The sequence below is a fragment of the Methanosarcina spelaei genome, from assembly GCF_002287235.1.
Lineage (GTDB): Archaea > Halobacteriota > Methanosarcinia > Methanosarcinales > Methanosarcinaceae > Methanosarcina > Methanosarcina spelaei.
The window spans coordinates 1-43,541 of record NZ_LMVP01000124.1; the positions used below are offsets into that span (position 1 = coordinate 1).

Below are 43,541 nucleotides of genomic sequence, written 5' to 3' on the forward strand. Positions count from 1 at the left end.
TATAAATATACGATTTTCAAATATATAATATCAATTAGATACAAATTGACCATCATTTAATAAGAAAGCGAGGAAATAAATCTATAGATGCGGAGACCGGAAATGAACGGCTTCGAAATTTATAAGAAGATGGATGATGGCGTTCAGGCAATATATAGATCAAGACTTCTAACAGAGATACTTCTATCATTAAACGAGGGCAGTAAAAAGCTTCCCCAGCTGCGTGAAATTACCGGAAGTACGTCTCAGGCACTAATTCCAAAGCTCAGGAAACTCGAAGCAGATCATCTGATAGAAACAAAAGGACACGAGTATTTCCTGACGTCAGCAGGGAAAATTGTGGCTTCAGGAATAGCTGACTCTTTTGTAATATTTTGGACAATTAATAAATTTAAGCATTTCTGGTTGAAACATTACCTCGAAGAAATTCCCATTCCTTTGTTAAAAGAAATCGGATGTCTTTACGAGTCTGAAGTCCTCAAGGATAAAGGTATGAAGATCCTTAATGTCTACAACAATCAGTTAAAAATGCTTAAAGAAGCAGACCATATACACGGTATATCATCCGTGGTAACCGAAGGATATACCGATTCTATCTCTGAAAGAGTAAAAGAAAGAATCCCTGTTGAGCTTATAGTTCCTCTTCATGCTACAGAAGAATTGAAGCGATCACCTTATCTGGAAAAAATAGAAGCACTGAAAAATTATGAAAACTTTAAATTGATGGTCACAGATGAAGATATTAAAGTTGGGCTTATTGTTACGGATAAACACCTTTCTCTGAATCTGTATGAAAAAGAAGGCGCTGAGTACGACATAAGCACAGGCTTGTTCAGCTCTGACTCGAAGGCCATTGAATGGGGAGAGATGCTTTTTTGGTATTGTAAAGGGAAGGCAGACTTCATAAAAATGCAAATATGATTTTGCAGAAATTAAAAATTCCTGGCATCCTGAATATTTGTGATTGGAGCTGTTATAACCCAAAAAACACTGACGGCTTTCGATAACTGACTCCAAGTCTATCTACTGAATAACCAAGAAAGCCGTCTACCAGGGCTGTAGCGTTTGTAAGGACTTAACGGCTCTTAAGGCCGAAATCTCTGCCGACTCGGTAGGCAGCCTGGAAGGATTAAACCATTCTGTTGTCTGCACCTTCTCAGAACAGCATTTCTTAGAGCACTAGCTTAAGACCTTTGGATAGTTTTATATGCTATCAACACATGTTAAATTTTTAATATACGCAAAGCTAACATAATCGTGCCTCTGGGCATGTGGAGTTCAGGTGAGCCTGGAAAGTTGATCTGAACTTCATAACTTAATTTTTTTAGTCCGTTATGAATTTTTCTTGATGAAATCTTCAAGCTTACTGTTTTTGCACTTTTTTGAATCCATACTTATTCACAGATCTTTGATTGTTTGAGACTATGGACAGAAAACTTATAAGGCTACAGTCATTGCAGATGTTTTTCACAATGTAAAGAAACGAACTTCATGACTCTACGGACGACTCTACATTTATTTATATTGACATTCAAACCAGTTCACCTGCCGGAACGGAGGAGGTGGAAGCTCCCCTGCAGTGTATGCAGTTCAGGTTGCACCCTGCAGTCAGTTCCCATGCGATAAGCCTTGGTGCATTTGTCATAGCAATCATAAATTAGCTGTTTTTATTAATAGCATTCACAGTTTAATGAGATTTACAAATTAACGATAATTGGAAAGTTAGAATCATAGCTTGAGGAGTAAATAAAATACAGGTTTTTTACCAGGAGTTTAAAGTTCAGATTAATTTTACCAGGAGTTTAAAGTTCAGATTAATTTTACCAGAGATTTAAAGTTCAGATTAATTACCAGGTATTAATTCTGTTGAAACCTGAAAGATCTGGATTTAAAACTTGAAAGGTCATATTAATAAAGTAATATTAATATTCTGCCATTTCATATGAAAAATTGTAAAAAGAAAATATTCAACGTTAAATATTCAATGTTAAATTCAATCCTACATTCGGCAGCAAGCACATTCAAAAATCTAAATATTCTTAATTGTTATTTTTTGCAGGTTAAGTTAAAAACAGCATCATGCGGATTATATGTCTAGCATTATTTATCTTTCATCTCATTTATTATAAATATATATTAATTATGTTATGGTTAACATTTAGTAATTTTTTATTTAAATTAAATTTTAAAAGATCTGAAAAAAACGACATCAATAGAAAAATTGAATGGATTTTTATGTCGACCTGCCGAAAGCAGGTTCAATGCTAAAGATCAACATTTAGAGTATTTGCTCCACCCAGATCCATTGATAGCCTGTTTCCAAATAAAGTCTGTTATAACGAAGTAATGAACACAAACACAATTCCTGGAAAATCCAAATTCAATAACTTGCAAATTTATCGATAAAAAACAATCAGTTATATTCCAAAAAGATAAATAACATCTCTTATTTCTTTTTTCCGTGAACAGGGCACTTATCTCTTGTTTCTGGGGAGCAGTGGACATATTCTCCGGTTTTGACGAAATGCCTGAAATGTTCTATACAGATTTTTGGCTCTTCTTTTTGAGCTGTAAACTCTACAAATTTTTTAAATGTTTCTGCAGTTTTTGGATTCAGGATATGCTCAATCTTACAGGCATCTTCTTCTGCAATTGTCTCACTAACTCCAAGATGCATGAGAAATTCTTTGAGCATGCCGTATGTCTCTTTAGTCTTATGTGCGATTTCGGTTCCTTTTTCTGTGAGAGTTACCCCTCCGTATTTTTCATAATTTATGTAACCTTCCTTGTCGAGTTTTTTGAACATACCAGTTACAGTCGATGGGCCGAGTTCCAGCTCTTTAGCTACATCTTTAACTTTGGCATATCCTTTTTCTTCAACAATTGAAGCGATAATCTTCAGGTAATCTTCATCTCTTTCCGTTGTCATAAAACTCAAACCCTTTTTGCGTATCGAATATTATTCGATTATTATATTTAATTATGCAGAAAAGACATATAAGGATACTGTATTGAACGGATGCCATCTATATAAACAATAGTTTTAAGTATCCTCTTCAAACTCAAGGGAAAACTTTCTAACTGGATAATCATAATGTAATTTCATCATACAGTTATGAAATTAAACGTGCTTTTTGAACGTGTTTTCTTGAATTAATTAAATTCTTGAGTTTTTCGACTCTGTTCCAAAATCCAGTGATTTTTGCATTTTTGATAGAAAATCTGAATTAGCAAGAAGAATCCAGTTTTTATCAAAATCAATATTCGCTATCTAAAGACTTGAATCATTAAGTTGTATTACACGGATGGTGACCATTTACAAAATCTAGTGATTTTGAATTTTACATCCATCACTAGATTTTGGTACTGAGTCAGTTTTTCAGTGAATATATGAAATTTACTTTTTACCCATACAATTTGAAGAGAATATATTCTTAAATGCTAATTATAGATTAAAAATCAACAAAGATAAATTAGTTTAACAAAGATAAATTAGTTTAACAAAGATAAATTAGCTGAACAAAAGGGTAATTAGTTGAACTAAAGGAAATTAGCCGAACCAAAGGATAATTAGTTGAACTAGAGGGCATTCTTTGAACAAAAGGTAATTAATTGAATTAAAAGGTAATTAGTTGAATTAAAGAGGAATTGAAACTTAAACAATAAAAACGTTTTAGTAAGCTTTTCCTGTAAATGATCTAAAGTTTAAATTATTTTTAAAGCATTATCAGGAAACAGTCAGATAATTGTTTTTCAAAAGGAGTAAGTCCTGTTTTTCAGCAATACGTTTGTAAACACATCTTTATTTTCAGATATGACTTCTTATTCCGTTCTAATCCTCTCCTATTTCTTTTCTGAATTCTATATAGTCTCTCTCAACTTCTTCCAGTTCGTATTCCATCTTATATCACCATTTTTGAGCACAAATTTAGAGTTTATACTTAATGAGGCAGTTTAGAAGATTAAGTAGTGTAGAAGTTCTAATGGAGGAAGATACAGAACGGATTTTTTTCCGGGAGTGTGTGTCCAAGTTATAGGAGGTATCACTGTCCTGTTCTTCCTTTCCATTGGTCCTGAAGAGTTCAAAAGCCTATGTTTGAAACCTGTTGCCCTAATGTTCTAAAGCTATGTAGTAAATTTATTCAGTTTTTGATCCTATGGAGTGATTCATTGAGTGGTCTATTTGCCAGCATTTGTTCAGGAGGAACTTTGGCTATTGAACTCTACAGTCCACATTTATTGATTTTTTTATATTCTTTTTGTTTGTTTATAACACTCTCCTTTTTTTGAGTTCATATAAACCAAACGTTGAAGCCAGGTTTTTCCGAAACATCTCAAACCTGCATTTTGCAAGAATCGAAGCAGGAGGAATGGAACGGAACCATTACCTGCTACATTTCAACGCGCTCTATTTTTCTATCACCTGACAAACCTTCAAGCGTTCATTTAAGCTGTTGAATACTCAATTCCGAGATGTCGGAATACATAGAAACTTTTGTAAAGTTCTAAAGTACTCCAGTGTTATAAATTTGCTGTAAATTAGAAATCAAATTTTAGAGTACTGGTTGTGGTCTGTTCTTCGTATATGGCATTTTCTATATTTTGATTTTACAGAAATTGGCACACTTCTCGGATATTTATCTCACAGCTCATCTTTTAACCGCTTTTTAAGGTCCATACCTACTAACTTCACATTTATGCAATGTTTTACAGACAGTTTTTTAAGAGGCATACAAAAAGATAAGTTAATCTCTCTCCGTTTCATTAACTTTCATTTTCACCTCCATTTCCCAAGAGATAGGCTATAATGTTCAGCATGAACTCGCCAGGTTCTTTAATACTCTGTAATGATGTTCTTTGGTTACAGTCAAAACAGTCTCCAAAAATATCCATTAAAAGTCACTTACGAGCAATATGGATTTTTGGCCTGTTTTCCAGCGTGTTCAGTGCTCTATCTACTTTTTGATATTCTTATTATATTGACATAATTTATTTTGTCTTACTAATCTTTACTACATATGTGAAATAAACTGGATGGTATATATAATTTTCGGGTACCCGAAAATTATGCTTAATTATGAATTATTATTGTTATTATCAACTTCATTCTTTCCAATTAACTTTATTCTTTATTATCAACTTCATTCTTTATAATCAATTATCTTTTATGTATGGTAATTTATTCGTATTTGCAAAATGAATTTTTACATTCCGCCAGGAGTTTAATAAATTCTGTTAACTATCAGGACTTAGGCACTTAAAAAACAAAATCAATCACGGTAAAGATTGCAGATTAAAGCTACATTTTATACAGGAGCGGTCTGAGTTCATCCGGATACAGGAAGAGCTCGATGAACTGAAAAAATTAGAACAAAATATTCCGGAATTGGTTCAGGTTCTCATGCGTAGTCCGGAAGCTATGGAAATTATGAAGAACTTGAAGACGAAACAATGATTTTTCTTTTTAACTTCCTTTTTGTGGATACGAAGGAATTTAAAAAATTATGGAAGATAATTAAAAATACACTTTTTGCTTCATGTTAAGCAAATTTTTATATCGTTAGCTGTTAATTATATTTTAGAAAGCTTTTATCAAAATAGGAGGTCGTTTCTATTACTGAAATTGTAGACTTAAATAAGTATCAATTTGCTAAAATCCTAGGTGAATTATATAGAATTCAAAAAAGAATCGATCCAAAAATGTGCCGATGTTCTGATTCTATAATTTATGGGCTTATTAATGGTATTGAAGAAGCGATTAATGAGGAAGTATTCAGAAGTCCTTTTTCTGAAACTCAAAGAATAATTACCAAAGATGAGCTGAAATTTGTATATGATGTCCTCGATGAATACAAGGGTGAAAATCTCAATTCGTTTAAAGGGTATTATACGATAGAAAGAAAACTTGAGGAATATGGAATTGACAGAGAGAAGGCTATTAAGATTTTTACGTACCTGAAGCTCGATTCTAGGTACTATGAATTGATAGAAAAAATGAATTCTATAGATTCCCCCGTCGAATTAAAAGACTTGGATCCTTTTGAATACGAGATTTAATGAAATCTATTTTTCGAAACTGTATCGATTGCCTTTCCTTTTTAAGCAATTCATTTTCATATTATCAGGGGTTCCTCAGAAACCCCTGCTGTGGAGCTCTTTAATCTTACTACTTTTTTTAACGTTCATTCATCACTTAATGGTGGTTAATGGGGATAGGTGGTATTATGGCAAACAGTTTTGTGACCAAAATCACGGATAAGCAGTTTCGAATCGTAATCCCAATTGATATTCGAGAATTAGAGGGTATAGAAATTGATGAATTACCTCAAAAAACGGTACTTCTGGGCAACTCATTGTAGGTTAACTCCAATAACTGAAGCTGCAAATACAGTAAAAAAACATTGGGGCGGAATACTGAATTATTTTGATTCCAAGATAAAGAATGAGCTGACCCCAAAACTCAAAAATTGCTTCTTCAGATATCAGCTTTAAAATAATCAGCTGAGCTACTGATTTGGAAAGTAGTTCTGAAACTCTTATGAATTCGGAATCACCGGTCTTTTTGGGAGTCCTAACAATAGAGAAAACGATAAAAGTCAGTCTTTACATTAAAACTATTTGAAAAAACTGGAAAACTATTTTCCATAAATTTGAAAGTCTGTTATGCTAACAAGCTTTTTCCAAAAAGGAGTTTGGGAAGCTTTCCCAAACGAAAATCTTCAAAAATGTAACAAAAAATCCTATTGCAGTATCAATAAGTGTCGCGTTTATTTGCTTCTTAACTGCCATGGGATTTTAAGAATCAGATTCTGTTTCATTGCCACCAGCAAATGCACTTTCATACAGTCCTACCTGAGGTACGTGATCTGATACACAGTTAATGGTCATAGTGCTGGTACAGTTTTTCACAGTAGAATTGTAAGCATAACCAGCGATACTTCCGACTTCGTTTCCACCACCGATGATACTACCTGAAGTGACACAACAGGATATCGCATAAGATGCAGGTATAGGTCTTGCATCAGCATACAAATCATGATAAAAGCTGCCACCTATCAACCCACCTACACGTTCAGTGCTGTCCGACACTTTCATAGTAACATTCGTCGAGCATTCGGCTATCTGTGTAGGGGCATCCTCATCATAAGTTCCTGCATAACCCAGAAGTCCACCGATCATGGTATCGTTTTCACCCGAAGCAGTGATAGAAACATCATCAGCATGGCAGTTTATAACGGCAACTCCCTCAAACACGCCGCCTATCAGGCCGCCCAGTGCAAAATATTCATCACCTTCCCCGGTTACCGTGCCTGTTGCAGTGCAATTGATTACTGAGCAAGCATTCAGAGCGCCACCTAAAACGCCCGCCGAATTTCCAGAATCGCCCAAAACCACGATATCAGCTGCAGCATTGCAGTCTTTCAGTTTTGCAGAGTCGTTACCCATATCGCTGCCACCCAAAATACCACCTACGTAGATATTACCCCGTGCCGTATTATTGCCGGTAAGAGTTATGTTTTCCAGGATGCAGTTCCCATATTGAAAGCCAACGACATCGCCGACACAAAAGTTTCCAGTCACATTAGCGCATTTCACCTTAAGGTTGGATATAGAGCAGGGATTATCCTGTTTTCCGACAATGCATCCGAACAAGCCTACTGACATGCCCTCAGGTTGATTAATGGCCATATTGCAGATTGTATGCCCATTACCATCAAAGGTTCCCGTAAAAGCTACTTCCGGATCCGGTGTCTCTTCATCCTCAGGTTTTTCAGATAAAGGCTTGAAAGCACCAATTGGTTCCCAGTTTTCGTAGCCTGAGAGGTCGATGTCCGCCGTCAAAACAAAGTCCTTATCCAGATAGTTGTGTACCTTGTTAAGCTGCTCAGCCGTGGCAACTTGATAAGGATCGGACTCCGTGCCATTGCCGCCCGCAAAAGCTTCATCGATGCCAAACAGGCATTCGAGCATAGCCACCTTATCAGCCGTACTGAATTCATCACCCGCCTGGAGCATGGTCGGCATCCAACTGCTGAGCGTTACGCTGTCCGGTTTGTAAGTACTCAGCACATCCTTCGTTTCAGCATAGTAGAAGTGGACGTGGGCGGGCAAGGTAGTCTCATCCATACCTTCGTCAAAGTGGGGTTTGAGCATTGCAATATAGGTCAGTACACCTGCATCGTCATCAGCCTTGAACACATAGGTTGTCTCTCCTGCCAACATTCCCAAACTGTTGTTGCTCTCCACAAAGGTGTAAGGGTGAGACTCAATGACATTGCCGTCCTGGTCACAGAAATAGATGGTCTTGTAATCATAACCAAATTTAATCTGGTAGATCTGTGTACCGTTATTTGCTGGAGCCGATGCCATATTTGCAAACATGGCTTTTAGAGATGCACCGTCAGTGACATTCACGCCAAACATTCCTGCCATCATTTGTGCCATCTCGGAGGAAGCTGCTGTATTCCACACGTCGTTCAGAGCTTCGTCGTTTACATAATTGACAAGCGATTCAAAGCTACCACTACCGCTATTTGCCCAGGCAGAAAGATCCTTAAATCCTTCCGGCTGGTCAGAACTTTCGTACATTCTCTCGGTGGCACCAATCTTTTCCAGGAGGGGATTACCATCTAACTTTACGGTGCAGTTGATTTCGCTGCCTATGACGCAGTTCTCTGCACGTCCCGCAATCGCACCCGGAGTTATCGCTCCGTTTATTTGACCCGCGGTGCTACAATTGTTGATGGTAAACACTGTTTCCATTCCCATGTAGTAAAGTCCCGTGCCTACCAGTCCGCCGATGTGTGTGGCGTTGGCCGTGTTCGTTACAAACTTGACCGAGCAATTTTCGATGGTTGCCGTATTTTCCGTGTCCCCGGTACCTGCGTATCCGCATAAACCTCCTACTGCATGGGCCGAATTAGGCGCGGTAATAGTCACGTCCGCCGTGCATCCCGTGATGTTCTCCATATATTCAAGGCAGCCGCCGATGCCACCAAGGCCAACGGGCTCGTTGCCTTCTGCTATAATCTCGCCCCGGGCAGAGCAATTCTCAATGCTACCGGTAAAAGCGCCGCCAATGATCAGACCGCCGCATTCGGCCATATCGCACTGGATGATAGGCCCGCTTGAAAAGTTGTTATCGCCCAGTACGTTAATTGTTACATCTTCAACCGTGCAGTTCTTAACGCTTTCAAATCCATGTCCGCCGATAATCCCGCCGATGCAGTTGACGCCGGAAATCGTATTTTCACCTTTAAGCACCAGATTTTTCACCGAGGCGCAGTTAAGACCGATGATTCCTGCCGTTGACATGTAGCCGTTAACCGAGGCATTTTCCACGGTCAGGTTTTTAATCACTGCATCGGAGGAAGCCACGCCAAACAGGCCGACACCGACAAGATCCTGGTGAGTTGCAGTCAGATTGGAGACAGTGTGGCCGTTGCCGTCAAATGTACCGGAAAAGGCAATATCGCTATGGCCTCCGTTGTCGAAAATATTTTCGTCAATAGTTCCGATAGGCGTCCAATTTTTATATCCATCGAGATCGATATCCGCTATCAGGATAAAGTGCTTGTCCAGGTAATATCGTACCTGATCAAGCTGTACTGCTGTTGCGATTTGATAAGGAGAATTCTCTGTTCCGTTTCCTCCTGCAAAAACTCCCATGGCATCATAGGCACGGGCAACGATCAAGTTAGAAATAGCATCATGAGGCAGTAAAGAACGCTGTCCTTCTGCCGGATATAAGTAAGTTAATCCGTCTAAAACCTCAGGAATCTTGGTACCTGTGAACGTACCTTCGGAAAGCATCACAGGCATAACAATAATGGAAGCTCCGGGATTTTCCTTTTGTTGTGCTTCTACAACCGTCCTGATGTTAGGTTCGCCTAGTGCCACAAAACCATAATCAACATTCAGGAACTTGTAATTCTCTTTGAGCTGTTGCCCTAAAGAAGCCAGGTTATTTTTCCAAACGGCCAGGTCTGCCGCTTCAGAGGTCCCGTGAGCGGCCAACACTACAATTTCCTTGTCTGCCTGCCGGCTGACCGTTGCAATACGGTCATCTAGAATTTCCGCTACCAATTGGTGGTCGTCCAGGGCTGGTGTCATTTCAATCTCAGCATTGTGAGAAATTACTTCCAACCCTGCCTCAGTTGCTTCCTTTTCCTTAACGGAACTGGGAAGTCCCAACATGTATTTGATTTCTTCAATATGATCCGAAGCCGAGGCCACAAATATCGGCACTGTGATAATATGTTCTACACCTTGCTTTTCCAAATTGGCAATCGCCGTCCCGATGTCTTCCTCCTCAACATATTCCAGGAAACCCAATTCTATCGGGTACGGGCAATCAATACCTTCTACGGCATCCCGTACAGGTTGGTTCCATTTATCTTCCGGAGAGCCGTGCGCTACTACCAATATTCCTGTTGTTGAGGATAACACTCCTGTTTCTTCCCCATCAGCATAGGATGCGTTTTCTGACGCGCAGTTGATGATCGTAGTGTTGGTGCAGTTTTCCACTGTAGAATTGTAGGCATACGCATTGGCCGGGAACAATAAAAAAATTATTGTCACCGTCAGCAGCATGGAGATAATTCTTTTCAATTGCTGCTGATTACTTAAGGTAATATGTATTTTTTCCATAGTAAACTCCTCTTCGTGTCATTTTCTTGAAACTCATTTGCCAAAATGTTAAATAGTCGATATTTTAGTCGATAGCATACGCTAACCTGTTCAAGTCCTCTTATTACAAATGATACCGAATCAACAGAATGGCATCATAACCGTATTCTGTACTTTACTTCTGTAGCTTTTCTGAAAACTCGTCTTTTATCACATCTCTCTATAATGCTAATGATGTTTCTGACGAGATGCGACACCGTACTAGCAGTTATGTATTTCATTAACGATGATCCGACAGTATACGAAGAAAATGCCGGTCATTAAGTGAATTGCAAACGGACTATTCTGTTATTGAAACGATTCTTAAAAGTGGGAATAACAGCCAGCCAGCCCAGCCAGCTCCCCCTGTCTTTGTGGTAATCAAAGTAGTTCCACTCGTTGACCACTCTAATTTGCTTATTATAGGTTTCCAATTCCTGGCTGTTTTTTATTCCCCATTGAAACTTAACATTCATCGTACCGACCGCGTCATGTTGTTTGCTCATCTTCACGATGTCCGGGCTCATTACTTCAAGAAGCATTTCTGCCATGGGAAATTCGGAAATTAGCTTATTCAGCAGGGTTTTGACCTCTTGTACGGTAAAATACATTAGTATTCCTTCGGCAATTATCAATACCGGTTTGCCTGTTTCCCTGATTTTGCCCAACAAGGCATCATCGAAGACCGATTTGGCAATCATCCTGTAGCGGTCAGTTTCGACAAAAAAATTCTGCCTAATCTGGATTACTTCAGGTAAATCCAAATCGTACCAGTGTATATTGCCATTATCTACCTGCGCAAAGCGTGTATCCAGTCCGCAGCCAATATTAATCACGACAGCATTGGGATACTTTTGGATGAAGTTTCTCGTCGCGTGATCCAAAAGTTCTGTTCTTACCACAATGCCAATTTGTGATTTCCATGCCTTGGAAAACTTCGCAAAATCATAGTCTATTCCATTCATTATCTCCGCTGCTTTAGCGTCTTTAATTATTGGACGGGCTTGTTCTGCTTCAACGGCCCGCGCCCATAATGGGATAAGCAAGGTCTCAGGTACACCCTGTAAGTTAGGTTTTATATCCTGTAAATCCGGGTTATTATCTATACTAATAAAATCACCCATTTCTCAATTATGAGTCTTTATCGTCGATAAGTTCGAATATTCCCCTCATTTTTTAACCAGAATTGGGAATAATGGTTTTCAGTCTTGAACCTTAATTTTCTGACCACCGCTCACATTGAGTTTGAATTAGTCCTTCTGTTTTCTAACAAGCTCCATTTCACAACCTCCATAAAAATTTTCTTTAGCATTGCCTAACAAATATGTATTTTTGTCCTGTTTTAACGCCTAAGAGGCATTACGATTTTTCGGACTTTTACTATACTACCAAATATATTCTGAATTGCGAATTTTTCCCATAAGCTTGAAATGTAATAGTAACTATTTATAATTTTCTGATTACCGAAAATTATGCTAATACATAAAATATTATTTGTAAATAGAATATTATTTGCAAAATCATATATTATTTGTAATTACAAATGCGCCCATTTTTGCTTTTTGCCCGATATCCTAACAAACTCTGAGAATTTTCCTAAAATCAAATTACGTGCGTTTACTCCGCCCTGAAGAGGCTGTCAGGCAATTCATTTCCAGGTCAAAATCATGTAAAAAACAAGGTGTCCAAAGCCTTTAAATCGAGAAAAAAGAATTCCTTTATTACTTACAGTAATTGTCTAACAGTGAAAAGTATAGGGTAAGTTTCGGGACGCCCGACAGGGACATTGGGTTCGGTTACTTCATCGGCAGAAGGTCAAAGCTGTTGTGTTTTTTCCTACCGCAGCTTCATCCGGTTCCCACACACTGAGTAGCACTTCGTCCTAAACGATCTCGGTAAAAAGCTGGTGGTTCACATCCTGCATCACCATTTAACAGTATTTCAGCCGTTGCTTTCTTCACATTCCTGGCGTCTTTCAGTATTTTACGGACGGCTGAAAGGTCGGCGTAGACGCCCTTCTGCCTGCAAGCTCGTCATTGGTCCCATTTGGATGATTTTGCTGCCGACGGCCGCCAGGATTTGATCGATGTAGCGTACCGTGTTCAGCCGGTAGGCCATCGTAATAAAGATCTTGTTCTTCCTCAGCTCGGCTACGGCCATTTGCATTTTCGCGCTCATTCTCCAGATCTATGTTGGCTGTCGCTTTGTCCAGAATGATAGTGGCGCGTCCTTGAGCAAGACGCGGGCCCTTATCTATATCCCCAAAAAGTATCAGATACTTTGGTATTGCGCCTTTAACATTGAGGAAAAAATTCCTTGTTTTTCTTTTAATTCCAAAGGTGTGCCTGTTTCTGCGATAACGCCGTCTTTAATAACAACAATCTTATCAGCTCCTAAAACTGTTCTCATACGGTGCGCAATAATCAAGACGGTTTTATTTTTTATAAGCTCGCTGAGTGCTTTCTGGATTTTACTCTCATTTTCCGCATCAAGAGATGCTGTAGCCTCATCAAGCAGGATAATTGGAGCGTCTTTTAGTATTGCTCTGGCTATTGATATACGCTGTCTTTCGCCTCCCGATAATCTTTCTCCGTTTTCTCCTATCAAGGTGTCGTATCCTTGCGGAAGCTTTTTAACGAACTCATCACATTGGGCAAGCTGCGCTGCTTTCATTACTTCTTCATCAGTTGCGTCTTTCTTTCCAAGACGGATATTATCCATAACGCTTGAATTAAAAAGCGTAACATCTTGAAAAACAATTGAATAATTCTTTAGAAGGGTTTCAGGATCAACCAGGGAGATATCTTCTCCACCCAGAGTGATGGTCCCTTTGTCGATATCCCAGAAACGCGCAGACAGTTTTGCCACCGTGCTTTTCCCGCCGCCGGAAGGGCCTATAAGCGCGGTCACGTCGCCTTGCTTTGCGGTAAAGTTTACATTCTTTAATGTTTGCACACTATCCTGATAGGAAAAGTCGACGTTATTAAATCCGATATCGTAGTTTTTCGGACGAAACTCGGTTTTTCCTTCCTGTCCTGGCATGTCATCCATCTCTTTCATGCGTTTTATCCGCACGTTGAGGAATAGAAGTAGCGCAAAGTTGTTCAGGGCGTCCATAATCGGATTATAAATACGGGCCGTAACGACAAGAAACACAAGATAAGTAAAAATGTCTATGGAACCTGTTGATAAAAGATAAGCTCCAACCAATATTACACTTGGAAGACCGAGCTTTAATATAACGTAAGAAAGGTTGACAAAAGCTCCTATCAAAAGCTCGCTTTTAATCATAAATTTTTCGTAATTGTCTAATTTTGTGTTTAAAGTTCTTGAAAAAGCGTCTTCTCTATTATAGGATTTTATTTCGTAGACCGAGTCAAGCCCTTCTTGAATATTATCCGAGATATCCCTTTTAACATCATAAAGCTCTTTATGCATCCTGTTTTGGAGCTTCCTGGACAGATAAAAGACCAGGACTGCAACCGGAACCACCCAAAACACGGCAAGAGAGAGCATCCAGTTGTAAAAAAACATCATCACGCCTATGATCAGAACAGTCGACATCGCCGCGTAGATTTGAGGAACCGCATGGGAAAATTGCTGCTCTATCTGTGTAGCATCCTCCATTATTGTAGAGCTTAAATCGGCAATATCCTTTTTGCCGAAAAAAGCCAGTGGAAGCTTTCTCAGTGTCTCAGCCAGGCTGATCCGTCTACGGGCGCTTTCTTCGTAAATTTTGGTATAGGTCGAGTCGTACTGAAAATATGCGATAACAAACATTAACAGGAAAAATGTTCCAGACATAATAACGTAGTAGAGAACGCTATTTCCCTGGCTGTTTGAAGAGTTTAAAAGTAAACTCATGTCTTCATCTAAAAATTTAAAGCCGAGGATTACCGGAAGCATAAAGCTAATGTCCATCACTATGGTCCAAATTATCGAGTGAAGAAGGTCTTTCGCACCTTTTTCAGACATAGCATAGTTGTTTTGAAAATATTTAAGCATATAAACCACCTTTGTTTACAGCATTTTTAGTGGCTATTTTCCAAGCGACAGATTTTTGGTATTCGTCCCACATGGTTTTGTAGATCCCGCCTTTATTCAGCAGCTCCGCGTGTGTTCCTTCTTCCGCAATTTTTCCGCTTTCTATAACCAGGATTCTGTCGACATTCCGTACGCTTGTAAGACGATGGGCAATCATGAGAGTTGTTTTTTCACGACTAAGCTCTTTAAGGGCTTTTTGAATTAAATGCTCATTTTCGGGGTCTGCAAAGGCAGTGGCTTCATCTAAAAGTACGATAGGAGCATTCTTGACCATAGCTCTGGCAAGCGCAATTCTCTGCTGTTCTCCTCCTGAAAGATAGGTTCCTTTTGAGCCTATTACCGTATCAAGTCCATCAGGAAGATTTTCGATAATTTCTCTTGACTGTGAAAAATTAATTGCGTTGTTTAATTCTTCTTCTCCTGCATTTTCCTTTCCAAAAACTATATTTTCTCTTAATGAACCTTTAAACAGCTTAGTGCTTTGAAAAACAAAGGAAATATTGTCCATTAGTTCTTTTTTAGGAATATCCTTAACATTTATTCCTCCGACTAATACTGCGCCTTCATCTGCATCCCAAAAGCGAGCGGCTAGCCGGGCAATGGTTGTTTTTCCGCTTCCTGAGGCACCGACAAGTGCGATCGTTTCACCTTCGTTTAATTTAAAGCTGATTTTATCGATAGCGCGCTTGTCGCTTCCTTCATATGAAAACACTACGTCCTTAAACTCCAGACCGTGATTTTTAATGTTTTTTGTGTTTTCACTATAGCTCATATTCGGATAATTTAAAAGATTGTCCAGCCTGTCAATAGCCTGCTCTGCAATCAAAGTATTTTGCTGGAAATACATCGATTTCATCAAAAGCATAGTAAAAATTGGCGATATCAGAATGTAAAAGATAAAGTCTGCAAGCATAAGGGGAAGATTTTCTCCTCTTCCGATTAAAAAAATGGCCATTGGAATTAAAAAGAATGCTGTGGATTGCATAATTACGGTATAAAATGACATCGGTTTTCGCCAAAGAAGCGTATACGCATAAACCATCTCTCTATACTTGATTATGCTGTCATAGAATCGTTTAAAAGAAAATATTGATTGACCGAATGTTTTTACAACCGGAATGCCGCGAATATATTCCACTGATTCGGAGCTCATCTCTTCCAATGAATCATAATACATTTTTTGGAATTTTTTACCTTCAGTGCTCGTCATAAATTTCATTGTTACAAAACCCAATATAATTGGAACAAGAGAAGCAAGCCCCATTCTCCACTCTATGATAAAAATCAAAGCTAAAAGAATAATGGGGGAGACGACACTGCCTGCCATGTCCGGGAGCTGATGTGCTAAAAACGTATGAGTTGTTCCCGCTCCGTCGTTTACAATTTTTCGTATTTTTCCGCTTGAATGCTGATCAAAAAAACCAAGGGGCATAGACAGTATTTTTTCCATACCAACTTTTTGCATTCCGACTTCAACGCGAAAAGCTGCGAGATGTGAGCTCATAAGTGCGAAAAAATAGACTATTATTCCTCCTATTGCACTTGCAAAGGCGAGCCACGCATAAAAACTGACATTTGAAACATCAATCGATTGCGGAGCTGATAATATATCACGTGTTATATACCATACAAGCACGAAAGGCAAGATGTTAAGAACTGCGGAAATTCCTGACAATACTAATGACAAAGGCAAAAGTACTTTCTTCTTGCCCATGTAAGGCGTGAACCTTTTTAAAATAAAAATTTTTTTCTCTTTTGGCATTTGGTTTAACTTCCTGAATACTTGGACCCTGGGCTATGTTCAATACTTTCGTTTATTAGGAAGAGTAAAAGCCTGATCATTTGCAACCTGTTGGCTTAAAGTTTCAAATTATGTTTTCAGTTCTCGTTTTGCAACTATTCAGGTACTATAAAATAAGTTAGTTGACACTGATTTGGTCAGAAGGATCTGTCTAATAAAAGAGCTTCATAGCAAAATTAAAAATAGCGTCAATTCGCCTTAGTTTACAAAATCGACTGAAATTTATTGTAAATGTCAAACATTCTAAATTACGGCTTTTTATGTCGATTTAGGGAGCCTGAATAGTTATCTCGTTTTTTATTTCTGGTCTTGATCTTGCTTGTTTTTTATTCTGTTCGTTTTTTGACCCTGCTAACTTTTTAACTCTCTCATCTTTTTTTTAATTCTTTTCGTTTTTGACCCTGCTAACTTTTAGATTCTTACGTTTTTTGACACAGCGTACTTTTTTATTCTGTTCTTTTTCTTGTCCGCTTGTGCAACTTTAGGGTCAGGAAGACTGTGTTCAGGCTTTGAGATCTCCGGTTTTTATTTTTCAGGAGATTTCAGACCCAACCTTCTGTTCATGACATACTCTTTTTCCCTTTTCTGTCAGTTTGTAAACCGTACACGTCGAAATAGTAGATTTTTCTAAAAACCCGAAACATCCACAACTTTTGCATGAATCGGAACAGACAGGAGAGAGAAGGGAGTTATTGTCCTGAACCTTCTCAACATGACCCATTCTTTCCATTATTTCGAGCAAACCTTTAAGCTGTTGCGTACTCATTTTCAGATGTCTCGATATCTCACTCAAAGATATATTGCCTTTTTTTTCTACTTCTGCCATCTGTTTTAACACGTACATGTATCCCAGTACCATTGATCTATTTCCTCCTCATTGCTTAGTAAGTTTGAATTTATTTTCCCAGCTCATGTATATGCAAGAAATATCAAGCCAAGGTACAGAGCAGGTTTGAGATCTTCAATCGCTGTCCATTTCCTCAAATTCTTCTGCAAATAGCACCCGGACGTCGATAATTAACCAATAAACCAGGTTTCCTCTGCAGTCCCGAAAATTAAGGTTACAAAGGAATCTTTCTTAGTTTTTTAGTTATTTTTGCCTTTTTTGTTGGATGATAGGCTGCTGCAGGGAATGATATAATCGTTGTTGCCACAATCATTTACATTACAACCTGCGCAGCCGATGCATTGGCCTTTCTTCGCTTTTCTGATTGTATACCGTATGGTAAACACTATAAAGATTAGAAGGAGTGTACCTATCAGGATTGTTGCAGCATTGGCAATTATCCAGGCAATCACTCACTCACCCCCGCAGTTGCCGATAAGTTGGAATCGGATTTTTCAATATCATGCTGTTTTGGTGCAGGCCTGAATAACATAAAGAGAAGTACGGCAAGAAGAATAAACGCTACCGCTGTTCCTGCGGTAAAACTGCCACCGCTAAAGAACGTGCCAAGCTGATAAAAAATCAGCGCAATGACATAAGCAAATACGCACTCGTAACCTATTGCGAATACCGTCCATTTCCAGTTGTTCATTTCGGTACGGATAGTATTCATCGCCGCAAAGCAGGGAGCGCAAAGCAAGTTGAAGATAAGGAATGAGTAAGCAGCAATTCCACTCGAGAATAGGGCTGCAATCGGAGACAATCCTCCAACATTCGCAGAATCAACCATCTCAAGGGCCAAATCTTCATTACCAATGGATGTAAGAACACCAAATACTCCTACAACCTGTTCTTTGGCTGCCAGGCCCATAATGGATGCCACAGTAGTTTCCCAGCGACCGAATCCAAGAGGAGCGAAGATTAACGCTAAAGAATTGCCAATGTTATGTAGCACGCTGTTATTCAGGTTGTCTACTAATCCAAAGGTTCCGTTTACGAAGCCAAAACTGGCGCCAAACCATACGAGAATGCTTGCTAACGTATATACTGTGAAAGCTTTTTTAACAAATGAGCTACCGCGTTCAAACATGCTTCTGATGACATTTCCGGCCATTGGGATATGGTAGGCGGGTAATTCTATAACAAACGGGGATGACTCACCCATGAACAGCTTTGTCTTTTTCAAAATAATACCGGATATAACCACTGCGCCTATGCCAAGAAAGTACGCGGAAGGTGCTACCCACCATGTACCGCCGAATACCGCGCTCGAAATAAGTGCAATAAGGGGCAGCTTTGCACCGCATGGCATGAAAGTGGTTGTCATAATCGTCATACGCCGGTCATTTTGTTGCTCAATAGTTCTTGCAGCCATAATGCCAGGAACACCGCAACCCGTACCGATAAGCAATGGAATGAAACTTTTGCCTGACAAACCTACTTTCCTGAAAATACGGTCCATCAAGAAAGCGATACGCGCCATGTAGCCACTGTCTTCCAGAATAGCAAGAAAGAAAAACAGGATGAGCATTTGCGGCAAAAATCCAATAATTGCGCCGAGGCCTCCTACGATGCCGTCCACAATAAGGCCGATCATCCATTCTGCTGTTCCGATTGATGTAAGCCAATTTGCAAGTGGTGCTTGTATCCATTCACCAACAAACATATCATTGGTAAAATCCGTAACATATGACCCGACAGTTGAAACTGATACGTAATAAACCAAAAACATAATTGCAGCAAATATCGGAAGACCAAGCCAGCGACTTGTAACAATGGAATCAATTTTATCGGATAAGGTCGTGCCTGAACGGGACTTCTTTACGTAGGAGCGTACTACATCAGATATATATTCATAGCTTTCTGATGCGATAATGGATGCGCTGTTATCGTCAAGCTCTTCTTCGCAGGCAAGGATGATTTGCTCGATTTTTCCTTTTATAACATCGGATAGCGTGATTCGCTCTAGTACCTTTTCATCCCGTTCAAAAAACTTTATGGAATACCAGCGAAGATTTTCATCTGGCACATTATTTTTGATTAATTCGGCAATATTGGACAGGGCAAGTTCTACTGGCTTCGAAAATTGACGTTTAAAAGTTCCTTTTTTTCCGGCCTTTGCCAATTCAATCGCTTTTTTAGTAAGCGCTTCCAGGCCAGTCCCTTTTTGCGCGGATGTTTCAATAACCGGGCAACTAAGAGTTTCTGAGAGTTTTTTAATGTCAATTATATCTCCACTTTTGTTTACAATATCGATCATGTTAAGAGCGATCACTACTGGAATGCCCACGTCGAGTATCTGTGTAGTCAAGTAGAGATTTCTTTCGATATTTGATCCGTCAACAATATTGATAATTACATCCGGTTTTTCGTTCACCAAATAATCTCGGCTTATAACTTCTTCCAACGTATATGGAGAAAGAGAATAAATACCAGGCAAGTCGATTATCGTTACATCTTTATATTTTTTAAGCCTGCCTTCTTTTTTATCAACCGTAACGCCAGGCCAGTTACCGACGCGCTGCGATGATCCCGTAAGGGCATTGAACATTGTGGTCTTACCGGAGTTCGGATTTCCGGCAAGCGCTATTGTGACTGGCAAACTTTATGCCTCCTTTAAGAATCTAAAGTTAGTTTCTAACCTCGTGAGTTAAAAAATCGGAGATTTCATTCTCATTTCTAGCGTGTTATTTTACTTCTATCATTTCCGCGTCAGTTTTCCGCAAAGATAACTCATAACCTCTTACTTTCACTTCAACCGGGTCTCCGAGCGGAGCTACCTTACGTACAAAAATCTCCACTCCTTTTGTAATGCCCATATCCATTATCCTGCGCTTGAGAGCGCCTTCCCCGCAAATTTTTATTACAGTGACGGTTTGCCCACATGGTACTTCTCTCAACGATGCCATATTCATAAGCCTCTTTTTTAGCAGTTTTTGAAATATTTTTATACCATAATTTTTTTAGCCAATTCTTCACTGATTGCAATTCGACTATCTTTTATGCTTACAATTACATTACCGAATGTTTTTGATAGTACGCATACTTCACTACCAGCGGTGAAGCCAAGATTTTCAAGATGATTTCTTATTTTCTCCTGTCCCCAAAACGCTTTGATACAATTTGCTTCTCCAATCTGTGCCAGTACTAACGGCATCATTACAAATTCCTCCCGTATTGATATGATAGGTAAAGTGAGCCTTGATTCGTAAGAGGCATTTGTGTGGTCAAATTAAAACCCTCAAGCTGTTCAACAACTGTCATTTCAGCGCCCTGCTTCCTGAGAGATAGTTTTTCTTTCAACTTAATCTCGACAAAGTTTCCCAATGGGGCTTTTTTGGTTGCGCTCAGGATTGCTCCTGAAACCATGCCTATATCAAGAGGCTGCTTGCGAGAGTTTCCCTTACCTTTTATCCGGATAATGCGAGCTCTCTGACCTATTTTCAGCATGTTGAGGGTTTTATCGATGATTTCTGTCACCTTTGTACCACCACAATATTTTCGGATATACTAATTTTTTGCTTGGCTATGAAATGTAACAGTAATTATTTATAGTTTTTGTATATCCGAAAATATTATGAATGGCTGAAAAAATGATAATTTAAAAAAAATATTTTCAAGAAAATTGTCGTTAGTAAAAATTGTTGCTAGTAAAAATTGTTTAGTAAAAATTGTCGTTTGTAAAAATTGTCATTAGTAAAAAGCGTCATTAGTAAAAAGTGTCATTAGTAAATAGATACGAAGTTCCTTGTCGATAATCACTTACATGAACACGGATGTCGTAAGTCGGATTTATAGGGTCTATATTAATTCAATGATCTGCAAATATAACTTAAATAACGGGAAGTAGAAAAATTCGATAACTTGCAAGCTTATGGAATAGTATAAATTGTCCTTAAACCGTAATTACACCTATCATTATTGGTGTCTCATTATCCCAGTATATATCTATAATGGCCGTACTCCAACGACTCTGTTCCAAAATCCAGTGATTTTTGCATTTTTGATAGAAAATCTGAATTAGCAAGAAGAATCCAGTTTTTATCAAAATCAATATTCGCTATCTAAAGACTTGAATCATTAAGTTGTATTACACGGATGGTGACCATTTACAAAATCTAGTGATTTTGAATTTTACATCCATCACTAGATTTTGGTACTGAGTCACTCCAACGATGCAAAGATATTGAAGTTTTTTCTTCTGCTACTCCGTTATCTAACACAACTTTGAATGTATATTTTTTCTGATCAAAAGAGTTTTTAAGATTAAACGGTTTTGTTCTTGAGACTGATTCGTCTGGACTGAGCTTATACGATTCCTTAAATACGGATTCATTATGAGAATTGAGTATTTCAACCGATACTTCGTGGGTTCCTAAATCGTGGTTTTCTAACTCAAAAAAATTCTCCTCTGCCGGACCAACAAGAAGAAATGTTAACAAATAATAACCAGCGATTGCAGCTAAGGGTATGAATAATAGAAATAGAAGTAATTTTTTATAATTCCGCATTTGCAATCCTCTCCTTACGAAAGAATAAGAAAAGACCTAATTTCTTATCATATGGAAATATTTAGTTCAATTTAGAGTCCATTAAATATAAGTTCAGCTTTGCGTTACTTTTTCCCTAGCTTTTATCCATTATACAGGCAAATCAAGCTCCCTAATTATCCAAAACCTGGGGCAGATTCATTCTTATTTGATTTATATTCATTTGAGGTACTTCATTACCAGATTCAGAATCTTTACTGTCTGAGCTGTTAATATATCCAGTGCCTTTTTCTCTTACCATATACAGGTTTGTTGAGTTCAGTCCAGGAGGCAAGGAATGTGCCAAGCTGCTTATTCCCAGACTTCAATTTGCATGAATGTAGAATATAATCTTATATACGAACTACTTTGGTTCTATAGATGTTGAATGGAGCTGAAGACCGATTGAGTATATGTAAAGGAATGCAAAAAATTATAATGTAAATAACATGCCAAAACTATTCTGTTATTGCTCGAAATCTGAAGTTGCATATAGATTCTTTCTCATTAATAAATAAATGAAAATTAACATAATGTATCCACCACCTATATTGAGGGAATAAGGAATAGTAATATTAAATAAGAAAGTAATTATTGTTATAAATAGCCACAAAATAAAGCCTATTAATGAGCTTTTTATACCGATGATGTCACTATTTTTTTCAATTCTGCTCATATTCTTACTACACAATAAATAGTGTCCAAATATCAAAAAGAATAAAATAAGACCTGCCCCAAGCCATTGATCTATTTGACCCCAATTCGGAGCCATAGTTATTTCATTGCCATTTACGATTGACCTTTCTGAAAAAAATGACATTTTTACACTATATATAAATATGATCCAAGAATAAAATAATATAAGTCCAAATAAAATTCCGATTACATCCAGGACTTTATTTAGAATCGAGGTTGTCTCTTTCATACAATAAAACCTCTCAATATCAGTTTGAGCTTCACTAAACATTTTTCAAAGATGTACTATATAAATTGTAAAGTTTTTGACCAGATCATTGAACAATTCATGCATAATTGCTGTTAGTATTTTCTATGAGAAAAAAGCACCTTGAGACTTTATAGATGGTTTTTCCTGAAAATCACGATTCAGAATATATCTTAAGGTTCATCTTCCGAAACTTCTTCAATTATAGTTTCTGTAGTCCATTCAGGCAATTCATTCACCTTTTCAATCGACTTCACGGTCTCGTTTGGCGTGTCAATAGTTATCATATAGAACTCTCCCCCGGTCATTTGTGAGTGAATGGATATTATGGACCCGTTCAGAGAATCAGCTTCTCTGTAGAGATTTTCCTGGGAGCTATCCGGTCCAATGGTTTTTAATGTCCCGTTTTGCATCTTAATAGTGGCTTCGTGAATATACGAGCCGTTGACCTGGATATATTCTACGGATTTCCCTGTTTCATTGAAGATTCCACCTGAGCCTGAATAGTTCCCTTTTGTCAGGTTTTGAAAACTACTATCATTTTTATATATTGTTTGCATTACATCTGAAGGAGCCAGTCTGTTTTCTCCACCACAGTTACCAATATCATCATTTGTAACCCAGGACAAATCGCCGGATTCATAAAGGGATAAAAGAAAAATTGCCGAGAATAAACCTATAATTATCAGCGAAAACAATTTACTTCCTTCCAGAATTATCCCTCTTTACATCTTTGCCTTTTAATTTTTGTACCTGCCTTTTCGAGTTTAGAAATCTGGCATATTACCTGTTTTTCTGGACTATGCAAGCGGCACCCTTAAAGGTGAAAAATAGGTGAAAATTAATAAGGTGAAAAAGATTAATATCCATAATAGCATCTTTTACACCTTAAAGGACTTTACCCAATCTGGCCTTTCAGGACAGTTGTTTTCAAAGATGTTTACTCTCCATTCTTCATCTGTCAACCTCTGCCCAGGGGGCTGCCAGAATTCATAATAACTCATCACAGGTCCTGCTCCGAGAACAATTCTTCCATCAGGCTGTTTATAGGCTACTATTATGAGATTCAGTTTTCCGGTCCCTTCTTCTAAAACTCCAGCAGGAGATGTACAGACATCCGCAACCAGAATTGAGTTTTGAGACTTTATATCCACATTCTCAAGCATTGGAGATATGTTTTGATCGAAATTCCTGATGAACTCATACTCTTCTTCTGTCAACTCTTTATTTTCAAGCTCTTTAATCGAGATTTCCAGCAGTTTTTCAAGAGTGTTTTCAAGAGTTGTAAAATCTTTATCCGACTGCTCATCAAGCACTTTCATTTCAGCCAGTCCGGTATGTGCCATTTTTGTAAGGGCAAGCATCCTGGCATAGAATTCGGGAATTGGTTCCACATATCCCTGAACAGGTTTTTCTTCCGGTGGCACCTGGGGAGGGCCTGTAAAGTATTCCTGCTTTGCATAGAGAATAGTATCATGCCTGAGCTCAGTCCAGGAAGCAAGAGCTGTGTTAAGCTGTTTATCTTCCCAGGCCTCAGTCTGCATGAAAGTGGGATAGCCCTCGGGATAGCTTACAAGAAGAGGCTTTAAAGTGTACAGTTGAGCCCAGTAGAGATTTTTATTCCAGTCCTCTTCGTCAAAAGCTCCAAATTCATTTTCCAGAGATAGGTGACGGTTTTTGTATTCCTCGTTTTCGGAAATATTCAGGCTTTTTAAGTGTTTTTTTGCTTGTTGAGAACCAAGAAGGTCCATGATATTCAGAGCAGGAGGATGGAGCTTCTGGAAAATATACGAGTCTGGAGTATACCGTTGACCTATGAACCTGAACCCTTTTGTAGCCTCAAGAGTTTTGTTTTCGGTTTCAGATCCCTCCTGAATTATTCCCCCTGTTCCGCTGTAGATTTTTGGGCTTTCATATTTTTCAAGTTCAGTTTTCAGTGCTGTAAGACTTTCATTGTCGAAGCTTACTCCGTTCCTATCGTTTCCAAAAACAGTATCCAGAACTTTTGCATATTCATAGGGCCCAAGGTCGTCGGAAAAACCAACATAGAAAGCCGTCACGCTGTAGATTCTGTCCCATCTTGCCTGAAGGTCTTTATCCCTGTCAAAATGGTCCGAAATCAAAAGAGCCTGAATGGTCTGAATTTTCGCTTCATTTTCCGAGTTTTGTGCACAAATCACGTCAGACTGAAGGATCATACTTATTCTACCGTGCCACATCATGGCTTTAAAGTAATTCTTCAGGATTTCTGAATTAGTGTAGTGTCCCCGTGGAATGTACTGAGAGTAATCTTCACTATACTTAAAAATTGGAGAAAGAGCAGAACCTTCATGCGCTTCTATCAAGTTCAATTCGGCTTCAACATCATCTTTTACAAATGAAGGAACTTCTACACTGTAATCTTTCGCATTCCCAGAATAGAAGGGTGTATTTTCTTCTGCAATTCCCGAATCTTCTGCTATCTGCTCAGGTTTCGGTTCGAGAAGGCTCAAAGCAACTGCAAAGTATGCAATATTTCTTCTTGCAGCTTCTTTTTCTGCCCCTGATGCTCTATTATAATCCTCTATGGAAGCTTCAAGGAGAGCTTTGTCAAGTTTCCATAGATCGTCATAAAATTCCTCAGTCTCTACTCTTTTTAACGTTTCATCAAACTGGATGTGATAAAGGTGTAGAAGAGAATCAGATGTGATAAAAATAGGAACATCAGCCACTTTTAGGTCTAGGTAAGTTTCATTTACCAGAGTCTTCCCTGCTATAAGCAGGTTTTCAGTAGTTCCATTTTCGATTACAATAAAACCGTTTTTGTATAGTAAATCCCTTTCCTTGCTAGTTAGGGGAATCTTTTGGGTGAACTGATAATAATTTGCAATTTCGGAATCCTGTAGAGGTAAGGAATAAGTGGGAACTGCAGCTTCAAACTGCAGACTTTTCTTATTGTAGTAGTTAGAAAAGGAGCTTTGCCCTTCAAGTGTAAGGGAATTTTTGCTCTTTTCAGATGAGTTCTCTACAGAAACATCTTTTTCGGTGGAATTATATGAGCTAGTTTGATTGTTTATTTCATACTCAAGTTTTGTCTCATTAACCAATTTTGTTTCTTTGACTGGCTCACTGCTACTGCCAATGCAACCTGATTCAAGTATCAGTGATACTATAAGCAAGCAGATAACTATCAATGCCCTCATTTTCAACTAAGATCCCTCGAAACTGCAAAAATAAATACAAATTCAATAACTAATAACTTTAAAATAAATTGAACTCTATAATTTAATTTAAGCATACCCTTTATAAGTTTTTCTAACCAAATCTTCAAACTTATTCTTCTCACATTGTCTTCCAATTATAGCTGTTTCTTGACCTTTAATTGTTAGAGACTTTGGACAGAAAGCTTATATGACGATATAGACCGTAGCTATTTTCCTGAGATACGAAAACTGTAACCTCATACTTTTGTGACTCTTTACATGACAGTTTTACCAATAAAAGTTGAAATCCAGTACCAGATTTTTTGACTCCTTTTTGATTCTTTTTTGACTCGGATTTGGTAAAGAAAAGAAATTTCGATAAAAAGCAGAATATTTAGTTAAAAGAGGTCATTTTTCAAGAACAAAAAGAATTTGCTGTGAAACCTGAAAAGAGTTTGCGGTGGAAAGAGTTAAAAAGGATTTTCGAAGGAGAATGCTTATTGTCAAAGTGAGTTCTAAAGGGAAAGTCACAAAAAAACACTGGTAGAGAGTCACAAATAACACTGGTAGAGAGTCACAAAAAAATATGGGTAAAGGCAAAGCTATCTTATTATTTTGAAACTACTCTGATCATTTCTGACAATTTGGCATTAGTTGGAATAGCATCAGTTGAAACGTCATCAGTTGAAACGTCATCAGTTGCAACGGACATTTTGTAGATTTGGATTCAGTTTCGTTGCATCCTTTTATTTCAGCAAAGTACTGGGATTTATAAATCCACTCCTGAGCATATGGTCTGTAAGCACAAGAGCAACCATAGCTTCGGCAACCGGAACCATGCGCGGAGGAATCGTGGGATCATGCCTTCCTTTAATTGCTATTTCAGTGTTTTCCAGGGTTTTAAGGTCGACGGTCTGCTGAAGTTTTCCTATGGATGGGGTTGGCTTTACTGCTGCCCTGCAGACAATGTCCAGGCCGGTTGAAATTCCTCCTAAAATCCCGCCTGCGTTATTACTCAAAGTGGTTATTTTTCCATCCTCGATCCGGAAAGGATCGTTCATTTCACTTCCGCGCAGGCGAGCAGCTTCAAATCCGGCTCCTATTTCAAAACCTTTAACGGCAGGAATACTCATCAGGGCTTTTGCAAGGTCTGCATCCAGTCGGTCAAAGACAGGCTCTCCAAGGCCGGCAGGTACACCTTTTATAATAAGCTCGACAATGCCTCCGATACTGTCCCCTTCCTGGCGAAGGGCCGAAACTTTCTCAAGCATTTTTCCGGCAGCATCAAGATCAGCACAGCGCACTGGGGTCTTTTCTACGTTTTCAAGAATCTCTTCAAAGGAGAGGGGCTTTGCACGGATGGCTCCAAGTTCAAGCACATGCCCTACAATTCGGATTCCGAACCTGGAAAGCAGGAGTTTTGCAAGAGCTCCGCCCGCGACCCTGCCTATTGTTTCCCTGGCTGAAGATCTGCCTCCACCACGGTGGTCCCTCATTCCGTAACGGGCCATATACGTAAAATCAGCATGTCCGGGCCTGGGAGTGTCTTTAATAGCGTCATAAGCCGAAGACTTGGCATCCGAGTTCCAGACAAGCATAGAAACAGGAGTGCCTGTACTCATTCCTTCAAAAATTCCTGAAAGAATTTCAACCCTATCGGCCTCGTGTCTCGGAGTTGAAACCTCACTCTGTCCCGGACGCCTCCTGTCCAGTTCTTTCTGAATATCAACTTCGGAGAAAGGAAGTCCTGCAGGCAGTCCATCTACCACAACACCTACAGCCCTGCCGTGGGATTCACCCCAGGTCGTAATTCGAAACATCTGCCCGAAAACGTTTCCAGCCATGCATCTTAACTGGTTTTTTTGCTATTTGATCCTTGGGGTCGCTGGAGGGAGGGTTCAAGATGTACAACCACTTCAGAGACATCTTTGTATTCACCCTTCAGCTTTTTGCTGACTTTATGAGCGACAAGGTGTGCATCCTCAAGTGGCATATCCGACTGGACAAGAAGGTGCATATCAACCTTGATATCTCCCATGCTACCACGAGTTCGGATTTTATGGCATCCCTTTACTCCTTCGACTCCCATGACCAGGTCACAAATTTCTTTCTCTTCAATTCTGGACATATCCAGAAGGGCCCTTGAACCTTCTTTAATAATCCTGTACCCGGCTCTGAAAATGATAAAAGCAATTACTACAGCTATTAAAGGGTCCATGGAGGAGAAACCGAGCTTGACAGCCGCCAGACTTACTATAACCGAGAGGGAGACATAAATGTCACTCTTTGTGTGCATGGAGTCTGCTATAAGCACCTGGCTTCTGAGAAGTTCACCCTGCTTATATTCGTATTGTGTTACCAGATAGTTAATACACATCGTTCCGAGAATTATGAGAAAACTTATAGCTGTGACTTCTGGCACGCTTGGGGTAAAGAAACGATTAAGAGCGTTCAGGAATATCTCAATCCCTACAAAGATCAAAAGTAAAGCAATAAAAATGGAGGCTACGGTTTCATATTTTCGGTGTCCATAAGGATGTCCGAGATCCGGCGGACGGGCTCCGATGAAACTCCCAGCCAATCCTATAATATTGGAAACTCCATCAAAAAGAGAGTGGTAGCCGTCTGCAGTCATGCTCAGTGTACTGGTCAAGGTTCCGTAAATTATTTTGGCAAACGCAACTGCAAGGTTCAGAAATAGTACATAGATGAGAACTTGCTGTACTTTTTTGAACTTCTGTAACATACATCTGACTCCCTACATCGAATGTGCGAAGCCGGAAAACAGGCTGCGGATAATAAACAATTAAGAAAATTAATCCTGAAAAAATTAATTTGGTTGAAGACTATCAAGAAGCTATCAATGATATACTGATTTATTTTTATATAAAATTCTGCCTTTTAAAAAAAGGGTAAAAATAAGGGTAAGAAAAAAAGCAATGTGAAAAAGCAATGTGAAAAAGTAAGATGAATAAAAGCGGAAGAAATAGATTTTTTATTCCAAACTTGTCCATTTCATATAAGCTTCCACTATTTCCTGCCCTTCCAGAAATACCAGTCCGTGTTCTTTACCATACTCTTTTGAGTCTTCTTTAGAGAGAGCTTTTCCATTACTATCATCAAGCATTTCGCAGACTACCATTGCAGGAGTAATGCCTGCCATGCGGGCAAGAGCAACTGAAAGTTCGGTCTGGCCTTTGCGGTCATCCAGAAGCCCATCTGCAGCCCTTAGCAGTGCAACGTGCCCAGGGGTTCTAAATTCGTCCCCAAAATGAATTTCATCCCCTGAAAGCTTTTTTTCCGTAATTTCTCCTATCTTCCGGATAGTAAGGGCTCTTTCGTTATCAGGAATGCCGGTTCGGGTCTCCCTGTGATTGACCCAGAGAGAAAAGGACGAATGAGAATCATATTTAAGGTCGCCTTCTTTTTCTACAATTTCCCCGAGCACATCACTGGTTTTACCGGCTTCCCTGACAAGTTCAGCCATAAAAGGCAGCCTGAGCTGTTTTGATGCTACAGGATCTACAGCCACACATATAAGGCCGCCTGCATCTTTTCGCATCCATTTCACGTCTTTGAAAGTAACCGCTTTAGCAGGAATTACAAGATCAGTTTCTCCTTCCCTTGAGTCCGAATCGTAAATCTGGATCATTTTTCCGGCTCTCAGGGCTTCCAGCGCCCTGTTGATATTTTCATTTCTGTACGTAAGACATTCGTAAACCGTACTTCCGCTCATTTCTGGTTCTCCATTCCCTGTTTTTTTAACTGCACCACAACTCTGTCCCCATCGTTCAATCCCAGGGCGTCTCTTAACTTTACAGGTGCAATAATCTCAATCAAATCCGATGGGTAGTGTGTTCTTTCTGGAGCGACTACAGCAGCCTCTATACCACCAATGACAACTGGATAACATTTCCCGCCTCCGAATGTACGTTCTCCGTCATTGAAACCTTCTACCCGGACAGCCGGCATTTCACGTAAGAGATTTCTAAGAGGTGAACTGCTTTCAGAAAGCTGTACGTTCAGAGTCCCAGGGAAAGGTACAAAATGCAATTTTTCTTCAAATTGCTTCCGGTATCCGGGTATATTTACATAGTACTGACCTTCGCCGAGTCCCTTGAGCACCTTTCCTTCAAGTTCGAGAATCTCGCATTCCGGAGAAAAGATCCTGCTATAATCGACGTACTCATTCTTAAGAACTTCAATCCCTTTTTCTGTCATTGTTATCAACTGGCCACCGGGAACGATCTTCCTTTCAATCAGCCCTTCTTCTTCCAGCTGTTTGAGCTTTCTTGCTGCGGTTTTGGAGCTCGCTCCTGTATGCTTTTGAAACTCGCTCGATGAGACCTTGATGGTTTTATTTACTGCTCCTATAAGTGCGAGTTTTTTAAGGTATTCAATGTCAGGCACTGTCGGCCCCCATCTTAATTTTGAGATGCATCTCAATTATGAGATGTTATACAATGCATTCCGTTATAATAAAACTTTTGATAGCAAAGTCCACCTGATGCCTTTTAAGGAAATTTTTTAGTATCTTCTGGGATTGCTAAAATTTGACATCAATTTTACTGGCAGCTGGCAACAATAAATCAAAAACTCGGAAAATACTATGTCCCGAAAGTTATCTAAACTCAAATTAACTTCTTATCATTTTTAACACAAAAACCAAGTTCATTGTTTTTATTGATGCATAGGTTTTTGCATTTTACCTGGTCTAGCTGAAGGTTTTGAACTCAGTTTTTTTAACTTCATGCCTCTGTTAGTCATTTCAGTTTCTACATCTTCAAGCAAGGTCCTGAGATCAATCACAACTTCGAGTAAATGAGAATCAGAAGTATTTACAAGCCCTTCGTCAACTGCATGCCTTATTCTTTCTAGCATCTTTATTCTTAAATAGTTGAGAGTGTTGGGATCTAGAGGTCTAGAATGTTCAGACTTGTTATCTACCATTCTTTTTAACTCCTCATGTTTTTAAGTAATTATAGGGCACAATATACAGAAATGTATAAAAAGAATTGTAAGAAGAATCTATAGAGATAGTTTTGAGATAGTTTTTTGTACTCTCTTAAAGTCTTTTTTGTCTGAGAATTCGAGATTTCACATATATAATCTTAACCATATCAGGTTTAAGCAGTTCAAAATTGCACCATTCTTCTTCCATGGTCAGCACATCTATATATAGCCTGGCAATATGTCGGTAGATGTAAAGTCTTCGAGAACTTAATCTATTTTTAGCCAGCTGCGTACTTATAATATGTTGATTTCCCGAAGACTATACAGAACCTTATCGTAATCTCAAATCGGGTTTCTACAGAGAATAACTTGAATTTTTATCAGAGTAATTTCTTTCCTGCATCCGGGCCGGGAGCACACTGGAAGACATCGGTAATCTTGACTTCGATGAGAGTTTTTGCAGGAAGCCCGGGTTTTGCTGTATGCACAATTTCTTTCATTTTTTCAAATTTTTCCCCAGAGTCAATAATATCAGCTTTACCTTTTATCTGGAAACAGCCGCCTGTATCAGGGCCCCAAACGTAAACTGCAATATTTGGATTCTCTTTTAGGTTTTCCAGGGACTTAAGCATAAAATTGTCTGCAATCCAGATTGTCTCATCATCCACAAGCTGGCAGAACCCTATAGGCACTACGTTAGGAACTCCTTCTTTTGAGGCCGTAGCTACGGGAAAAATCTTTACCTTCGAAAATGCAGTTTTCATCTTTTCATCTAATTTTACCATAGTATCACACCCAAGATAATTGTAGTATATATTAATATAGTTAAGCGTCATAATTCTGTATCTGACTTTTGTTTGTGTATTTTAATGACCTTTCAATCTATAAAATATAAAAAATTTCTAAAGCCTTGAGCTAATATACAATATCTTTCTCAGGGAGGTTAATACTAATGGTTTTAGAAACTTTTTACTATTCTCTGGTTTCCAGTTCCATTTTCAAATCATGCAAAAAAATAAAATTTTAAGAACAATAAGGGCTAATCCCCGTCAGTTTAATGGTGGGAAACAGTCCGTCAACCTCAACAAAACACCAAATCTAATTTTTTAGATTTCCTAGGTTAAAGCAATTTATTCAGGTGCATGCACAATAACGGTAAGTTCTCGTCCTTCGAACTCTTTAATTGATTACACCAATATAGTCCGAATTGGATAGTTCATAAACAAAAAAGACTATATTTATTATTTCTTAACTTAAATAAGGCTTTTATGTATTAAAATCGAATATTACTTTATTTTATATTTATTTTTGAATATGAGTTAAGGCATAATACTCAAATAAATAATTTATGGCCAAATCATCAAACTATAAAAATATTATAAAGTAATCCAGACTCAAAATCCGCTTGAAAATTGCATTGTTAGAGAGAGTGGACATAAAACTTATAAGAAGTTAAGAAAGAGGAGTTTATGGAGTTCAAATGTGCTTTCCCGGTTCATACGAACTCCATACTTGCTTTGGAAGGTTTATATGGCAATGCGAAAACTTCTCTTCATATTATCAGTTATTTTGATTTTTTTTTGTTCTATAGGTACTGTTTTTGGAATAAATCCAACTGATAATATATCAGTCCAGTCGGGTGATTATTTGAATTCAGAAATGAGTAATGTAAATTTTGACTATTATCACGAATTTTTTGGCTTGAACTCGTACGGAAATACCGTAATTGCCAGATATGGCAAACTTCCTGTACTGGAAACTATGGAACAAAAGAAAAGCTGGAACTCTACTCTTGAAAAACTTAGCAATAAAATAAAAGATACTATTGCCTCTAAATACATGTATCCTCATGGGCAAGTAGTAACATGTGGGGTTAACGATAAGGGATACTTTGTAATTTTATTCAAATATGGTAATGTTGATAAATCGTTGATGAATGAGATATATGCTTTGATAGACAATTCCGCAAGAGGAATGGGCATACTTGGCATTCCAGTAGAATTTGGATATGGTACTTATATTAAGGCGGATATTCCACTAAGTACAGATGTAAAGAATCTTTCTGAATCAGAAAACCACTTTATCGAAGAATATATGAAACAAAAGCATGAACCTGTATATAAAGGTGGAGATATTGCAAATTATGGAACTATCCCTCTGTTTAAAGATGAGAATGAGTACAATGTATGGGCGAATAAATTGGATTTGATTTATAAGCGCGTTGGTGAAAAAATAGATGCATATATGGATAAAGGTCAGCTTAGATCATTTGGATTAGAGTTAACTAGGCTGCAAGTTGGGATTCCCGAAAATATATCAAGTGAAGAAAAGATGACTATTTCTAAAGAAATTTATCCGATAATTGATGAAGAGGCAAGAAAATTAAATTTGACTGATTTCCCTGTTGCTTTTCAAAGTGTGGGAAACTATACTGATGTAATAGCGAATTCAAATGGAAATTTAACCACTAACTCAAATGGAAATTTAACCACTAACTCAAACGGAAATTTAACCACTAACTCAAATGGAAATTTAACCACGAACTCAAATGGAAATAAATCGAGTGATAAGAAAGTTACTCCAGGTTTTGGATTATTAGGAAACTTTATCTGCCTGTATGGTGGATGGAAGTTCAGGAAGAAGTAATACAGGGTTCTTTGTTACAGAAGAAAAAGCTCTGGCAAAAGTACAGCGTAAAATCTCAAAACTTGTAAAAGGAACACCTGAAAGAGCAAAGGCTTTGAAAGCTATTCAGCGCGTTCATGAAAAAATCGCAAACAAAAGAGAGGATTTTGTACAAAAAATGAGTCTTGGCCTGATCAGAACTTATGATTTGATCACTTTTGAAGATCTTAATGTCAAAGGAGTGACAAAAAAATCACTGCCTCGCAAAACATATTGCAGATACAGCATGGAGTAAATTGACAGCTATCACGTCTTACAAGGCAGAATATGCTGGTAAACGTGTAGAGCTTGTCAATCCATGTAACACATCACACATGTGCTCAGGCTGTGATCAAAAGTTAAAAAAGACCTATTGGAGAGAATACACAGCTGTCCTTACTGTGGTCTTACTCTTGATAGAGATCATAATGCCGCTATTAATACTCTCAGACTGGGATTACGGTCTGTAGCGAAAGCTTAGATGTCCGCAACTTCAGTCGTGGGAGTAATCACTTTTATTAAACAAAATCTTTCTAATCGAAAAAGGAAACAAAATAATCAATATATCAGTTTGAAATGATATTCAAAGGCAATGTATTAGTTCCTGTTTTTGTATTGATGAAAATTCGGATAGATCGCTGTTTCTTAAATAAGGAGAAGAGTTTAATAAACTCGGATGAAGTTCTATCATGCTTTTTATCATTCTTTTAAAATTCAAAAAGAACCAGAAAATATTAAAAAATTTATCTCCAGGGAAAATGTCGCCGGAGAAGTTAAGTATTTAGTATCTTGAATCCATCTATTGATTATACCATGACAAGAGAAATTGAAGTTGAGTGCCCCTCATGCTCTCCTGACGAAGAGGTAGGGCATGAGGTTTTGAAAGAGGGCCAGAGTCCGCTTGTTCGCTGTCTGGAATGCGGGCAGGTTCATGCAGTAAAGCTTAAAACCCCTAAATCCGTTAGTTTGAAAGTGATAATCAGCAAAATGGATGTCACAAATACCTACAAGACTGAACTTGACTCAGAGACTATCCTTCAAGTAGACGATGAGCTGGTTATAGACGATGAAGAAACAGGAGTAGTTATACCTATCCTGATTACTGCTCTTGATGCAGGAGGAAAACGGGTTCAGGTTGCCCGGGCAGAAGATACCGAGACAGTCTGGGGTAGGGCCATTGATGAAGTAACTGTAAAATTTTCCGCACAGGCAGGAACTGAAAAAACCGAGGTTCTTGAAAAACGTGTGTCTGGCGATTATGAATTTGTTGTAGGAGCAGAAGAAAGAGTGGGAAATAAAAGTCTTTTCATTAGTAAAATCAAGGTAAGGGATGGGGCATTCCGATCCAGAAAAGGCGATGTTGTGCTTGCAAAATATGTGAAAAGAATTTTTGCGAGAAAGAAATGGGAAGGTTCGGGTCAGCGTGATTTCCGAAGAGGGCCGTGGTAAAGGAAAAGATAAAAGAGAAAAAGAAGAGGAAGAAAAACTCGAAGCAATGCGTAGGCGCCTTGTAGACGATCTTGAGGCTTACCTGCTGCTGAAAGATAACGTCCGTGAGGCTATACTCCATGTTCCAAGGCATAAGTTTGTTCCGGAATATGAGCAAAAAGCAGCTTACATGGACAGACCCCTTGATATCGGTCACGGGCAAACAATCTCTGCCCCACATATGGTTGCAATGATGTGTGAACTCCTTGAACTCTCAGAAGGGCATAAAGTCCTTGAAATAGGGGCAGGCTCAGGATATAATGCTGCAGTGATGGGAGAGCTCGTAGGAAAAAGTGGGCACGTGTACACGGTTGAACGTATAGAAGCCCTTGCGAATTTTGCAAGGGAGAACCTGAGAAAGACAGGATATCAGAATGTTACAGTGCTACTTGAGGACGGTTCAATGGGTTATTCTTAGTATGCCCCTTATGACAGGATAGCTGTGACATGTGCAGCTCCTTATATTCCTGAACCTTTGCTGGAACAGTTGAAGCCTGGAGGCATAATGCTTATTCCTGTGGGGGATTATTCTCAAGAACTTTATAAAATTAAAAAAGACAGCAAAGGACATATATATAAAAAGAGAAAAGGTGGGGTCGTTTTTGTACCCCTGATTGGTAAACATGGCTTCCGAAAAAGCCTTGAATGCTAAAAACTCTGGTAAGAATAAGTCTACCCTTAACTTATGATAAGTCTACCCTTAACTTATGATAAGTCTACCCTTAACTTATGATAAGTCTACCCTTAACTTATGATAAGTCTACCCTTAACTTATGATAAGTCTACCCTTAACTTATGATAAGTCTACTCTGAACTCCTCTAATTATTTCCTTGAGGCAAAAACCGGGCTGAAAGTTTTGATAAAAGAAGCCAATTCCGATCTTCAAGTAGTGTTTTTAATATAATTTAAAAAATTAAATTAAGTATTAATAAGTTTAAAATCATCTAATAAATATGGACATCGACAGTTATGAGGATTTTGAGGAAATTCGAGTCAAGGATGTCTATATAGTCGATGTTTTTACAGACCCGACTCCTATAGTGCTTCTTGAAGATTTGCAGGGAAATATGCTACCTATATACATCGGGCATCTCGAAGCTCTCTCAATAGGAAACGTAATTAAAAAGGTTTCTCCGCCCAGACCTCTGGCTCATGATCTTATGCTCAATATTTTCGATAGGCTCGATATAAAAATCGAGGGAGCCTTGATTGATGAAAAAGTGGATAAAATCTATTATGCCAGGCTCCTGATAAGAAAGGATAACAGTATCATGCAGTTTGACGCAAGGCCAAGCGATTGCATTGCCCTTGCCTTGCGTGTTGGAGCCCCAATAAGAGTCAGAAAAAATGTGCTTGAAAGTTCCGAAGTCGAGATGTCAAGGCTTGAAGGCGCCCGGGTGATGAACATTTTCGGCTAGATTGGAACATGCAGATTTCATGTGTAGATTCCTTTCATTTACCGTCACTTATTTTCACTTATCTTCTCTTAATCCTGCTTTTAAGGCTGTAAAATCAGTTTTGGAAAAAATCGGTTTTGGAATTATGTTTAGTGATTTTTAGGCATTTCCCTTTCCTTTGAAAAGATTTAAGTTTAAATATTCTTTAGAGCTTATTATCTACACCTATCATTGATCTATAAGCTTCTGTCGGGTGCGGAAGGACTATTTTTGATAGAGACTATTGTCTAATACTGCCATTGATCCAGTACTGCCGTTAATCCAGGAATGGAACTAAGACTGGTATTGGCTTAATTTCAACAAGCTTTTAATAAAAGTTTAATTTATTATCCCATAGATGCTCACCAAAAGAATTATACCATGCCTTGATGTGACCCTTGACAGAGCAGGTGGCTGTGTTGTTAAAGGGGTTGAGTTCGTGGACCTGAAAGAGGCCGGAGACCCTGTGGAACTCGCCAAGCGCTACAATGAAGAGGGTGCAGACGAACTTGTTTTTCTTGACATTACAGCTTCGGCTCATGGCAGGAAAACTATGATCGATGTGATCGAAAGGACTGCAGACGAGGTTTTCATTCCTCTTACGATTGGAGGAGGAATAAACTCCGTTGATGCAATTCGCCAGATTCTTCGGGCTGGGGCAGATAAGGTCTCAGTTAACACCTCTGCGGTCAAGAATCCTGACTTCATCAAAGAGTCTTCAGATATATTCGGAGCCCAGTGTATTGTCACTGCTATTGACTGCAAGCGAAACACTGACATAAAGAACAATCCCGATAAAACTATTCTGGAGCTCGAGGACGGAACATCTGCCTGGTATGAAGTTGTAATTTACGGAGGCCGGGAAGCTACGGGAATCGATGCCGTGCAGTGGGCAAGAAGAGCAGAAGAGCTTGGCTCCGGAGAAATCCTGCTCACAAGCATGGATCGGGACGGAACATGTGCCGGTTATGATCTGCCAATCACGAAAAAGCTCTCAGAAGAGCTCGATATTCCGATTATAGCCTCAGGAGGTGTAGGAACCCCTCAGCACATCTATGAGGGCTTCTCAATTGGAAAAGCCGATGCTGCCCTTGCAGCAAGTATTTTCCACTTCAGGGAATACTCGATTAAAGAAGTTAAAGAATATCTGAGGGAAAAGGAAATTCCTGTAAGGCTCTAAATTGAAAAAAACAGAAACAGATAGGAGTGGGGAAGAGTAATGGAAATCTCAGAATTTCAGAGACTGATGTCCGATCTGTATGCGCATAATGACAGAAAGAGGGGAGGAAAGGCTACCATGCTCTGGCTGATTGAGGAAATTGGAGAACTTGCCGAAGCCATTCGCAGGAAAGAATCCGAAAATATAGAAGAGGAACTTGCAGACTGTTTCGCATGGATAGGAGCACTTGCCAATCTTTACGGCGTGAACCTTGAAGAAGCCTTCCTCAAGAAGTATCCTGGCATGTGCCCTACATGCAAACAGAAGCCCTGTATATGTACGGATTGAGTACGGTAAACGTATCTTGTTTGAAGAGCCTGATTTTTCAGAAGGCTTATTTTTAGAGGACTAGTTCTTAAAGGACTAATCCTTAGAGGAATTGCTTTTAGAAGGCTTATTTTCCGAAGGCTTATTTTCAGAATTCGGTCTCCATATCTTGGTTGCCCTGGCTTTTGTTCTTTCGGAAGTTTTTTTCATATTATCTTTCATATATTTTGAGATACTTTTTTATTTCTTAGAGGCAATTTCTTATGTGGAATTCTTATATGGATTCTCCATTATCAGGGGATATATATGTCAGAAGCCGACACCATGGAACTTCTTGAGGGTTTGCAGTTGAAGATTCTTAACAACACTGATGAGGATCTTGTGCTCCAAGCTGAGAAAATTGATAAAGGGAAATTTAAAAAAGGTCACCAGGCTCCAGCTAAAATTGAATCTTATGAGGAAAAGAGCTTTGAGCTCATTGCATGCGAAGGGAGCTGTGAAGGTGGAGCGGACATTGAAGGCTGGGTTAAGTACGGGCTGGGGTGTACGGAAGGGTACTGTAAAATACACTTCAGATACGTGGGAAAAACAGATAAACTCAGCTACTCGTGTGAATGCCACATGCACGATGGAAAAATGCTCTGCGAAGCTTCAAAAGATGAGAAAGCCGGGAGAACTGTGAGCTGCATAATAGGGCCAAAAGCCTAATACTGAAACATAATCCGACCTGTCCGGCAAGAATCACTCAGTCTGGGCTTCGTTCTTATCTATTTTTACCTATTTTTAATTTTAATTTCTTTTATAAACTTTAACTATTGGCCTTGTATACAAAAAAGGTATGCCAAAGTTTAATTAAGGGCAGGCTCTCTAATCCTTTCGATGAAGCCTGAAAAACCGGAACTGCTTGCCCCGGCAGGAGGCATGGAAGCTTTTATTGCAGCCGTAGAAAATGGGGCGGATGCCGTGTACCTCGGAGCTCGGGCTTTCAGTGCTCGGGGGTATGCCTCTAACTTTTCAGAGAAAGAGCTTGAAGAAGCCATTGATTATGCTCATCTGAGAGGCGTGAAAGTATACGTAACTGTTAACACGCTACTTAAGGAAGACGAAATAGAAAACGCTCTCAAACTGCTTTCCTGGCTAAGAAGCATCGGGACCGATGCAATCATAATTCAAGATATGGGGCTTATATCGCTTGCAAGAAAATATCTGCCTGACCTCCCACTGCATGCGAGTACCCAAATGACTTTGCATAATAGCGAAGGAGTTGAACTCGCAAAAACAATGGGAATAGAGAGGGTAGTTCTCTCAAGGGAGTGTTCGCTTGAAGAGATAATAAGAATTAAAGAAAAAACAGGGACTGAAATTGAGGTTTTCATACATGGGGCTCTCTGTATTTCATATTCAGGTCAGTGCCTTCTAAGCAGCCTTATAGGGGGAAGAAGTGGAAACCGGGGATTCTGTGCCCAGCCGTGTCGTAAAAAATACAGACTGTACTGCGAAGGAAAGCAAATAAAAACAACCGGAAACTATCTCTTAAGCCCGAAAGACCTTAATACGACTTCAGGACTGGGAGCTCTTATAGAAGCCGGGATTGAATCTTTCAAAATCGAAGGGCGGATGAAAAGACCGGAATATGTTGCAGGTGTCGTCAGGATTTACCGCCGCCTTATTGACAGGTATATTGAAAATCCCGCAGACTATTACGTTTCCGAAGAAGAGCAGGAAATACTTACTCAGCTCTTTAACAGGGGTTTTACTAATGGTTACTTTTTTGAAAATCCACGCTGGAGGCTCATGAGCAGGGAAAACCCCCACAACCGTGGAGTTCCGGCAGGTACGGTTATAGGGTATGACAGGCATTCAAATCGTATCCGGGTAAAACTTTCCCAACCTCTTCGTCTCGGAGATGGGATAATGGTTGAAAATGCAGAGACCAGGCCCGAAGATAAAGGAAAAATCATATCCTCAATGTATGTCGGAAAGGGTTCAGTATATAGTGCAGGAGTGGGGGATACGGTAGAAATTCCTTTTGATTCAAGAGCTCCCTCAGGAAGCACGGTATACAGGACGCATGACAAAAAACTTATGGATTCCCTCAAAAAGGAAAGCGAATCAGGAAGCCTGAGGGCTAAAATCCCTGTGTCTATTACGACAACCGTTATATCTGGAAGATCTATCGGGCTTGAGATAAGAGACAGGGATGCAAACTCAATAACAATTGAGTCCGAATATCTGGTTGAAAAAGCCGAAAAGCAGCCAACTTCAAAAGCCAGCATCGAAAAACAACTTTCAAAATTAGGAAACACTATTTTTGAGGCTGCTGAATTTCATATCACGATGGAAGAAGATGTTTTTGTTCCTGTGGGGCAGTTGAACGAGCTAAGGACAAAAGCAGTGGAGCAGCTTGAAAACCTGCGGATTTCCAGGTGGAAACGTAAACCTCTTGATATTCTACAGGTCTGCGAATCTGGGGAAAATGAATCCTTAGAAAATGGATCAGTGGAAAATGAATCCTTAGAAAATGGATCAGTGGAAAATGAATCCTTAGAAAATGGATCAGTGGAAAATGAATCCTTAGAAAATGGATCAGTGGAAAATGAATCCTTAGAAAATGGATCAGTAGAAAATGGATCAGTAGAAAATGGATCAGTAGAAAATGGATCAGTAGATAAGGAATCCTTAGAAAAGAGATCAATAGATAAGGAATCCTTAGAAAAGAGATCAATAGATAAGGAATCATTAGAAAAGAGATCAGTAGATAAGGAATCATTAGAAAATGCAGGCCAAGAAGCCGAAAAAACTATTCAAGAGCATCTTCCTATACATTCCTTGCTCTCGGTTTCCGTTTATTCCCTTGAAGGGCTTAAAGGGGCGCTTGAAGGCGGAGCCGATAGGGTTTATTTCGGCGAGGGACTTTTCAGAAGGCCGGAAATAACAGGGCAAGAAGAAGGTTCGACAAAGAGATCTGAAGCAATTTTTGAGAAAGCTATTGCGGAGACTCAAAAGGCAGGCAAGGAAATCTATTTGATTACTCCAAAGCTTGTAAAAGACTCCAGAATGAAGTCCGTAGAAAAAATCTTCTCTCACGTAAGGAAACTGGGGGCTGATGGGGTCCTTGTTTCAAATCTGGGGACTCTTGGTCTCGCAAAAGTCGGGAAAATTACTTTTATTGCGGACAGTCCTCTGAATATCTTTAACAGCCGTACTTTTGCCTTTCTATTGCAGGAAGGGGCTCAAATGGCTGTAATTTCTCCGGAACTGACCCTTGAGGAATTAAAATGTGTTACATCTCATGGGCCTGCAGAGTGTATTGTTTACGGCAGGCTTGAACTGATGGAATCAGAACACTGCCTTACAGGCGGGCTTCTCGGGAACAACAATGGGCAATGTAATGCCCCATGCAGGTCAGGAAAGTTTACACTGGTAGATGAGAAAAACTATGAGTTTCCCCTGCTCATGGATTATGAATGCAGGATGCATCTTCTTAACTCAAGATCACTCTGCATGCTTGAGTATCTTCCTGATATTCTCGAAAGCGGAGTTTCAAGTCTCAGAGTTGAAACTCTGGGAATGGATAACCCGGATGAGATCCGAAAAGTGACCCGAGCTTACAGAAAAGCAATTGATACTTATCTTGAAACCGGGAAAAAGGGACCGGAAAATTGCGAGAAGCTTGGAAAGGGCTTTACGACCGGACATTATTTCAGGGGTGTACAGTAAAAGCCGGAATTGTGGAAAAACAGGCTGAAAGGTGAATGAAATATGGAAAAACTGGAAAAATCGAAGGTTTCGGAAAAAAGAAGCCCCAAAATCTTCTTGTCTGGCTCTATCCGTGGGGGAAGGCAACTGCTTGAAACATACAGGTTTATGTTTGACACTCTCGAAGAGGCAGGGGCTGAAGTGCTAAGCTTGCACGTTGCAGATCCTGAGCTGGAAAAGACCGAAATGAAAATGACAGAAGAAGAAATCTATACCAGGGATATGGGTTTGCTTGTAAAAAGCGATGCCCTGATTGCAGAAGTAACAGTGCCGTCCATAGGTGTGGGTTATGAAATCTGCAGAGCCCTTGTACTGGGAATTCCCGTGCTATGTGTTTACAGCCCTGATAAAGCAGTCTCGGCAATGGTACTGGGAAATCCAGACCATTTACTTAAGGCAAGAGCTTATCCGGACAAAACCTCACTTAATAAAATTATTACTAAATTTATTCGGTCTCTTTGAGAATAAAAGCCTTATGTTATCCTTCTTTTCGAAAGAAACGCCATTGGATATCCTGCCAAACCCTGATTGTAATCTTTATGGCTTATAACTGTATTATAAAACTCAATGATAATTATAAATAAGTTGAGCCCCTAAGTAGGATTATGGTAGTTGAAATTATAGAAATTTTAGTACTGATTTTGGCAATCGTAGTGGCCTTTGTCCTGTATAAGGTCCTGAAGACCGCAACCAGCCTTGCAATAAATGCAGTACTTGGGGTCTTAGTCCTTACGGCGGCAAAACTTTTGTTTGGACTTGAAATAGCAATTACCTGGGTAGCAGTTCTTATCTGCGCAATAGGGGGCGTTATAGGGGCGCTTGTTATAATTGTGCTGAATTATCTAAAAGTAGCTTTCGTATAAATAAATAGGTAAAAAATTAAAGGAAATTAAAGGTACAAGAAAACTTTTGATAAAACCTTTTAAATTCTTTTTGATAAACTTCTTCTAAGTAGTTTTTGATAAACTTTTTTCTAAGTAATTTGTAACTATTCAGGGTATAGTTAGCGGCGCTCCTTTGAGCGCCGCGAGAATACCCTCTAAAACAGGTAAACCATTCTTTCTTATTGTGGAAATATATGCTCTAATTCTGCAGAAAGCTTCCGCTCCTCGTGCAGTTCTGAAAGTTCCTGATATTTTCTGCTGTAGCTTCATCATCCTGACATCTCTTTCTGCTTGATTATTCTCAAACGGAACTTTCAAGTCTGTCAGGAATCTCAGAATCTTGTCTTTATGTTCTATAAACCTATCAAGCAGATTCCTTGCTTTGGTTTTTGGATTCTTACCACGTTTTCCTCGTTTTTCAGGATTTAAAGAAGGTGGATTTTCTTCAATTCCTTTCGCGACTACAGCATTGAACCTTTTTTCTAATGCCTTAACTTGTTCAAAATCTAGATTTTTGACCTGCTCTTTACACTCATCAGCATACTTTTTCATTTCAGACAACAGCTCATTCATATCTTTAGCCCATTGCTGTTTATAATTCTCTTCAATTCCAGTAAGTTCTCTCTGGAGATGAACATTGCAAAGAGCATGATCACAATTATAACTGTTGTAAGGTTTCCATCCATCGTGAACTGCTACCCCTTTAAACTCTGGAAGAATTCCCATAGCATCAATAGCTTCGGATCCTCTTTTTGCATGAGTAAAATAACAGGTGTATTTGTCAGTAGAAGCTACATGAAGCCAATGTCTTTTTCCT

The 43,541-nt window shown here is 39.0% G+C and carries 37 protein-coding genes and 4 pseudogenes; 17 read left to right on the forward strand and 24 right to left on the reverse strand.

Annotated features, from left to right (window positions below; all coding sequences use genetic code 11):
- Positions 1-102 precede the first annotated feature (102 nt).
- Positions 103-921: a helix-turn-helix transcriptional regulator gene (locus ASJ81_RS08090; RefSeq protein ID WP_095644060.1), complete on the forward strand. Its 819-nt coding sequence runs from the start codon at positions 103-105 to the stop codon at positions 919-921.
- A gap of 616 nt (positions 922-1,537) precedes the next feature.
- On the opposite strand, the pseudogene ASJ81_RS08095 reads toward ASJ81_RS08090, so the two are convergent.
- Positions 1,538-1,654: pseudogene (locus ASJ81_RS08095) on the reverse strand (radical SAM/SPASM domain-containing protein); the annotation flags it as partial.
- A 792-nt stretch (positions 1,655-2,446) separates the two neighbouring features.
- Positions 2,447-2,929, reverse strand: coding sequence for a metal-dependent transcriptional regulator (locus tag ASJ81_RS08100; RefSeq protein ID WP_048108078.1), 483 nt, complete (start codon positions 2,927-2,929; stop codon positions 2,447-2,449).
- 2,771 nt (positions 2,930-5,700) lie between these two features.
- On the opposite strand from ASJ81_RS08100, the gene ASJ81_RS08105 reads away from it, so the two are divergent.
- The 3 genes and pseudogenes from ASJ81_RS08105 to ASJ81_RS08110 all read left to right on the forward strand — a co-directional run.
- Entirely contained in the window at positions 5,701-6,057 is a 357-nt protein-coding gene (locus ASJ81_RS08105; protein ID WP_095644037.1) for a hypothetical protein, read from the forward strand.
- A gap of 167 nt (positions 6,058-6,224) precedes the next feature.
- The gene (locus tag ASJ81_RS24175) at positions 6,225-6,359 is read left to right on the forward strand and encodes a hypothetical protein (RefSeq protein ID WP_275112544.1); all 135 of its coding nucleotides are present in this window, start codon (positions 6,225-6,227) and stop codon (positions 6,357-6,359) included.
- Positions 6,322-6,444: pseudogene (locus tag ASJ81_RS08110) on the forward strand (transposase); the annotation flags it as partial. The gene ASJ81_RS24175 and the pseudogene ASJ81_RS08110, both read left to right, overlap by 38 nt.
- A gap of 351 nt (positions 6,445-6,795) precedes the next feature.
- Here the strand turns inward: ASJ81_RS08110 and ASJ81_RS08115 are convergent.
- The 21 genes from ASJ81_RS08115 to ASJ81_RS08215 all read right to left on the reverse strand — a co-directional run bounded on the left by ASJ81_RS08115 (position 6,796) and on the right by ASJ81_RS08215 (position 31,791).
- Positions 6,796-10,650: a sirohydrochlorin chelatase gene (locus ASJ81_RS08115; RefSeq protein WP_095644038.1), complete on the reverse strand. Its 3,855-nt coding sequence runs from the start codon at positions 10,648-10,650 to the stop codon at positions 6,796-6,798.
- A 299-nt stretch (positions 10,651-10,949) separates the two neighbouring features.
- On the reverse strand, positions 10,950-11,792 hold the full coding sequence (locus tag ASJ81_RS08120; RefSeq protein WP_170943242.1) for a class I SAM-dependent methyltransferase: 843 nt from the start codon (positions 11,790-11,792) through the stop codon (positions 10,950-10,952).
- 859 nt (positions 11,793-12,651) lie between these two features.
- On the reverse strand, positions 12,652-12,834 hold the full coding sequence (locus ASJ81_RS08125) for a hypothetical protein (RefSeq protein WP_141241625.1): 183 nt from the start codon (positions 12,832-12,834) through the stop codon (positions 12,652-12,654).
- Between the two features lie 105 nt (positions 12,835-12,939).
- Positions 12,940-14,673, reverse strand: coding sequence for an ABC transporter ATP-binding protein (locus ASJ81_RS08130; RefSeq protein WP_095644040.1), 1,734 nt, complete (start codon positions 14,671-14,673; stop codon positions 12,940-12,942).
- Entirely contained in the window at positions 14,666-16,474 is a 1,809-nt protein-coding gene (locus tag ASJ81_RS08135) for an ABC transporter ATP-binding protein (protein WP_095644041.1), read from the reverse strand. The genes ASJ81_RS08130 and ASJ81_RS08135 overlap by 8 nt, the downstream gene beginning before the upstream one ends.
- A 571-nt stretch (positions 16,475-17,045) precedes the next feature.
- The gene (locus tag ASJ81_RS08140) at positions 17,046-17,372 is read right to left on the reverse strand and encodes a FeoC-like transcriptional regulator (RefSeq protein ID WP_095644042.1); all 327 of its coding nucleotides are present in this window, start codon (positions 17,370-17,372) and stop codon (positions 17,046-17,048) included.
- Positions 17,373-17,599: 227 nt separating this feature from the next.
- Entirely contained in the window at positions 17,600-17,812 is a 213-nt protein-coding gene (locus tag ASJ81_RS08145; protein ID WP_095644043.1) for a FeoB-associated Cys-rich membrane protein, read from the reverse strand.
- On the reverse strand, positions 17,809-20,001 hold the full coding sequence (gene feoB, locus ASJ81_RS08150; RefSeq protein ID WP_095644044.1) for a ferrous iron transport protein B: 2,193 nt from the start codon (positions 19,999-20,001) through the stop codon (positions 17,809-17,811). The genes ASJ81_RS08145 and feoB overlap by 4 nt, the downstream gene beginning before the upstream one ends.
- Positions 20,002-20,086: 85 nt before the next feature.
- Complete coding sequence (locus ASJ81_RS08155; protein ID WP_095644045.1) at positions 20,087-20,308, reverse strand: FeoA family protein; 222 nt, start codon at positions 20,306-20,308, stop codon at positions 20,087-20,089.
- 38 nt (positions 20,309-20,346) lie between these two features.
- Positions 20,347-20,559 carry a FeoA family protein gene (locus ASJ81_RS08160; RefSeq protein WP_095644046.1) on the reverse strand — a complete coding sequence of 71 codons (213 nt, stop codon included), beginning with the start codon at positions 20,557-20,559 and terminating at the stop codon, positions 20,347-20,349.
- A complete protein-coding gene (locus tag ASJ81_RS08165; RefSeq protein WP_095644047.1) occupies positions 20,559-20,879 on the reverse strand; it encodes a FeoA family protein in 321 nt (106 codons plus the stop codon). Before ASJ81_RS08165 ends, ASJ81_RS08160 begins: the two co-directional genes overlap by 1 nt.
- 638 nt (positions 20,880-21,517) lie before the next feature.
- Positions 21,518-21,910: a hypothetical protein gene (locus ASJ81_RS22720; protein WP_170943243.1), complete on the reverse strand. Its 393-nt coding sequence runs from the start codon at positions 21,908-21,910 to the stop codon at positions 21,518-21,520.
- Positions 21,911-22,394: 484 nt separating this feature from the next.
- On the reverse strand, positions 22,395-22,853 hold the full coding sequence (locus tag ASJ81_RS08175) for a hypothetical protein (RefSeq protein WP_095644048.1): 459 nt from the start codon (positions 22,851-22,853) through the stop codon (positions 22,395-22,397).
- 191 nt (positions 22,854-23,044) lie between these two features.
- A complete protein-coding gene (locus tag ASJ81_RS08180) occupies positions 23,045-23,569 on the reverse strand; it encodes a hypothetical protein (protein ID WP_245859944.1) in 525 nt (174 codons plus the stop codon).
- A 183-nt stretch (positions 23,570-23,752) separates the two neighbouring features.
- Positions 23,753-26,053, reverse strand: coding sequence for a DUF3160 domain-containing protein (locus tag ASJ81_RS08185; RefSeq protein WP_095644064.1), 2,301 nt, complete (start codon positions 26,051-26,053; stop codon positions 23,753-23,755).
- A gap of 746 nt (positions 26,054-26,799) precedes the next feature.
- Complete coding sequence (gene aroC, locus ASJ81_RS08190) at positions 26,800-27,897, reverse strand: chorismate synthase (RefSeq protein WP_095644049.1); 1,098 nt, start codon at positions 27,895-27,897, stop codon at positions 26,800-26,802.
- 5 nt (positions 27,898-27,902) lie between these two features.
- On the reverse strand, positions 27,903-28,799 hold the full coding sequence (locus ASJ81_RS08195) for a cation diffusion facilitator family transporter (protein ID WP_095644050.1): 897 nt from the start codon (positions 28,797-28,799) through the stop codon (positions 27,903-27,905).
- 249 nt (positions 28,800-29,048) lie between these two features.
- Positions 29,049-29,789 (reverse strand): 3,4-dihydroxy-2-butanone-4-phosphate synthase, encoded by a 741-nt coding sequence (gene ribB / locus ASJ81_RS08200; protein WP_095644051.1) that lies wholly within the window; start codon positions 29,787-29,789, stop codon positions 29,049-29,051.
- Positions 29,786-30,463, reverse strand: a complete 678-nt coding sequence (locus ASJ81_RS08205) for a winged helix-turn-helix domain-containing protein/riboflavin kinase (protein WP_095644052.1) — start codon at positions 30,461-30,463, stop codon at positions 29,786-29,788. The genes ribB and ASJ81_RS08205 overlap by 4 nt, the downstream gene beginning before the upstream one ends.
- Before the next feature lie 270 nt (positions 30,464-30,733).
- The gene (locus ASJ81_RS08210; protein ID WP_095644053.1) at positions 30,734-31,003 is read right to left on the reverse strand and encodes a hypothetical protein; all 270 of its coding nucleotides are present in this window, start codon (positions 31,001-31,003) and stop codon (positions 30,734-30,736) included.
- Between the two features lie 383 nt (positions 31,004-31,386).
- Positions 31,387-31,791, reverse strand: coding sequence for a pyridoxamine 5'-phosphate oxidase family protein (locus ASJ81_RS08215; RefSeq protein WP_095644065.1), 405 nt, complete (start codon positions 31,789-31,791; stop codon positions 31,387-31,389).
- Between the two features lie 745 nt (positions 31,792-32,536).
- On the opposite strand from ASJ81_RS08215, the gene ASJ81_RS08220 reads away from it, so the two are divergent.
- The 13 genes and pseudogenes from ASJ81_RS08220 (at position 32,537) to ASJ81_RS08270 (ending at position 42,703) form a co-directional block, all read left to right on the forward strand.
- On the forward strand, positions 32,537-33,652 hold the full coding sequence (locus tag ASJ81_RS08220; RefSeq protein ID WP_245859945.1) for a hypothetical protein: 1,116 nt from the start codon (positions 32,537-32,539) through the stop codon (positions 33,650-33,652).
- A complete protein-coding gene (locus ASJ81_RS23665) occupies positions 33,624-33,926 on the forward strand; it encodes a transposase (protein WP_245859947.1) in 303 nt (100 codons plus the stop codon). The genes ASJ81_RS08220 and ASJ81_RS23665 overlap by 29 nt, the downstream gene beginning before the upstream one ends.
- 1 nt (position 33,927) lies before the next feature.
- Positions 33,928-33,978: pseudogene (locus tag ASJ81_RS24180) on the forward strand (hypothetical protein); the annotation flags it as partial.
- Between the two features lie 65 nt (positions 33,979-34,043).
- Positions 34,044-34,151: a zinc ribbon domain-containing protein gene (locus ASJ81_RS24185; RefSeq protein WP_275112543.1), complete on the forward strand. Its 108-nt coding sequence runs from the start codon at positions 34,044-34,046 to the stop codon at positions 34,149-34,151.
- 332 nt (positions 34,152-34,483) lie between these two features.
- Positions 34,484-35,119 carry an HVO_0476 family zinc finger protein gene (locus ASJ81_RS08230; RefSeq protein ID WP_095644067.1) on the forward strand — a complete coding sequence of 212 codons (636 nt, stop codon included), beginning with the start codon at positions 34,484-34,486 and terminating at the stop codon, positions 35,117-35,119.
- A gap of 46 nt (positions 35,120-35,165) precedes the next feature.
- A pseudogene (locus ASJ81_RS08235) lies at positions 35,166-35,810 on the forward strand (protein-L-isoaspartate O-methyltransferase).
- A gap of 302 nt (positions 35,811-36,112) precedes the next feature.
- On the forward strand, positions 36,113-36,577 hold the full coding sequence (locus ASJ81_RS08240) for a bifunctional nuclease family protein (protein WP_048108050.1): 465 nt from the start codon (positions 36,113-36,115) through the stop codon (positions 36,575-36,577).
- Between the two features lie 376 nt (positions 36,578-36,953).
- The gene (hisF, locus tag ASJ81_RS08245) at positions 36,954-37,775 is read left to right on the forward strand and encodes an imidazole glycerol phosphate synthase subunit HisF (protein ID WP_095644054.1); all 822 of its coding nucleotides are present in this window, start codon (positions 36,954-36,956) and stop codon (positions 37,773-37,775) included.
- Between the two features lie 39 nt (positions 37,776-37,814).
- Positions 37,815-38,102, forward strand: a complete 288-nt coding sequence (locus ASJ81_RS08250) for a MazG nucleotide pyrophosphohydrolase domain-containing protein (RefSeq protein ID WP_095644055.1) — start codon at positions 37,815-37,817, stop codon at positions 38,100-38,102.
- 285 nt (positions 38,103-38,387) lie between these two features.
- Positions 38,388-38,789 carry a hypothetical protein gene (locus ASJ81_RS08255; RefSeq protein WP_095644056.1) on the forward strand — a complete coding sequence of 134 codons (402 nt, stop codon included), beginning with the start codon at positions 38,388-38,390 and terminating at the stop codon, positions 38,787-38,789.
- 171 nt (positions 38,790-38,960) lie between these two features.
- Entirely contained in the window at positions 38,961-41,801 is a 2,841-nt protein-coding gene (locus tag ASJ81_RS08260; RefSeq protein ID WP_095644057.1) for a DUF3656 domain-containing U32 family peptidase, read from the forward strand.
- A 42-nt stretch (positions 41,802-41,843) separates the two neighbouring features.
- On the forward strand, positions 41,844-42,302 hold the full coding sequence (locus ASJ81_RS08265; RefSeq protein WP_095644058.1) for a nucleoside 2-deoxyribosyltransferase: 459 nt from the start codon (positions 41,844-41,846) through the stop codon (positions 42,300-42,302).
- 179 nt (positions 42,303-42,481) lie between these two features.
- On the forward strand, positions 42,482-42,703 hold the full coding sequence (locus ASJ81_RS08270) for a pro-sigmaK processing inhibitor BofA family protein (protein ID WP_394339135.1): 222 nt from the start codon (positions 42,482-42,484) through the stop codon (positions 42,701-42,703).
- Between the two features lie 129 nt (positions 42,704-42,832).
- Here the strand turns inward: ASJ81_RS08270 and tnpC are convergent.
- The coding region (gene tnpC / locus ASJ81_RS08275; RefSeq protein ID WP_141241575.1) for an IS66 family transposase at positions 42,833-43,541 on the reverse strand (709 nt) is incomplete at its 5' end.

Excerpts from the sequence above, each read along its gene's own strand:
- ASJ81_RS08090 (WP_095644060.1), top strand. The coding sequence starts at position 103 with ATGAACGGCTTCGAAATTTATAAGAAGATGGATGATGGCGTTCAGGCA.
- ASJ81_RS08100 (WP_048108078.1), bottom strand. The coding sequence starts at position 2,929 with ATGACAACGGAAAGAGATGAAGATTACCTGAAGATTATCGCTTCAATT.
- ASJ81_RS08105 (WP_095644037.1), top strand. The coding sequence starts at position 5,701 with ATGTGCCGATGTTCTGATTCTATAATTTATGGGCTTATTAATGGTATT.
- ASJ81_RS24175 (WP_275112544.1), top strand. The coding sequence starts at position 6,225 with ATGGCAAACAGTTTTGTGACCAAAATCACGGATAAGCAGTTTCGAATC.
- ASJ81_RS08115 (WP_095644038.1), bottom strand. The coding sequence starts at position 10,650 with ATGGAAAAAATACATATTACCTTAAGTAATCAGCAGCAATTGAAAAGA.
- ASJ81_RS08120 (WP_170943242.1), bottom strand. The coding sequence starts at position 11,792 with ATGGGTGATTTTATTAGTATAGATAATAACCCGGATTTACAGGATATA.
- ASJ81_RS08125 (WP_141241625.1), bottom strand. The coding sequence starts at position 12,834 with ATGCAAATGGCCGTAGCCGAGCTGAGGAAGAACAAGATCTTTATTACG.
- ASJ81_RS08130 (WP_095644040.1), bottom strand. The coding sequence starts at position 14,673 with ATGCTTAAATATTTTCAAAACAACTATGCTATGTCTGAAAAAGGTGCG.
- ASJ81_RS08135 (WP_095644041.1), bottom strand. The coding sequence starts at position 16,474 with ATGCCAAAAGAGAAAAAAATTTTTATTTTAAAAAGGTTCACGCCTTAC.
- ASJ81_RS08140 (WP_095644042.1), bottom strand. The coding sequence starts at position 17,372 with ATGGTACTGGGATACATGTACGTGTTAAAACAGATGGCAGAAGTAGAA.
- ASJ81_RS08155 (WP_095644045.1), bottom strand. The coding sequence starts at position 20,308 with ATGGCATCGTTGAGAGAAGTACCATGTGGGCAAACCGTCACTGTAATA.
- ASJ81_RS08160 (WP_095644046.1), bottom strand. The coding sequence starts at position 20,559 with ATGATGCCGTTAGTACTGGCACAGATTGGAGAAGCAAATTGTATCAAA.
- ASJ81_RS22720 (WP_170943243.1), bottom strand. The coding sequence starts at position 21,910 with ATGCGGAATTATAAAAAATTACTTCTATTTCTATTATTCATACCCTTA.
- ASJ81_RS08175 (WP_095644048.1), bottom strand. The coding sequence starts at position 22,853 with ATGAAAGAGACAACCTCGATTCTAAATAAAGTCCTGGATGTAATCGGA.
- ASJ81_RS08185 (WP_095644064.1), bottom strand. The coding sequence starts at position 26,053 with ATGAGGGCATTGATAGTTATCTGCTTGCTTATAGTATCACTGATACTT.
- aroC (WP_095644049.1), bottom strand. The coding sequence starts at position 27,897 with ATGGCTGGAAACGTTTTCGGGCAGATGTTTCGAATTACGACCTGGGGT.
- ASJ81_RS08195 (WP_095644050.1), bottom strand. The coding sequence starts at position 28,799 with ATGTTACAGAAGTTCAAAAAAGTACAGCAAGTTCTCATCTATGTACTA.
- ribB (WP_095644051.1), bottom strand. The coding sequence starts at position 29,789 with ATGAGCGGAAGTACGGTTTACGAATGTCTTACGTACAGAAATGAAAAT.
- ASJ81_RS08210 (WP_095644053.1), bottom strand. The coding sequence starts at position 31,003 with ATGGTAGATAACAAGTCTGAACATTCTAGACCTCTAGATCCCAACACT.
- ASJ81_RS08215 (WP_095644065.1), bottom strand. The coding sequence starts at position 31,791 with ATGGTAAAATTAGATGAAAAGATGAAAACTGCATTTTCGAAGGTAAAG.
- ASJ81_RS08220 (WP_245859945.1), top strand. The coding sequence starts at position 32,537 with ATGGCAATGCGAAAACTTCTCTTCATATTATCAGTTATTTTGATTTTT.
- ASJ81_RS23665 (WP_245859947.1), top strand. The coding sequence starts at position 33,624 with ATGGTGGATGGAAGTTCAGGAAGAAGTAATACAGGGTTCTTTGTTACA.
- ASJ81_RS08230 (WP_095644067.1), top strand. The coding sequence starts at position 34,484 with ATGACAAGAGAAATTGAAGTTGAGTGCCCCTCATGCTCTCCTGACGAA.
- ASJ81_RS08240 (WP_048108050.1), top strand. The coding sequence starts at position 36,113 with ATGGACATCGACAGTTATGAGGATTTTGAGGAAATTCGAGTCAAGGAT.
- hisF (WP_095644054.1), top strand. The coding sequence starts at position 36,954 with ATGCTCACCAAAAGAATTATACCATGCCTTGATGTGACCCTTGACAGA.
- ASJ81_RS08250 (WP_095644055.1), top strand. The coding sequence starts at position 37,815 with ATGGAAATCTCAGAATTTCAGAGACTGATGTCCGATCTGTATGCGCAT.
- ASJ81_RS08255 (WP_095644056.1), top strand. The coding sequence starts at position 38,388 with ATGTCAGAAGCCGACACCATGGAACTTCTTGAGGGTTTGCAGTTGAAG.
- ASJ81_RS08260 (WP_095644057.1), top strand. The coding sequence starts at position 38,961 with ATGAAGCCTGAAAAACCGGAACTGCTTGCCCCGGCAGGAGGCATGGAA.
- ASJ81_RS08265 (WP_095644058.1), top strand. The coding sequence starts at position 41,844 with ATGGAAAAACTGGAAAAATCGAAGGTTTCGGAAAAAAGAAGCCCCAAA.